Below are 57671 nucleotides of genomic sequence, written 5' to 3'. Positions count from 1 at the left end.
TGAAGTTCTCCATCACCGTCGGAGTCGGCGAAACGTTCGGGGAGCTATCCCATATTCACAAATCCTATACTCAAGCGAGAAAAGCGGCTATGACACGAATGACTCGCGGCGGCAATCGGGCGTACTCCCATAAAATGCTTAAATCGGAGTTTAGCACGGCATCTTTAGTAATGAACTTCGAAACGGAACAACAGTTGCAACTCTGCATGGAAAAATGCGAAAAAGAAGCCGCAAAGGTTATCATTCATCAGTTCTATCAGCAAGCGCAAGAACAATCGGCTAACCTATTGAAACTGAATTTCAATGTGGCGGTCACGCTCATAAAGCTGCTAACCCGGCTCGGATTAAATCCCGAAACGTTCCTCGGCAGCGAGCTGAAGCTTTACAGGCAACTTAACGTATGCACGAGTCTTGAGCAGTTGTTGCTTACCGTAGACGAAATTCTCGAAATCTGCTTCGAGCAAATCGGCAAGAACGATAAAATCTGGAACAATTCGGTCATGGCTAAAGCAATGGAATTCATTATCCGTCATTATAACGAAGATATCAGTTTGCAGTCCGTATCCGAGCATATCAGCTTGAGCCCGGCCTATTTAAGCAAACAATTCAAGAAAACCTATAACCAGAACTTTATCGAATTTCTGATCCAATACAGAATGGAAAAAGCCCGAGAATTGCTCAAATCAAGCACCTACACGGTAAACGAGGTTTCCGTTATCGTCGGATTCAAAGACGAGAAGCACTTTTTCAGGACATTCAAAAAAATAACGGGGGTTACTCCGGGGGCTTATAAGAGAGGGGAAATATAACGACAGGCGCTCAAGGCACCGCATTCTTTCCTAGATGCGGTGCCTTGAACGTGAATGGCTAGTTGGATCTGAAAGTCAGCGTATAGCGGAACCGCGCATCCTCTTCGTACCACATCCGGAAATTGGTTCCCCACGCGTTGTTGTGAAGATTGAAGTAATAGCCTCCGCTCAGGTCGGCGAACAAGTTGTCGAACTGCAGCAGCCGCGGCTTTCCGATGGAGACGACGGGCGCATCCCAAGTTCGGATCGTCGCTTCTCCGTCGGCGCCGGAATAAGTCAGTCGAGATTCGATCGCGTGCATGCCGCGGTTACCGTTCTTCACGACCTCAAGCGGCGACAGTAACGATCCAAGCTTATCCATCTTCCACAAGTTAGGGTTATTTACGATAGGATTAATGCCGATCCAGCTGCCCTCCGGTAGGCGGTGGGCATCCTTGCCGAACCAGTTAAGGGTCAAGTCAATGTCTTCCGCATCTTTAGCGAATCGGTACAACAGCTCTAATTCTCTTGGAGCCCCTTGAATTTCGGAAGCCTGCTCGGACATTCGAAGCTTGGCTTGGACATAGTCGCCATCATTCGCATGCCGCACCGACAGCGAGACCAAGCTTGGTTCAAACATTCGATTCGTCGGATAGGGCTTGGCGAATTCAAATGCCGGCTTGCCGAAGTCCGCGGAAATCCAATCCAAGTTTCTGTCCCAATACGTCGTATATTGCTCGTACCAACGCCGATAGTCCGGCAATCCGAACGTTTCATAGCTGTAACGTCCGATACGCGAGTTGTCATCGGCCCATACTTTACCGTTATTCCCGCGAAGAAGGCTAATAGAGCCGTCTTCCGCGAACTCCGCTTCGAATAGACCGAGACGGTAAGTCTGTCTAATCGATATCGGATTGTAACCCGTCGAGGCGGCACGTTCGGGACGTAATCCCTTTAAGGCTTCCTCGGCCTCCCGACGTTTGTCCGCGTCCAGCGTCATTAATGCCGTTTGAACATAATTCCGCTGCTCGTTCCATGAAGATTCTACTTCGCTATAGGAGTACGAAGTTTTCCCGGTGTTTTTCGTATGGCCGGCAGACCAGCCTCTCGTATATTCGTAGGTTAACGGAAATAAATCTTCTCCGACGATATCCCGCTTACGCGCTGCCGCGAAGTCTTTCTTCGCATAGTTAACGAAATCCGGAAGGTATTTCTTCATATCCAATCCCCATGTATGCTCGGGAACCATGATTAGGGAATGACAGAAGGCATCGTATTGTTCCGAGTTCAATACGAGCGTACCCTCCGCGATCCATTTGTCCCGCAGACGAAGTAATTCCCGATAAGCGGCGATTTTCCATGGATCGCTCGCCGCTCCGTATATCCAAGAGTCGCCGATCTCCTCCCGTACAACGGGCAAGGAAGCCTTGTAGCTCCACAGCTTGTCCGCAAAGGCGTCCATCGTCGACGCTTGAATGACGGCATTAGGGAACTGCTCGGCCAATTCAACGAACAATTTATGAATATCCTCTACCGACGGCGGTCCGATGTTGTCCAAAGTATGAGAGAAATACAATACCTCGTCGAAACCGGGAATGACCATCGCCTCTCCGTAGGAGTCATTATAATTCACGATGACTTCAGCACCGTCGGCTGCTTTCCATACGAAAGCCTGCGGTACATCCGGAGCTTTGGAGGCGGGGTTTGTCCCCAAATGCAGGTAGCGGATTCCGGCTGCGGAGAGCAGTGGGACAATCCCGATGGTATGTCCGGGAACGTCCGTCATTTTCGCAGTAATCGTTTGCTTACCGTAGGTACGGTCGAGTTGGCTGCTCATAGACAGCCCGAATTCGAACAACCGCTTATCCATCAGCTCGCTATGGGTCGTGAACGGAAGCCCATGCCACACGATATGACCCTTCTGTATAGCCTCCTCCATCTTCGCCCGATCTTCGGGTGCCGCGTGATCCAGATAATAACGGATCAGCCATGAGCCGGTCGTCCAGACGAACTTCTCCGGACCGGGCTTATCCGCTAAATGATCGGCCAGTTCAATGGCCTTCGGGATAAATGAATCGACGTACTGATCGAGAACGTTCCGGGCTGTATCCGTAAAACCGATATCTAAGTGGGTTTTAAATACGATGTGTACGGTTTTGATCGAAGTTTTGATCGAAGTTTTGATCGAAGTTTTGATCGAAGTGTTGATCACACTCACTCCATCCATCATGATATAAATTACTCCTAAATTATATAAACCCTATCCTCTGCCGAACAGTGGATAGGATTTATATAAGGTGATCTTTTTTGCTTACTTTTTTGTTCGCTTAAACAGTCCCCATGAAGCGATATATCCCGCGAAACGTACTCAACAATGTATTCTCGCTCAGCTTAATATTCGTAATTATGCCGTTATGCTGAAGTCCCCTAGACAAAGCAGGCACGAACAATTGTCCGCTTTTCGCGATTTGACCGCCGATAACGATAGTATCCGGTTGGAATCTCTCCATAGGCGCGGTCAGGATTTGCGCCATGCGATGTCCAAACCGTTCGAACAGTTCGACCGCGAGTTCATTCCCCGCTAGCGCTAATTGCGCAAGCTCCCGGACATCCTGACCGCCGGCGAGATCCAATCCGAGCTCGTCGGCTAAGCTGAGCACTCCTCGGCGAGAAACGAAATCATCCGCGATGCCTTCCCCGTAGGACAGATGATACAGCCAACCATTCTCGGGCACATCCCGTTGGTGCTTGATCAGACGTCTTTTCTCTACGAAACCTGAACCGAGGCCGGTTCCGATCGTCAAACATACGACGCGGTCGGAAGCGGAAGCCTGCCCATACACCGCCTCGCCAAGAGCAAACAAGGATGCGTCATTCTCGAATGCCAGCTTCCAATTCGGGGCAAGGGACGCCGCAATTACGGCATCCTTCCGGAACACGTCCCTCAGCTTATCTCCGAGAGAAATACCGTATATGGCCTCGAACTTATTCAATCCTTGAATATAGCTTATCCCTCTCTCATAATCGAAGGGACCCGGGAAAGCATAACCGATTCCGTATACGCCGGCTCCCGATTCCTCGCTAAGGCGACTAACCAGATCTCTCGTCATATCCCTGAAACGTTCTATGATTTCATCTTGCGTTCCATTCGAGTTTGCCTCGTACTGCGTCACGGTATGTTCTAATACCGCCCCGTCTCTATTGACGACTCCCGCTTTAATATAGGTTCCGCCTACGTCAAAAGCGAGCAGAAACTGACTTCCCATAGCGAATCCCCCTACATGTTTAAGCTCGCACAAACGCCTTAATGGTAGCGATTGTCTGTCCTGCGCTCGGTCCGCTTGGACGAACCGTATAACGTTGCACGGACGCCGGTACGATAAAGGTTTCCGCATACCGTACAACGAACGGATCGAATTGTCCGTCGGGACTTTCCACTACGGCTTCCTCGCCCTCCACTAGATTAAGCATATGAACGCTTCCGTTCGCTTCATGCGTGACCGGTTCCGAGAACCAATGGCGGCGCGTTTCGATAAATTGCAATTCATGCAACCCCGTCCGTTCCTCTCTCCAACCCGTTCCTTCCGTGACCGTCTCCGCACGGTTCATAAGCTCGTTCTCGACCCATTCCGTCCTACGATCCCACTGCATGACTTTGGATCCATGTTCAAGATGGACGGGACGCGGTTTGCCATCAAGCCCGACCTGATCCCAGTCCCACAATTTGAAGGTAAATATATAAGGCGTCGCGCTAATCTCCAAAACCATGCAATCCGTTGCCGAGCAATGGATTGTACCCGCCGGGATAAGGAAATGCTCGTGCTTCTTAGCTTCGTATGCGTTGATGTACCGCTCCGCAGGGAAAGATATTTCGCCTGCCTGAGCCCGTTCCAAATCTCCCCACATCCGCTCGGCATCCGTATCTTCCTTCACCCCGAGATAAACAAGAGCGCCCGGCTTGGAATCCAGAATATAATAGCTTTCATCCTGCGTATAGGTCATACCGAAAGTTTGCTTAATATAATCCGTCGTCGGATGAACCTGCAAGCTTAGGTTTCCTCCGCCGATCGTATCCAATAAGTCGAATCGTATCGGGAATTCAGCTCCGAAGCGAGCGAGAACCCGATCTCCGAGCAACTCCCGGGACTGGAAGAACACGAGATTAATAGAAGGCAGTTCAAGTCGGATGCTACCATATTGGAAATAAAGGCTGTTCTCTTCCGGTACCCCATCGAAACCCCACGCGTACGGCTTCTCTTGTCGCGGTAAATCGATATGCTCTTCCAGCCACGTACCGCCCCATACGCCCGGGTCGAAATAGGGGACTAAGCGGAAAGGCTGCGAAGCCGTCTGCCGCAAACCGCTCATCAGAGCTTCATAGGTGACCATCTTAGGGTCATCCTTCGCGTTCGTATCCAAATAGTAGTCTATTTTATCGAACAAACGACGTTTCAACCGGTCCGCCATTCTCCATTCGAAGAAAAAGCCGCCTTTATATTTTCGAAGAATTTCTTCCTCGTGATTGTCCAAGCGCCAGTTGCCGAATTCCTTGGAGCGATAGCGTTGTTGAATTTCCCAACGAGCCAGGTCCGCATAGACGAGCACGTCCCCCTCGGAGACCAAGGAAGCTCCAAAGCCGATAATAACGACGATCCCGTTGTCCACCGCGTTCGCTTGATCCTTCAATTGCCGCAAACGATCGATGTCATAGAACTCCTCGATCTTGGAGGGCGACATAAAGCCGAATACCCGGTCATCGGTCAAATATTTGCGGATCTCCTGCTTGATTTGCTCTCCAGGCAGCGCGGCTTCTTCCGCGCGGATGACCAATGCCGGTTCTAGCCGAGATTCAAGCGCTTGTATGATTTCATCCTGACGAACGGAAGGGTAACATTCGATGACAAGAACCGATTTAGATGCCGACAGGCTGCTTATCCGGGATTGGAGTGCCTGCGCGATCCGATCATAACCTTGCCAAGCTTGATCTTCGCATTCCTTTATTCGTACCGTCGGCGACTGATTATAGTTTTTTGTCGGTTTCGTAGTTGTCGTCATTGCGTAAATACCTCCATCAATTTGATTAATATTATCAATACATAACATATAGTAACATATATTATCTTAAATTAACACATTAAAGAACAAAATCACCCTGACGGGTGACCATTTTGCTAAACCTTTTTCTATTAACGCGATTTCTGACTGCCTGAGTAAACTGCACATACCTGCACAACCCAATATCGGATTGAATACAAGGCAATCGGATTGGAAATGCAGGACAATCGCTTACGAAACTGAAACTTGAGGGACAGATTAGCCCTTGTGCGTTATCGCATAACCTCGCGGGCAACGACTATCCATTTATTGCTTACCCTATTATGCATTGGCACATCCGGAGGAGGGGGGCTGGTCTCGCGTTTTTGGGCCGAAAAACGGTAACGGAACCCACAGCCCTTATTTTGCTAAATAAGGGGCACTTCAAAATGTAACGGAAATAAGCGCCCTTATTTGCCGATAATCCAACAAAAATGGACCATTTGGACACAAATAACGACGTGTAGCTCCGTTAGAAATTCAATATCTCTGTTTTCTTCAAAATAGCGGCGTACAGCTCCGTTAGAAGTCCAAATGCTCACGTTCGTTAGCTATACGGCACCCCGCTCCGCCAGAAAATATTTTCAATATTTGAGAATGGTGATTTGCATTCAAAGAACTGCAATCGGCCGTAGGATCATGGCTTTTGTGGGCGCTCTTATTTGTGTATTTTTCAATGAAATCATGCCCATGCCCATTGCGCGTAAATAAAGGCGTTCCGCTCCGTTAGAATCTATAAATACCTGTTTTCGACGAAATAGCGGCCGTGGCAGCCGCTAGAAAATGAACGCTCGATTTTCGTTTGCTGCAAAGCCCCAAAACGGTAATTCCTAAACAACAAAAGAAAACCTCTGAGCTCATCCGAGGCAGAGGTTGCAGAGGTTCTAATTTTCCTTATTATACGATATGCAAGGGTACGCCCAGCTTAATGAAATAGTCTTTTATTTCCTCTGGAACTCCGCTATCCGTAATCACTGCGGATACATCCGCGGCCATCGCCGTCGTCGTGAAGGACCTTGCGCCGAATTTGGACGAATCAAGCAGCATGACGGTGCGCCCGGCGGAACGAATCATTGCCTGCTTCACGCGCGTATCGAGTAAATTAGGATCCGTGAATCCCGTCTCCGGAGTAAATCCCAGACCCGACAGAAACACCGTATTCGCATGAAATTGTTCGAAGAACGATTCCGCTACGGGTCCGACGAAAGTACTGGACTGTTCCCTCAGCATGCCGCCGCAACAGAGCACGACATTGCGTCCGGCCCCCGTATTTAAAGCATTCAAAGTATTCAATCCATTCGACAATATCGTTAATTGCGAAAATGATTGCAGATAAGGGGGCATCCGGGCTACCGTAGTCCCGCCCTCCAGAATAAGCACATCGCCCTCGCTTACAAAGTGCTTAATCGCATAGGAAGCCAGCCGCTCCTTAACGTCTTGGTTCCGGGATTCCTTCTCGATCGTTGCCGGTTCGTGGACATAACTCTGGGCGAGTACAGCGCCGCCATGAGATAAGATCACTTGGCCTGATGATTCTAACTGTTTCAAATCCCGACGAACCGTCATTTCGGATACGTCCAGGGCTCGGCTAAGATGCTTGATCGTACATCCGCCTTCCTTTGACAGATATTCGATGATGGCGGACTTACGTTGAATAGGAAGCAATCTAAGCACCTCTCTGTTTCAATTACACACATAATATAACATATAGTATCAATGATAAAACAATATGTAAACCGCTTCCTTCAGACAGAAAGAGAGCCTCCCGCGAGAGACTCTCCTTCCGACACTTCATACCTTCGTCGATTTACTGGAACTTGATTTTGAAATCGAACAATCCGGCCTTCTTCATCGCCATGAACACGATCACGACGATCGGACCCAAGAACACTCCGATGACGCCGACGAGTTCGTAACCGACATATAAGCTTATCAATGCGGATAAAGCGCCTATGCCGACCGCATCTCCGAGAATCTTAGGCTCTACGATCCGTCGAACGACCGTAATGATCAAGAAGAGTAAGATTAAGCCGACACCCGTATAAACGTCTCCGGTCGCCAACTGGTATACGGCCCAAGGAACAAGAGCGGATCCGACTCCGAGCACGGGCAGAATATCGACGACAACGATCAACAACGCAATCGCAAGCGGATATCCCGTCCCGATAATAAGCAATCCGGCGAACGATAAGATGTATGTAATAATGCTAAGCAGCAATTGCGCACGGAGAAAACCGAACACCGACCTGCGCAAACTTTGAAGAACTTCTTCGACTTGCAACCTTGATTTGTCCTCGAATAGAGACAGGAACGAGCTCTTCATCACCGGCAAGCTGAACGTAAATAAATATACGGCAACCAGAAATACGATAAAGAAAATAAAGAAGTCCGGAATGCCCGAAGCAAATCCGAACAAAACGCCGGAAATTTTCGTTGATAATTGCGTTAAAGCCCCGGTCGCGTTCGATACCCATTGCTCCAATTGATCGGGTACCGGCGCTCCCCCTTTGTTCGATAATCTCTGAGCTTGCTCTATTAAATCGCGTATGTAATCATTCGCGCTCTCAAGCATCATGGGCAGCTTATCGAAGAAAGCCCTGAGCTCGCTGACTAGCTTCATCCCGATCAAGCCCAGCAATCCTAACAAAATGACCGTAAACAAAGTGCTGGATACCGTTGAAGCCGCCATTCGGTTCATTCGGGATTTGCTCATGAGCAACGAAGTTAACGGCTCCAGGAAGATGGCAGCGACGAGAGCTAACAGGAAAGGCGCACCTACCGTAAACAATAAATACAAAAAGGCTAGCGAAACGACCATCAAAAGCAGAGTGCGAATCGGCATGGCGTATCCCCTCTTGGCTCCAAACTCCCCCGTTATTTCAACCGATCAGTCGTTTGCGAATCGTTCGTTGCCGGATCAACGAGCGCGATTTTATTTTTATAGATATGCACCCGCTGGACTCGCAAGCGTTCGGTTTGCGCGATCTCGAACACGTAACTATCGTGGATCACTTTCTGGCCTTTGGAGATATTGCCTTCAAGATGGTTAAACAACCAGCCGCCGATCGAATCCACTTCTTCGTCTTCGATATCGAGACCGAACAGATGATTCACGTCTTCAATAAGAATACGCCCGTCAACGGACGTTAATTCCCCTTTCACGACGACCATCGGAAGTTCGTCGTCGAATTCGTCGTGCAGTTCGCCGACAAGCTCCTCCAGTATCGTTTCGGCAGTGAGCATGCCGGCCGTACCGCCGTATTCGTCGATGACGATCGCGACTTGGGACTTTTTGCGTTGCATGAGCTTCAAGATTTTGCTGACTTCCATCGACTCGGGCACGCTCAGAATCGGTCTGAGGAAGTCCTTCAGATCGTGTTCCTCGTCCGGGTCCGCGGTCAACAAATCCGTAATATGTACGAAACCGAGAATTTGATCCTTATCTTCGAGTCCGACCGGATAGCGCGTATGCTTCGTCAGGTAAACTTGTTTTAAGTTGTCCGCATACGATATGTTCGTGAATAAGCAATCCATGTCCGTTCTCGGCAACATAATCTCGCGGGCGACGCGATCCGCGAATTCGAAGACGTTATCGAATAACGTCATTTCGTCCTTATCGATGATGCCGCTCTTCGCGCTTTGATCCATTAGAATACGGATTTCTTCTTCCGTATGCGCCGCTTCGTGCTCGCTCGCGGGTTCCACGCCGACCAGCTTAAGCAAGCGATTGGCCGTCCCGTTCAGAAACCAGATGACGGGGAGGAACAGCCGGTAGAACATAAGAAGCGGGAAAGAGAGCCATAGCGATACGCCAACTGAACGCTGAATGGCGAGCGATTTCGGTGCCAATTCCCCGAGCACGATATGCAAGAAGGTGATAACGCAGAAGGCGACCGTGAACGCGACGGTATGAATAATCGTTTCGTCGGTCACTCCGAACTCGTGCAGAAGGGGAGCGATGATCAAATCGGCGATCGCAGGCTCTCCCACCCAGCCGAGACCTAGCGAAGCCAACGTAATGCCGAGTTGGGTCGCCGACAAATAGGCGTCAAGCCTCTTATTGACCTTAAGCGCGTATTTGGCGCGCACGTTCCCTTCGTTGCTTAACTGGGTAAGCCGCGTCTGACGTACTTTAACCAATGCGAATTCGGAAGCTACGAAAAATCCGTTAAGAAACACTAAGAACAATACCAGAACAACGTTCCAGAATATTAAACCCCATTGTAGTTCCAAGTAAATCGTGCTCCTCCTCGTCTGCCCCGATTATGACATTCTGACTTTACGTCGATGTCTTAGGGGATTGCTTGCCTCTTAGTAAAATCGGCATCGCGATAGTACATATCCGATACAAGTAGATTAGGACCACAGCAATTCGCGACCGGACAATGACAATTTACCGCTTGCTGCATCGGATGCTCGCGCCAGTTGGCGAACACCTCGTCAAGCTTCTCGTTACGGATGTTGCCGAAAGCCGGTACCGCCGCGAAATCCGTTACGTAGACGTCGCCGCTGAACAGATTTACGTTTACTCGATTCCGTCCGTCCGGATCGTTCCGGACCGTAACGTTCGATTCCTCCCGTAATCTTCCGACCAATCGCCGTTCCTCGTCGTTCTCGCTGCAAGCGAAGAAAGGCAACGTTCCGAACAGCATCCACACGTCCGGATTCCGGTTATCGAGCAGCGTCTCCACGGCTTCGAACATTTGCTCCCGGGTGATGGCGGGAAGACCGGAAGCGAAGGAGCTCGGATACATCGGATGGACTTCATGGCGCTGACATCCCATCTCGACGATCATCCGATGAATATCCGTTATTTTGTTATAAGTGCGGTAATTGATCATAGATTCCGCGGATACGAGCAATCCGCCCTGCGAGAGCTTCCGCGCGTTATCGATCATGCGATCGTACATCTTGGAAGTCGTTTCAAGCCGGACGTTCCGTCCCGTTCGGGCAAAGCCGACCTGATGGAAATCTTCCGCTTCGGTATAGTTAAAAGATATGTGCATGACATCCAAAAAAGGAGCGATAAGCTCATATCTTTCGTAATCCATCGTTACGTTCGAGTTCAATTGCGTCCTTATTCCGCGCGCTCTCGCATACTTGAGCAAAGGAATCAACACGTTCCGTACCGTATCCATGCTGAAAGTCGGCTCTCCCCCGGTCATGCTGATCGTCTCGAGGCGCTCCACTTCATCTAATCTTCTGAATACGAGATCCATTGGCACTCGCGGCGCTTCCGTCATCGTGAGGCTGTCTCCGACGGCGCAATGCTCGCATCTCATGTTGCACAGATGGGTTACGGTAAATTCCACGCTCGTTAACTCGTGACGCCCGAACCGCTGCAACGAACGAATCGGATCCCACGGATCATAAGCGGGGGTTAATGCTCTCCAGCCCGCTGGCGGCGCGAACGGAGCCGCTGCTGCCGGTTGGGAAATTGCTTGCATATTTCATGCTCCTGTCGTTTGTTTCATACCTTTTATTGTACTGTTCGGAGGCGATAAAAACAAACTTTTTACCGTTCGTGAACAAAACAAGCTGCTCCCGCTGCAGTTTTCCTTCTGCTAGCGGGGCAGCCTATATCGCGATTATGCAGGTAACGAATCGGATTCACCCATGCCCAACTCGATCTTCGATATGAGTACGTTTAGATTTTTCGACAAATCCATATCGAAAGGCGCGTTCAACTCCACGCCGTCTTCGTCGGTAATTATTCGAATAACGGGGCGATGGGCGCACGTCGAGTTGATATCGCTGACGATCGCGATTTGTCCCGTGTTCAGTTTGACCGTCAGACCGATCGGATAGATGGCGACTTTATCCCGGAACAGTTGCAGCATTGACGTATCGTAGAGAATATCGCTGCCCGAATATAAAGCTTCTACCGCTTGATGCGGAAGCATGGCATCCCTGTACAGTCTATGGCTCGTCATAGCGTCGTAGGAGTCCACGATGCCGATCCATTTGGCATATTCGTGGATTTCATCCCCCTTAATTCCTCTCGGGTATCCGGAACCGTTTAACCTCTCATGATGCTGATAGGCGCAATGCGCTGCCAGCAAAGGGATGTTCGGCTCGTCTTTAAGCAAGTAGAAGCCGCGCTCCGTATGCCTCTTCATTTCGGTGAACTCGTCCGCGGATAACGCCCCCGGCTTCAATAACACTTTCATGGAAATTTGGGTTTTTCCGATGTCGTGCAGCATAGCTCCGAGGCCGAGAGTGAGCAGCTGATCTTGATCGTACCCCTTGGCGATGCCAAGCAAAGTCGAATATACGCACACGTTCAAAGAATGCATATAGAGATAATGATCCACGGTGTGCAAGTTCATCAACATGATCATAGCGTCCTTGCTGCCGCTTAACTCGTCCATAATCTGTTGCATCACTTGCCTTATTTTCCGGCCGACATAAGGATACGTGCCCGATCTATTGCGTTGGGGATAGTTAATGAAATCACGGAATGCTTGACGAATGGTTTGAATCCCGTTGCGCTGCGTTTCTTCGCTTAATAGCTCCGGAACGACCAAATCGTCGAATCTCGCGTCTTGAACGTAGAGAAAACTAATGCCGCATTCTCCCAACCGGCGGATGAGCGAAGAGGTCAGCTCGACTCCTTCAGCCAATAGCACGATGCCATCGTCGGAGTATATTTTTTTGGCCAGTTTCATGCCCGGCCGACTTAAGGAAATCGGCATCATGCGCATTTCGTCATTATTCCTCCTTTTCCCCTAACAAAATTATCCACAAGGAAAAAATAACCATAGGTATAACATCGGAATTTATAACGGTTTATTTAAGAGTTGTTCCGATACAAAGTTACTATTCTCCGCATTAATCGACAAATTTCATCAAAAATCATCCTATTTACATAATGAAGATGTAGAATAAGGCCGCGATGAGAAAACGGTACCATGCGAAATACTTAAGCTTAAACTTCTGCAGAGCCTTCAAGAACGCTACGACGACAATCCATGCGACAAGGAAGGAAACGATAAAGCCGGTAAATAAAAAGCCGAGATCGATTTCGCCCGAACGGAAGTTCTCCCAATTGCTTAACACTTCATAACCCGTAGCTACCGTCATGATCGGAATCGCGATGAAGAAAGAGAAGTCCGCCGAAGCCCGATAGCTGACCCCGCCCAGCATCCCCGCGGCGATCGTGGAGCCCGATCTCGAGAACCCCGGCCAAACGGCCGAAACGCATTGTAATACTCCAATCAATAATGCTTGCTTATACGAGATATCATCCATCGTTTCCGCGGTCCGTTTGATTTTCCCGGAATCGTACAACGCTTCCGTCACCCACATGTATATCCCGCCCACGACGAGCGCCCATAACACCGGTGCGGCATGAAACCCGATTTCCTTAATGAAATCGCGAAAAATGAACGCGATGCCGAGCGGAGGAACGATCCCTAACGCGACATGGAGGAGATTCAGACGACGTTTCGGGAAGGAATCGACGGAAAGTCCGCGAACCGCTTCCTTCTTGCCAAGACCGAACACTTGTAAAATTTTGCGACGATAGACGAGCGCGATGGCGAGAATCGCGGCGAATTGGATAACGACTTCGAAAGTTTTGAGTTGTTCCGGCGTTTCCTCGTATCCTAGCAATTTATTCGTCAGTATCATATGTCCCGTCGAGGAGACGGGAAGAAACTCCGTCAATCCCTCGACGATTCCAAGAATGACGGAATCAAACCAATGCAACATATTCCCACTTCACTCCCAATCTTCTAATCTAATCTTGATCGTTTTCTCACCTAAACCGCCAGCGCGGAGTCTCGCAATCTTTAAGTAACCGTTGATCGTGAAGCGCCTGGGCGACAATATCCCTGATGAACTCGGGGAGGAAGTAACGTACGTCGTACCCTTCCTTCAATCCAAGATAACCGACTCCGAAAGTAAACATATCCAAAGTCCCTACCGTATAAATTCGATCCTCGTCGAGAGAAACCCCATTGACTTTGATTTCCTTAACCCGATGATAAGGCGCCTCAGCAAGATCGGCGGTAACGTCCAGACCGTCCAAGCATAACGTCCCTAACACCTTGCCCCGGAAACCGAAACCACGAAACTCCAGATCCTGAAATTCCGGCAGTAAGCTCTCCTCTAGAGACCGAACGATCCAGCTGCCTTTCAGTTTCACGACGCACGGGTTAATCGGGGACGGACAGATCGCATGAATCGTCTCTTCCGTTACCGGCCCGGCAGGAAGTCCCCGAAGGAATTGTCCCGCATTGACGAGCCCCATGTCCGCGTCGGCCAATTGACGTATTGCGCTTGCCAACAACGTCGGCAAAGCGGATTCGCGATCATGGCGACATTCCAATGGCTTAGCCAACTTCGCGATTTCGCGGTTCATGCTCCGGCCGGCTTGTTCGCGATATTCGCCAACCAGATTGTCCAGTCCGAAGTCCCTTGGAAAATCGACGGTAGAATAACTGCCTCCGGTAATCTTAATCAGCTTGTTGTCGGACCCAAGTTCCAATTCCAGGTGTCCGACATGGCCGCCGAATTTTCCGGCCGCGCAGATCGCGGTTTGGCCGACGAAGAGAGGGACTTCGAGCAGATGATGGGTATGCCCGCCCAGAATGAGATCGATTCCGTCGACCGATGAAGCAATACGCTCATCGGAGCGCAGCCCAAGATGCGAAATCAGGATCAATACGTCCACTTCGCGACGCAGGCGAACGATTTCCGCTTGCAGCGTCTCAAGAGGATCCGCCGATTTCCAACCGAGCAGCTCGTAATAATCGTTATACGGAGCCGTCAGGCCGATCATCCCGATGCGTACCCCCGACTTCGTCAGCTTGATCTCGGGAACCATCCAGGAAGGGCATCTCGCGGTTTCTTGATAGACCATGTTCGCGCACACGACCGGAACGGACATCCCTTGGAATAAAACGTCCAATTCCATCGGGGTGTAGCTTAATCCTTCGTTATTTCCGAGCATAACCGCATCGTAACCTATGTACTCGACAACCGCTCTGTTTACGAATCCTTTCGTCCCTTCGGTTTCCATTCGCGCGCGATCCAGAAAATCTCCGCTGTCGACCGCGATAAGTTTGTCGGGGTCAACTTCCTGTCTCACTCTCGAGAAATAACCGGCGATTCGGGAAGCTTCTTCGAAGTGGCTGTGGAGATCGTTGGTGTGCAGCAGCGTGAGAGTTACCGTCGCCTCGTTCATCGGGTTTTCAACCCTTTACTTAATCGATCCCGCGAAACCTCGCCGACGGGAAAGCTTAAACCCGCCAGCACCGCCTTCGCTTCGGGCGTCGTCGTGGACTTCTCTTCGTTAGGCAATATTACGGTCACGGACAAATGTCTTCTCTCCTAACCGCCGATTTGCGACATACGCCGCTCCGTCGGCACGTGGCTTTGTTTTTCTCCCGCAAGCAATGCCGCCATTTCGTGATTTTCCGGCTTAATGTCCATCGACTTGAGGAACAACCGCTCCATCGCTTCAGGCGACCCAAGCGCGGGCTTGACGTTTAATTCGTCTACCCAATACAAGCAAGGTTTGAGATGTCCGTCGGCCGTTAGCCTCAGCCGATTGCAGCTTTTGCAGAAATGCTCGCTGATCGGATGAATCAGCCCGAACGTGCCTACGCCTCCGGCGATCCGCCAATTGTCGGAGGGACCGCTTCCTTTCGGGCCTTCCACCTGCTCTAGGGAATAACCGAGCTTCCCGGCCTCTTCGATGACTCTGGTTAATGGCAAATAGTGTTCTCTCCACCCCGCATCGTCATGACCGATCGGCATGTACTCGATAAACCGGACGTGCATCGGATGCTCCAGGGATAACTTCAGAAACCGTCCGATTTCATCCTCGTTAACTCCTTTAAGCAGCACGCAATTCAGCTTGATCGGGGTTAACCCCGCCTGGACCGCGGCCTCGATTCCTTCCCATACTTTATTCAGATCGCCGCGGCGGGCGATAAATTTAAATCGGGTCGCATCCATCGTATCCAGACTGATATTCACGCGTTTCAACCCTGCCTGCTTTAACTTGGCGGCTTGCGGCGCCAACAATAATCCGTTCGTCGTCAGCGAAATATCATCTACGCCGGGCAGCGCGGACAGTCCCGCGATCAATTGTTCCAGGCCGGGTCTTACGAGCGGTTCCCCTCCGGTAATCCTGAACTTCCTTATGCCCAGCTTCGTAGCCGCCGATGCGACTTCAATGATCTGCGGGTAGGATAATAGTTTGTCTTGCTCCATGAAAACCATGCCTTCTTCCGGCATGCAGTAAAGGCATCTCAAGTTGCAACGGTCGGTCACGGAAATACGCAGGTATGTATGGTGCCTCCCGAACCGATCCATTAAATCCGGCATCTCCACCCACTCCTTCGTTACTTGAATAGCGTCCTTCTAGCATAACATTTTCACGGTCGATATGGTATGCTTGACGTACTAAGGTTTCAGGTTTAACGGAAGGAAGTTGTACATAAGAGATGACGAACACGTGGACGATTTCATTATTCGCGGGACTCGCGGAGCGCATCGAAACGCGCTCCGTTCAGCTGGAATGGGAAGAATCCCGATTGAAGGCGGGACAGATCAAACAGCGGTTGGCCGACAAGTTTCCGCAGCACGCCGATATTCTATCCGTCAGCTTCTTGGCGTGCAATCATAGCTATGCCAACGATGAAACCCTCGTAAGCTGCTCGGACGAGCTTGCTTTGTTGCCTCCGGTTTCCGGAGGAACGGATAAAGCTTCGCAATCCGAAGACCAGTCGTCGGAACATTCAAGATACGCCATCATCGATAGCCTGATAGACGTGAACGGCGTATTGAACAAAGTATACCACCCGGATCACGGCGCAGCGATCGCGTTCATCGGGACGACAAGGGAGTGGACCGCCGGCCAGAGAACCGTAACCTTGGAATACGAGGCTTACGTCCCTATGGCCGTGTCCGCCCTCGCTCAGATCGGGGAAGAAATTTCAGCCCGTTGGCCCGGTACTTTATGCGCGATTACCCATCGGACAGGTACGGTCGGAATCGGAGAAATCAGCGTCGTTATCGCCGTTTCCTCCTCTCATCGCGCCGCCTCCTATGAAGCAAGCCGTTATGCCATCGAAAGATTGAAACAGAAAGTTCCGATTTGGAAAAAAGAAGTTTACGAGGACGGTACGGAATGGAAGGGGCATCAGCTAGGGCCATGGGATCCGACCGCTACGTTGGACACCCCGGAGGAGAAATAACATGACTTCTATTCAAGGGGATTCGCGGTATGCCCGGCAAGTAAGATATGCCGCGATCGGTCAATCCGGGCAAGCCCGCTTACTGGAAGCCCATGCGGTTATCGTGGGCGTCGGAGCGCTCGGCTGCGTCATCGCCAACCATATGGCCCGCGCAGGCGTAGGCAAGCTAACCTTAATAGATCGGGACATCGTGGATCGAAGCAATCTGCAGCGTCAACTGCTCTACGACGAGAACGATGCCCTGAACGGCACCCCGAAAGCCATCGCGGCGGCCTCTCGGCTATCGGCGATCAACAGCGGCATTCGCGTGATTTCCCGGGTAGCGGACCTGTCCTCTTATAATGCGGAATCGCTTCTATCCGAAGCCGATATCGTAATGGACGGAACCGATAACTTCGGCGTTCGGTATTTGATCAACGAATTCAGCGTTAAACATCGGATTCCGTGGATTTACGGAGGCGCGGTAGGGGCATCCGGAATGACTCTGACCATCCAGCCGGATTCAACGCCCTGCTTAAGCTGCTTGTTTCCCGTGCCTCCGCCCGGAGGTGCGTTGGATACCTGCGAGACGGCGGGCGTTCTCTCCCCGATCATCGACACGATCGCGTCCGTTCAGGTGATGGAAGCGATCAAGCTATTAACGGGCCAGCCCGAGGCGTTGCACGGTTCCCTGCTTCAGATCGATCTCTGGCAACACCAATGGCACTCTTTATCGGTCAAAGACGCCCGAAGAGCCTCCTGCCCCGTATGCGGCGAACGTCGGTTCGAGCTTTTGGACGGAGACGAGACGCAAGAGACGATAACCGCTGCTCTTTGCGGCAGGAACACGGTTCAAGTTTCCCCGGCAAGACCCTTATCGATCGGCCTTGGAACGATAGAAAGCCGCCTAAGCAAAGCAGGCCGTACCGAGTTGAACCCCTACTCGTTACGTCTGCATTTACCTGGCGGCATTACGTTCTTGCTGTTCGCGGACGGCCGCGCTCTGGTCATGGGGACCGATGAACCTTTACTGGCCCGCCGAACTTACGCGGAACTTATGGGAGAGTAACCTTAGATGGAGCGGTTAACTCTTCCACGGTTCCACGGTTATTTGACGGAGCAACCGACGATGGTCGTCGGGATCGACGTCGCCCGTCGTAGGCGATAACGCATTCGCGCTTCCCGCAGCGGCAGCGTACCTCAGACATTCCTCTGCCGGCCAATTTCGGACGAACCCGTAAGCAAAGCCGGCAACGAAAGAATCCCCGCTCCCGACCGTATTTACCGGAGCGATGCCCGGAATCGTTATGCGATATCGTTGGCCCGAGACCGCGGCCACGGCTCCGTCCGCTCCCAACGTAACCGCGACGTTAGCGATCCCTTGCGCTTGCAATGAAAGAACGCCTTCATAGAGATCTCCTCCTTCATTGCCCAGCAAAGCAACGATCTCGTCTTCGTTCGGTTTAATGAACGAGGGCTTCGCCTTCGTCCCCTGAATCAATGCTTCGCCGCTCGTATCGAGGAACACTTCGGCTCCCTCCGCACGGGATATGCCGATCAATTCGGCATATAAGCCAACCGGCAATCCCGACGGAATACTTCCGGAGAAGATGACGAGCGCGGATTCCGCGCTTAACCGCTTAAGCTTCCGTCTGAACGTCTCCAAGTGCTCCGCGCCAACTTCCGGCCCGGGTTCCAATAGCTCCGTCGACGAACCGTCGCCCCGATCGATAACGTTAAGACATATTCTCGACTCGCCCGATGCTTCGACGAACTCCTCCCGAATGCCGGCGGCTTTCACCCGATCCTGAATGTATTGTCCGTTATATCCGCTGGCGAATCCGGTTGCCGTAACGTCCGCATGCCCCAATTGCTTTAACACCCTGGCTACGTTAATCCCTTTGCCTCCCGCGGTAGCTACGACTTCGGCTACTCGGGTCACCTTCCCTTTTGCAAGCGCGGGCACGTAATAGGTTTTGTCTATCGCCGCGTTCAGCGTGACGGTCGTAATGATTGGATTCATAGTTTCGCGCCACCTTGTGCCTATTCTACTATGCTTTGCCGATCGAGCCGCACAAACGCATTTTCTCGATCGCCGCCGCTTTTAATGCTTGCTTCGCCGGTACCATATATTTACGTGGATCGTTCTCGTCCGGATTGTTCGCGAACACTTGCTTGATCGCGTCCGAGAACACGATACGCAGCTCCGTCGCCACGTTCATCTTCGACATCCCTAGCGATACGGCCCTTCTTACTTGATCTTCGGGAATACCGGAACCTCCGTGAAGAACGAGCGGAACCGAAACTCTCGAAGCGATCCGGCCGATCCGATCGAAATCGATATTCGGATCTCCTTTATAAATGCCGTGAGCCGTTCCGATTGCCGGGGCCAGCGTATGAACGCCGGTTAATTCCACGAATCTCGCGCATTCCTCCGGATCCGCGAGCAGGGCGTCCCGCTCGTCGACAACGATATCGTCTTCCACGCCGCCTACTCTTCCTAACTCCGCTTCCACGTTTACGCCGACCGCCGACGCGGCTTCCACAACTTTGCGGGTTTCGGCCACGTTCTTATCGAACGGATCGTGCGAAGCGTCGATCATGACGGAAGTATAGCCCGCGCGAATGCATTGCATGATGATATTGAAATCAGAGCAATGGTCCAGATGCAGCGCGATCGGAACGGAGCTGCGGTTCGCCGCAACCGTCGCCGCGGCGGCGATATAATCGGCGCCCAAATGCTTAACGGTGCCGACTGTGGATTGAATGATCAGCGGGGAACGCGTTTCTTCCGCGGCTTCGACTACCGCTTGCAGCATTTCAAGCGTATGAACGTTAAACGCGCCGATGCAATAGCCTTCGGCACGCGCCGTGCTAAGAAGCGGAGTTGATGAGACCAATGCCATATTCGATTCCTCCAAATGAAAGTCTTTAGGATGATAGATGATATACCGATTTATAGCCTTCCCGACTATGAATGGGCTTCGATTATTGCTTATGCCTTGCATATAACGCGCTTCCGATAATGCCCGCATCGTCGTTATGTTCCGCGGTGACGACCTTTAGCCCTTCGCGGAAGTCGGGCAAAATCAGACGGAACAATTCCTCGCGCAATGGCTTCAGCAATCTCTCGCCGGCTAACGCGCCTCCGCCGCCGATGACGATCGCTTCGGGACTTAACACCATAACCGCGGCCGCAAGCGCTTGTCCGGTCAATGCTCCGGCCCTCGCGATGATTTCCGTCGCCAATGCATCGCCTTGGTCCATCGCCTGCGACAGATGAGCGGCCGTCAGACGGTCGATCTCCTGTCCGGGAAACCAAGTTCCGAGCACGCTTTCCCGGCCTTCGATTAATGCCTTCTTCGCCTGCCTCACCATTCCGGATGCGGATGCAACCGTTTCTAGGCAGCCGTTTAGCCCGCACGAACAAGCATCTTCCACGCCGTCCATCCGCACGTGCCCGATTTCTCCGGCCATCGACTTATACCCGTAATACGGCTGTCCTCCATGAACCATGGCGGCTGCGATCCCGGTTCCGATCGTAATCCCGAGCACATGCTCGATCCCTCGTCCCGCTCCCGCTACCGCCTCTCCGTACACGTACATCCTTACGTCGTTATCGATATGAACCGGAATGCCGAGCTCGCTTTCCAATAGAGAGACGACCGGTATATCGCGCCAATTCAAATTGCCCGCGAATCTGGAAATTCCGGAAATCGGATCGACTAAACCCGGAATTCCGACGCCTACCGCCGTTACTGCCTTCGCGTCATGCTCCGCGCCCAACTCGGCGCGAATATGCCGTACCATCCCCGCTATACGGCTTAACACCTCGGCATGGCCTTTGCCGGCTTCGGTCGGTTGCTTCAACTTCAGCAACACCCCGCCGGTTTCATCCACTGCCCCGCATACGATATTCGTACCGCCTACGTCTACTCCGATCGTAATGGCCATCGAATTCTGCGACCTACCCTTCCAATGGAGAATGGTTTGAGCTCCAATTCGCGGTATATACTTCCACATTAGCTTGCTTCAACGCTTGCAGCGTAGACTCCGCCGGTAATTCGTCGGTAATGCAAGCATGTAGCTCATTTAATGAAGCGACATGAAAGAGAGAGGACTTGCCGACCTTAGACCGGTCGAAAACGGCGATCGTTCGGCCGGATCTTCTCATCAATTGACTCGCGATGTTCGCTTCAAGCTCCGAGTAAGTGCTTACCCCTTGCCCCGTCACGCCGTCTACGCCCATGAACATCAAATGAATGTTGAGCGCCTTGACCGACTGTTCGGCCAATGGCCCGCACAGCTCATAGCTTCGGTTCCGCAACACTCCGCCCGTCAACACGACTTGCAGCTCCTCGCTGTCCGCCAGCTCCATCGCGATGTTGACCGCATTGGTGACGACCGTAATATTGCTTCTCTTCTTCAAGGCTTTGGCAATGAGAAAGGTCGTCGTTCCACCCGTCAATCCGATGACGTCGCCCTCTTCCACGAGAGATGCCGCCTTGTCCGCGATCGCTTCCTTCTCCCGGAACAGCGCGCTCTGCTTCTCATGGAAGGGAACCTCGCGAGACATGCCGTTGCTTCCGTACTTCGCTCCGCCGCCCATCGTTCGAATAATTCGACCGGTTTTCTCCAGTTCTTCGAGATCCCGTCTGGCCGTCGCTTCAGAGCAGTCGAATTTCTCGGTCATTTCCAGCAACGAGATGCTGCCGTACCTTTCCAGATAAGCTAGCTCTTGCTCCTGCCGCTCTGATTTATTACGCGCCATTTACGTAGACTCCCTCGGTCAGATTGTAACGACTTGAGTCAAATTTCTTGGATGGTCGGGATCCACTCCCCGTTTCATCGCGGTGTAGAACCCCAAATACTGAAGCAACGGAAGGTAAAGCACCGCGCGCGCTTCATCGGACAAGAAACCTCCTCCAAGCTCGAATACCGCGTCGGCGAATTCCGTATCCGCTCCTCCCGCGGTCGTTACGAGCAACACGAAAGCGCCGTAGGCTTTCATTTCTTCCGCGACCTTCAATTCGTAAGAACGAGCATTTTCGGAAACTAGCAGACAGACGAGCGTGCCCGGTTCAACGACCGATTTCGGCCCGTGCCTGAACTCGAGCGTGCCGTAGCTTTCCGTCCATACGTACGACATTTCCTTCAGCTTCAGACAAACTTCTTGCGACAAGCCGTAATAGGCTCCCATGCCTAAATAAATATACTTATTGAAATCATTCGCTTCGGCTAAGCTTTCGGCAAAGCTATTCGCGCGCTTCACGACGTCGCCGTGAAGGTCGAGAACCTGTTCCATTTCTTCCAAAATAGATCCTCCGGCTGCCTGCGCGATCGCCGCTTGCATCATGAAGGTCATGCTGCTGAACGATTTCGTCATTACCGTGCTTTGCTCTTTGCCGAGTGGCGAAACCAAGCAAGGGGTCATGACGCCTAATCGGCTCGACTCGTAGCAAGTAATTCCGCAAGTCGTCCAATTCGCCAAATCCTTCACCGAGTCGAGCGCAAGAATGACTTCGGAAGATTCTCCCGAACGGGACACGCCGACGAGCAGTATTTTACGGTCTCGAGCGACCGATTGATCGCGGAACAGGAAAATATCCGACGACGGCAGTGCGCTCGCGCTACGTCCAAGCCATAACCGGAAAGTCGTAGCCATCACTTGCGATTGGTAATAGGACGAGCCAGATCCGATAAACACAACCTCATCGTATTCGTTATTCGCCAAATAATCCTGCACCCAGCTTGACTGTTGCTTCAATTGTTCCCATGCTCCTGCCAGAGCTTCAGCTTGATCTCCGATTTCCGGAAGCGTCAAAATTCCTCTTGTCAAAATAATCCACTCCTATCGGATGTATTGATGAATAATGAAATTATACTTCATTTTAAATGAAAATTACAATCATTAAATGATTGTAATTTTCAAAAGCAGTCATCATTCAGTTTTATAATCCAATATATGGATGTAAAATATTAACTATCGTCTTGCAAGTAAACGCTTAACTTGGTAGCATAGAACTAAATGAGAGATTTAATCGAAATTAGTCGTTAAATCGAATATCCTGTCGAGGTGCCTAATGAGAGTACATATTACGGATGTGCGAGCAGGAGACCGTTTGGCGGAGGATCTATACAACTCCTTCGGATTGCACGTTTTATCCAAAGGGACTACTCTGAACGAAAAAGAACTCTCTAGGATGTACCAGCATCAGATCGACTTTCTGGAAATCGAAAGGCGAGCCGGCAATTCCCCGGTTCAAGTCGAGGAAGAGCAACCGAGTTCGACCTATAATCCATTGCTTCGTCCGCTGTACCACGACGCGGTAGCCGGAGCGGAGCAGCTGTTTGAACGAGCTTTGGTCGAAGGCCGTATTTACGAAGAAGACGTCAAGGAAAGCTTCCAACCTCTCGTCGAGAATTTCCGCGCCGAACGGGACGTCGTTTCCCTGCTGCTTCTGCTTAACAGTCAAGACGACTATACCTACCAGCACTCCGTTCAAGTCGGGATGCTCAGCTATTACATCGCGCGGTGGCTCGGTTGGAACGAGGAAGAGACGGTTCGGGCAGGCAAGGCGGGTTTCTTGCATGACATCGGCAAATGCAAAATCGCCGAAGCCATTCTGAACAAGCCGTCCAAGTTATCCGACGAAGAATACGAAGAGATCAAAAATCACCCAGCTTACGGATTTGAAATCTTGAAAAAATCCTTCAATGATTCGGTCATCGCTCTGGCTGCCCTGCAGCATCACGAAAGGATGGACGGCAAAGGTTATCCGAACGGATTAACGCGCGATGAAATTCATCCGATGGCACGAATCGTTGCCGTGGCCGACGTTTATAGCGCAATGATATCGTCCAGGGTCTACCGCGAGAAAAGGGATTTACTTCAAGTCCTAAGGGAAATGTTTCAATTAAGCTTCGAGGAATTGGATCCGGAGGTAACCCACACGTTCATTCGGCATATGATTCCGAATTTCATCGGCAAAAGGGTCGAGCTGTCGACCGGCGAATCGGGCACGATCGTGATGACTCATCCGACGGACTATTTCCGCCCGCTCGTTCAAGTCGGAGAACAATTTATCGATCTCTCCGTCCAACGCAACCAAGAAATCAAGCAAGTATTTATGTAAAACAAGGGCAGCCCGTTCAAGCGGGACTGCCCTTGTTTTTATTCATAACTTGAATCTTTTGGCGTACAGGAACGTTTCCTTCCAATACGGTTTGTTGATCGGAGTAATCTGGACGCCATCCTTAGGCTTAGGACTGGCATGAATCATGTTGCCGTCCCCCATATATATGCCCACGTGGCCGACGGTTTCGTTGCTCTTGAAGCGGCCCGGTACGTAGAAGAACAATAAATCGCCGATTTTCAGATTGTCCCTGGCTACGTAGGAGCCCATCTCCGCTTGCGATCTCGCTACCCGAGGCAAGTCGACATGAAATTGATTAAATACGTAACTCGTAAACGATGAGCAGTCGAAAGTTCCCGTTTCTTTGTACGGCCCCGTGCCGAACTCGTATTTAATGCCCATAAACTTCTTGGCTAACGCGATAACCGGCGATTCGTTTCCCGCATTCTCGTCGGCGGTCGTATTCGCGGCAGGTTTGACGGATCCCGCATCGGAGAAATCTAAATTTTTGCCCGAGGCTCCCGTCTCGTTCGGGGTCGGTTTAGGAAAGAACGCGACATCGTCCGCTTCTACGGCGAATACGGTAACGTCCCCGAATAATTTCTGCAGACCCGTTACGGGAATATACATTTGATTGTTTTCTTTAATCGCCGCGCCGGGCATTTTCAACAGTTTACCCGCGAAGGATACCTTGCTTTCGCCCGTGCCGAAGATCCACACGGCATCGTAATCGCCTACGCCGTAAGTACCGTCCTTTAACCAAGCTCCATGATATCCCGTCGCTTGCGTCACGTCTTGCAAGCTGACGTACCCCGTATTCTGGAGTTGCCGGATCGTAACGATATGTCTTCCTTCCGTTAAATCGGCAGCCGATTCCCCGTAGGATCGAACTTTAACCGGTCCGGAGTGCTGCTTAAGGTTCATCGTGTCTCCCGGATTGCGGACGCAACCGGACAGCACGCTTAAAGCGATCGCGCCAGCGAACAATCTGATAAGCTTCATGGGAACAAGCCGCCTTCCGAGAAGATAGTCATTCTTCCCTAGGATGGCGCTATCATTCCCCGTTTATGCTCGCTCGGCATTCTGGCCATGAAAAACCCGCCGGCTGAAGCCGGCGGGTTTATGCGGAGAACGGTTTAGAAACGAGCGGACTGGCCTGCCAACTGTTGCTCGGCGATTTGTACCAATCGACGGGTAATGTTGCCCCCAATGCGCCCGGTATCTTTCGTAAGCATATCTCCATGGTAGCCGTCTTTGGAAAATTGAATTCCGAGTTCCTGAGCGACTTCGTATTTCAGTTGATCCAGAGCGTTGCGCGCCTGCGGAGTTGCAAGCTGATTGCTGCTGCGATTGTTTGCCATATGTATCACCTCCACGATTTACCACGTATTATGCTTCTTGGGTTTTTCTTCTATGCATGCCATCGAAAATTTAATTAACCATTAATCCCCTAATGAAAATCTACACGATTCATATATCATTGGTTATAGACTTTTTATAAGGGGGCTGCGTCTTGTTTGTGTCTCCAATGCCGTTGGTCGAACGGGATACGCCTTTTGATGACGAAAGGTACATATTCGAACCTAAAATCGACGGTCACCGGCTCATTCTCTCGATGGAGAACGGAATCGCCCGTCTGTACACTCGCCATAACCACGAAGTGACATCCCGGTATCCCGAATTGCTTCGCGTACCGATCCTAGACAACACCGACGTCGTCCTTGACGGCGAGGTGGCTTGTTTGAACCCGGCTACCGGAACGATCGACTACGAATCGATGATCGAACGATACAAGCTTAGGAAACCGATGAGCATTAGGGAAGCCGCTATCCGGCAGCCGGTTCATTACTTCGTATTCGATATTCTGCGATATGAAGGTCAAGATTTACGGTCTACCCCGCTCGTTGAGCGCAAAAAAATTCTCGAGCGCGCGCTATCGTCTAATCGGTATATGAGTCCGCTGCTTTATGTAGAAGGAACGGGAATCGACTTATTCGAAACCATTAGGCGCAGCAGGCTTGAAGGCATCGTAGCCAAAGCGAAAAGCAGATCTTACGTCGACGGCGAAGACGTTAGTTGGATGAAGATCATGAACTACGAACGAGCGGTATTTCAGATTGCCGGATATCGTAAAAATCAGTTCGGCTGGCTGCTTCGGTATCAAGATAGAAACGTCGGAATATTGGAGCAAGGCGTACCTTCCGCCCATAAGAACGCTTTCTACGGCGTATCGAAAAGCTTGAAAAAGGACGAGGATCGGGATTTCGTATACGTCGAGCCGTCCATACAGGCTCGCGTGCGTTTCCGCCATTGGACGAGAGAGGGAACGCTGCGGTCTCCCGAATTCGTAGACTTCGTCGTTTCCTGACGATTAATCCCTCAGCATGACCAGCACCGGATTTTCGCCGACATCCAGCGATACGCGTCCGTCCGCTCCCATCGCCAGCGGCTCGCTCTCTCCGTCCATGCGTTCGTGCTTCAGCCGCACGAGTGTCGCATGGCTTGCCGATTCGGGTAATCGCAGCGAATAATCCTTTACGATCGTGCCGTTGTCCGTCGGCGACCATACGGCGTAAGCTCTCGTCTCGCCGGCGGCATCTACGAAGCTGACGGCGCGGACGGGCGCTTCGTCGGCTTCGAGCGACCTTCCGAATGCAAGCTCGCCGAGCAGCCGTTTGATCGTGATCAAATAAAACCACGCAGGCCGCTTGTCTTCGCCCTTCCTGACCAGCCCCGAGCTCGAGAACTGCATGGCGTCTTCTTCGTTGACGTCCCGGCTCATGAACATTTGCGCCCGATCGATACCGGCGGCGGCCAACTCCAGGAACGTGCGTACGAGCCACTGCGCCTGCACTTCCTCGGGCGAATAATCGATACCGTTCGCTTCGTTCACGATACGTGGCGCGCTAATCGGCGACAATTGGTTCACGTCGTAGCCGAATTCGCTCACCCACAGTTCCTTGTCCGGCAAGTAGCGGTCGCGGAAATCGACGACCGGAGCGATACGCTCCTTCAAGCCGAATCGCTCCGGGCTGACTCCCTGCTTGAATTCGGGTCCCACCGTACGTCCGAACGCGTAGAAGTGCAAGTTGATCACGTCTCCGGGAAAACTGCCGTTCGGACCGTCCGCGGCGCGATGCGCGTCCGCCCATAGCTTAACGCTCTTGATGTAATCCAGCGTATAGCGGAACTTGTCGTCCGCCAGACCGGGCAATACGAACTTCGCCCTCGGATCAGCCGACTTTACGCCAAACGTTGCCGCGCCTTCGGCGTTCTTCATCCGGCCTTGATCCCCGTCGTACGAAGCGCTCATTCTGGCCGCGTATTCGAACGGCGTATACAGCTCGTCGCGCTCCACCCATGTGGCGTCGATTTCATTGCCGCCCTCGTAATATTCGATCAGATCGAGCCCGCTTAGCGGTTCATTGTTGTCCGCTACCTTCAGCAACGACGGATCGACCTTCGTCTTGCCGTACCTGGCCGCATATTGGAACAAATGATCGGAGATCGGTGCGTACGAACCCGGTTCAAGCGGATCGGAGTCCGCCGTCGTCATGTTTTTCGTGTTCGTATTCCAGACGACCTTGCCTTGAATCGCCGGGAATACCGTTATGTCCAATTCCTTCAGCTTACGGTAGTAGGCATCGAAATCCCAGCCAGGATAACTCGGATTCCAAGCGTTCTTGTTGTTCGGGTAAGGAAACGGATAGTCCGGGTTCGTATCCCCTTCGCCCCACAACCAGTTATGGTATTCGCGCACCGTGCCGCCCGCCATCAGAACGTGCGCCGAATCGTCGATGAATCCGTTCATCCCGATGAACTTCGCCATTTTCGTTCGAGCCGGCGGCTTCGGTTCAGGTATCGCCTCCGGCTTCTCGAGGGCACGGCCGTAAAGCGCCATTTCGTTAAACGTCTTCGCGGGAGGTTCACCGTCGTCCGGTTCCGCGCCGTCCGCTCCGTTATGGATCGTAATGCGCAGGTAACGCGTCCTTACGCCTTCGTCTCCTTCACCAAGCGTATAACGGGACCAGTGCGGGCTTGCGTCGGGATCGTCGTACGAAAGAAGCGGTTGCCAGTCGAACGGTTTGCCGTATTCAAACCGCACTTTGCCGTTGCCGCCCTCGCCGTATAAATACAACTCGGTAAGCAGATGCTCCGCCCGCAAATCCACGATCGCTTCGTTCTCATGACGGTAGTAGGTGCCATAGTCGGTTTGCCAAGCCGTCTCCGGTATGCCTCCCGTCCCGGATTGCGGATCGCCCGCCAGCTCCTGCTCGTCGGCGATCGCCCGAGCGTCCCCGCCGGTCCATACGGCGGTTACCATATCCGGAGTTAGTTCGATTTTCGCGATATTGTTCATTTGACCTCCCGCAGAGACTGCATAATAAATTCCCGCCGCGCTGACAACCGCAAGCGCAAACGCGCTTCCGAAGATCTTCGATCGCTTGCGGTTAAGCCACGTCATACGACTCCCCCTCGATCCATCCGCGGACTATGACATCGTGATCTTCTATAGGTTTGCTCAACCTTCGCCTCCGTCGCCCGACGCGCGGTTCATCTGTTTCCAATGATCGAAGTCGTAGACGGAAGCGCAATATTCCGACAAGCTCATGCTCGTTTTTTTGCGAAAGATTTTGCCGAACGAATGCACGCTATTGTAGCCGACGCGGCTGGCGATCTCCCCGTAGGACAAAGAGCTTTCGAGCGCCATTTTTTTCGCGGCTTCGATGCGCGAGTAGATGAGGAATTGCACGACGGTGTAGCCGAACGTTTTCGTGAACTGGCTCGTCAAATAATTCCAACTGAGACCGGACAGCCGCTCCAGCTCTTCCGGGACGATGTTTTTGTCTAGATTTTTCAGAATATGATTTTTGACGTGCACGAGTCGGGCCAAGTTGTTCCGTTTCGAGGCGCCGGGCAGTTGGCGTTCCCTGCGAGATTTGGAGCACGCGGACAGAATAAGATGCAGCAAGCCTTGGCATTGCATCTGGTTATGAACGCCGGGCTGATGATACTTGGCTACCAACTCGGCAATGTAATGGTTGACTTCATGGTTAGCGTAATTCCCCAAGTAATTTTCCCACGCGAACATTTCCTCGTTCGGAAAGGTAGAGTTGCCATAGTGGAACACGATTGTAATCGAGATATAGTCCTGGTCCGGATACATCCGCACGGAATGCATCTCGTACGGCCGATATAGGATAAGATCGCCCTTATGCGTAGCGAACTTACGGCTTTCGACCCGGAATTCGGCGCTGCCGTCGATTACGTACTGCAACGCGTATTGCTTGAGAACGCGATTGGCGAACCCCCAGCCGCGCGGAGCGTTGAAGATATGGGCTTGCGTAATATATGGAGGGTAATAGTAATCATTCAATTTGCCCATCGACTCGTCGGGACTGAGCGCAGCCAAATCTTGATCACTCATGACGGCCGCCTCCTTCCGTTCCGGTCGCCGCGCCGGTTCGCCATGTCCGGAATGCCGTTTCCCCCGTTTTGCCGAGCAATGCGCCGCGATGGGTTATGCGCACCGCTTCGGCAAACTCCTCCCACAACCGATCCTGTCCGTCGTATAAGCCATAGTTCCCCGTCAACCCGTTAGAATCATAGAAATCGTACATGGCGAACCAATGCATGCCGACGATATACGGCTTGGCGGTCGCTTCGGTTACGAAATCCCGATAACATTCGCCGCGTCGGCGTTGATTCGGAACCTCCGCTCGCTGCGCGCCGTTCGTTACCGTGCGGAAACCCGCTTCCCCCGCGACGCCGAAGCAGAACTCCGTAACCATGATCGGCTTACCGGTCGTTTCGTGCACCCTCTCCAACCATGAGTAAGGGAGAGTCATGCTGTAAAAGTTGACGGAAATGACGTCGACGTAGTCCTTCATCGCTTCGAGGACGAAATCCGGCACGCTGGAGCCGAGCTCGCGGCAGCCGAGAATGAGATGATTGCGGTCGTACATTCGTAAGATCGAGGTTGTCGTGCGGAAATAAGTTTCGGCGATGAGCCGAACGAACCCCAGCTTATCCTGCTCGTAGACATCCTCCGCCGTCCGATATTCGGTGCGATACGCCAACTCGTCGAAGCCGCCGTATTCCGCTTGCCATGTTTCGTTCAGCTTCTCTATCGTCGAGTAACGTTCTCTTAAATAATCGACCCATGCCCGCTTGCCCGCGGCGTCCCCGGGCAGAAGAATATAATCCTCCGCCAAGTTCGTATCGTTCTTCCCCGGTCCCGGATCGGTAAACCCCCATTGTCCTCCCGTTCCGAACCAACGAAGCTCGTTGTCTAGGAACACGCCGACGAGCGACCGGTCTTCCGCCACGTTCATCCCTTTCTGGTAGTAGACGTCGACCATTTCGGCGTGGATCGAAGCGGCGAAGCTCGGATCGAATACGTCCGGGAAGCCGCCCCATCCTTTGTTTACCTTCTTCGCCTGCCTCGAGCAGCGAATTTCGATCGTCTTCGGAATCGATTTGTTCATGAAATAGGGACTATGCCACGCTCCCAGCGTATTGAACCCGATCGACCACACTTCGTCCAGTTTCCGTTCGGCCCAATTCCCGTACCAATTTCCGTCGCCTCCGTATTGGCGTTCGGGATTCGCTTGCAACGGAACGTCGGGACCGTACGAAAAACAATTCACTCCGAGAGAATAAAAAGGCTTGCCCGTATCGTCCGAAAAATTCCAATGTCCGTCTTGTTTACGCACCGTATAGAAGCGACCCATGTCCATTCTCCTTTGCGAGATTGATGTAAGGAACGATCGATCCAACCTCTCTAACGCCGTCTCCATTCGCCCCCTGGCAACTTAACGCCAGGAGCGAAATTCCTTTTCCCCCGTCAAAGGGGGCAACAAATCGATATGCGTCGAACGAATCGCGCTAGCGAACTCCGTCCACAAGTCGTCGTTTTTATCGTAAAGACCGTAATTTCCGATCAGCCCTTTGCGATCCCAGAAATCGTACAAGGAAAACCAGTGCGTTCCCACCATATAGGGAAGCGAGGCGGCCTGCTCCACGAACGCCCGATAACATTCGCCCCGGCGCCGTTGATCGCGCACGTGCGCGAGCTGCAAGCCGTTGGTGACGAGATCGAAACCCGCGCTCCGGCTCGCTCCGAAGCTGAATTCGGTGATCATCATCGGTTTGCCCGTCAACCGATGGACGCGATCCAAATATTCGACGGGCAGGTCAAAGCAGTAAAAATTGATAGAGATGACGTCCACGTACTTGGCCATTGCCTCCAGCACGACGTCCGGCGTACTCGTGCCGACGACGCGACAACCTAGATTCAAATGGTTAGCGTCGTATGTGCGCAAGATTTCCGACGTCGTCCGGAAGTACGTTTCGGCGATGAGCTTCAAAAACTCCAGCTTATCCTCGACATATACGGATTCGACCTTCCGATATTCCTTCAGCCACAGCAGATCGTCGAACGACTCGTACTCGGACGCCCAACTTGCGTTCAGTCTCTCTATCGTCCCGTATCGGCCGCGCAAATGATCGACCCATGCCTTTTTACCGTAAGCGTCGGGAGGCAGCTTGATATAGTCCTCGACGAGATTCGTTCCGTTCGTTCCTTCGCCCGGATTATCCATCCCCCATTGACCGCCGGAGCCCCACCAATGCAATTCGTTATCGGTATAGACGCCGATCAGGTTCGATTCGTCGGCGACGCCCTCCGCCCGATTGCAATACGTCTCTACCATCGCGTCGTGCGTCGATGCGGCGAAGCTAGGATCGAACACGTCGGGAAAGCCGTAGCCGCCCCAACCGTTATTCGCCGTTCTTGCCCGGCGGGAGCAACGAATCTCGTGCGTGCGCGGAATTCGCTTGTTCATGAAATAGCCGGCATGCCATGCCGCAAGCGTGTTAAAGCCGAGCGACCACGCTCCGTCCAGCTTCGCGTCGGCCCAGCGGCCGTACCACCCCGCTCCCCCGTATTTGGCGATCAGCTTCTCTTCCATCGGTTCCCCGAGCCCGTAATTAAAGCAATTGACGCCCAAGGAGTAGAACTTGCTGCCTTTATCGTCCAGCAGCGTCCAACGTTCGCCTTGCCGCTCCGTCGTATAAAAACCCGTCATTTGTCAAACCTCCGATTCATTGTGCGCGCGAGACGACCGGTGGGCATCAGCCGGTTAGCCCGGTTCGTTCTACGCTTTCTACGAAATATTTTTGCACGAATAAATACATGATGATCAGCGGCGACATCATGAGCAGCACGGCTACGTCTTTAAGCAAGGAAACCTGAAAGGGATCCGCCAATATAACGTTCGTCGAGCCGGTCAACATATGATTGATCCAAGGACCCATGACGCTTAGCTTGTTCGCCAGTAACATTCCGGTGTTGCCCATATACATGTTCGTGAAGAACGTATCGTTCCATTGCCATACGAACGTGAACAGCATGACCGTGACGATCGCGGGCACGGCATTAGGCAACGCCAGTTGCACGAACGTCCGGCCGATGCCCGCTCCGTCCACGAAGCCGGCTTCCTCCAATTCCTTCGGCAAACCGCGGAACACTTGCCGGAAAATATAGATGAACAATCCGGATTTGATTCCCATGCCGGTTAACGAAGTAACGAGCAGCGGCCAGAACGAATCTAGCAAGTAAAAGCCGTCTTTTCCGGTCAGCAGATGCACGATGCCGAATACGTCGAAGCTCTTGAATTGCATATACAGCGGCACCATGATCGTTTGCGGCGGAACGAGAATCGTAAATATCGCGCAACCGAACAAGATCGAACTTCCCCGGAAACGCAGCTTCGCGAACGCGTATCCGGCCAAAGCGCATATCATCGTCTGCACGATCATGACGCCCGCCGAGATCGAGAACGTATTGACGACCGCCCATTCGTAATCGAGCAGCTTGATCATGCTCGTCACGTTACGCAGCGTAAAATGCTCGGGAATCCATACGACGTTGCGGTTGTACAGGTCGACGGGGTCCTTGAACGCCACGGCGAGCTTCTGCAGGATCGGGTACAAAATAACGAACGACAACCCGAATATCAGCACGATGCGGACGACGGCCCACCCCCAGCGCTTGACCTTTTCCGTTATCGCATTCAGCCTGAGTGCATTCATGCCGTTTCTCGCCCCTTCCTAATCGGAATAATAGACGCGCTTGGATACGATGTACGCGACGATCGCCAGCAGCAAGGCGACGATGATGAAGTACATCCACGACATCGCCGCGCTAAGACCGAAGTCAAGCGTCGAGAAAGCGGTCGTATACGCGAGCTGCGTCAGTTCGTTATCCGCGAAGCTATCTATTATCGTATAGATGACATTCGTTAGGATAAGCGGACTGACCATCGGGAACGTAATCTTCCAAAATATTTCGTAACCGGTCGCGCCTTCGATTTTCGATGCTTCGTACAAGGACGGCGAGATCGATTGAAGCCCTGCCAGGAAAATCAGGATTTGTACGCCGGACGAGCTGATGATGTCGTAAATCCGATCGACCGCGCCGGACAAGTAATTGATCATCGTCTCGTTTAACCCGGCATCGTGCAGGAGAAAGACAAGCTCGAAGCTTTGCAGCCCGCTGGTGCTAAGCCCGGTAATGTCCGAACTCAGATCCGAGCTGTAAGTCATCCCTTGCATAACCGAGGCGATGATACTCTCGTTCGATATCGCGTCGATGATGCCCGAAGCGAGTATAACCGGCAGGAAAAAAATCGCCCGGGCCAGCGAACGCCCGAAAAACTTCTGGTTGAGCAAGCTGGCTGCGAACAAACTGAAAAACAGAATGAGGGGGACGTTGACGGCCATGTCGACGACCGATTCGGTCAACACCCGGTTGTACTCGGCATGTTCCGTTAACGCGTACGCGAAATTGCGGAAACCGGTGAAATCGATCACGTAGCCGCCTTCCGGCAGCATGACCAGCTTGCCGAGACTGAACTGCAGCGAACGGAACAGCGGCACAAGGAACAGTAACGTAAAGCCGAACAACCAAGGGATGAGAAACAGCACTCCGGACCATTGCTTGCGCCGCTCGAACGAAAGGGGCTTCCATTTCATCGCGCTATCCCCCCTATCCGGTAACCTTTGGGTTCGATCGCCGCTCCGTCGGCCGTAAAGGTTGCGTCGTTATAATTGACGGTCACCGATCGGCTGTCGCCGTACGTCGTGCGATATACCCCGTCCGCAAGTTTCTCGTGACGCGTCATCGGCAAGCTCCTCACTTCTCCGAGGAACCCGGACACTTCCTTGTACAAACCGGCCGCTTCTTGCAGCCAATCGGAGTACAGGCTTGCATAGTACCCGTTGTATTCCGTATTCTTCAACCCGGACGGCGATTCGTACGACCATTGGAAGCTTGGATTTGCCCCCGTCTCCAGCAGCTTCAGCTTGTAATCGGACCAGTCGCCCTCCATCGATACGTTGCCGGGAGTACCGGCATAATCGGCGTACCCGTGCGCGATCATGGAATAGAAAGGCACGCTTTCGTCCGTCAATTGGAAACGGCTGCTCGTCAGCGGCACATTCACGGCGTTGCGAATATACGGCAGCGCATTGGCGTTGCCGCCCGACGCGAGCAAATCCGGGAATCGGCCGGCTAACTTCTCGACTTCGCCCGCTATCATATCGCCCGCCTCCTGCCGATCGACCATGTTCCTTTTGTTGTAATCGGCGTGCACTTGATTACCCAGGTCGGCCACCGACAATCCTTTTAATCCGTATTCGCCGTAATCGTCGGCGAAATTCGTTACGATGCTTGCCAAGCGGGTCGGCGTCGTGATGTAATAAGCCGTCTGATTAGCGCTGCTTCGCCACCCTATCGGCAAGTTGAACGGATATTTCTCGGCCGTCTGCTGCGTAATGAATTGAGACGCGTTCGGCATTTTCCCTAACCGGATGCCGCCGTCGTAGAAGCTCAGAAACGAGACGTCCGGATAGAAATCCACGTTCTCTTCCTTCAGGAAAGCGATCAACTTATTCAGTCCGCGTTTCCCGCCTAGCGCCTTGACCGGCTCGACCGACGATGGCAACTTCTGGTGCACGCCCCCGTTCATCCATCCGACGTAACGAAGTTTAATCGATTCTACACCGGCCTCCTTAAGCTCCCTGACGATCGTCTCCGCTTCGCCGAACGAAGTCATCGCGATCGTCTTGCGATACGGAATGCCGAGAAACGACGTTCGTTTCTTCACCGCGCCGATCAGTTCCACGAACATTGGAGCCTCTCGCGAAGGATCGGACGACAACGGTTCGCGCGATCCGTTCAGGTACCGACGATAAGCTTCCGCCATGCCCGAATAATTCGCCGCTTCGCCGCTAAGAAACAGGTAGCGGATTTCGACGTCCCCTTCGTGCATCCGCTTCGGGAAGACGGACATTAGGCTTTCGATGCCGTTGCCTTCGAGGCGGACGATATCCCTCGACAGCGTCGTAAAGCTGGCGCCGATATGATTGTAGGAGTGCGTCTTGCCGCTGATGTCGGCGACGACGCTTGCTATCGCATCGCCCTTCGAGATAATGCCAAGCATCGCCGCATGGCCTTGCGCCAAGCCGAACACCGGCAGTTGAGCGTTCTCTCCGATGACCCCGCGATTTTTCTCGTCGAGCGCCTCGTCCAGACCGTAGAGCGGCAATTCAAGCGCTTGCGTCGTCGTTTTCCCGTTATTTAGCCTGATCAGAGCGCCGGAACCGTCCGGTACGAACATGTACCCTTCCGCCTTCGTCCCGGCTGCCCCGAAGTAAGGCAATACGGCCAACTTGTTAAGCGGAAAATCATCGGAGTATTTCACGGATTGGAGAGGCACGGTCGCGACCAGAGCATCGCCGTCGAGCGAATAACGAATCGAAGCCTCGAAGCTCGCTTTCGGAGCAATGAGAATGCCGTTGTCCGCGTTGTCGCGATTGTAATCGTCCTCGGTGTAACCCGATGCGGTCAGCCAATCGAACATGTCGTTCCGCAAATCCCGCGTCAAGTTGCCCCACATCTCGTAATACCCCGCGTCTTTCACGAACCGATAGCTTTGCTTCACCGTAGCGCGTTGCTTCTCGTCCGCGATGGCCTGCAATATCTCTTCCTCGAACCGTTGCTTGCCGAATCGCTTCGGCGCGGCGAACGCCGCGGACAAATCCCCGACCTTGTAGCGGACCGTTACGGCGCCGTCCGCGACTTCGTACTCGAACTGGCTCTTGGCGATGCTGTCGGTGAAGTTGTCCATCGTACCGTCGCTGCCCGTCCGCGAGTAATACGAGAACAGCAGTTGAGCTCCGAGTCGCGCCTTATTAAGCGCTTCGGCCAACGGATCTTCGGCGCGATCGGACGGATTGGAGTACCACGTCTCGTCTGCCGCCAAATCCTGAACGGCGATTTCCGTCGTCGCCTTGTTGAAATACAACGCCAACCGTTCGGTTTGCGCTACGAGCTCCATCCCTTTGATCGGCGTCGGCTTAGCCAGCGCGCGGACTTCGCCCGCTTCCGCCCTAGCTTCCTCGCCTGTTCCAGCTTTCGGCTTAGCCGTGCTGCCATCCGATGCGCCCGTGGCAACCGCCGCGTCTGCCCGCAGCTCCGTCTTTGAGCCGTTCGCTTGCAAGGCGACGGGCACGGCGGCGATCGCAAGCGCCAGCGCGGCCGCAAGCGCAATCCATATCCCTTTTCTCATGCGCGCCCTCCCCCCTACGTGCGGAACACGAGTTCCTTGTATATCGTTTGCGCGAACCCGACGATCTGCTGGATCAGGCTGAAGAATAACAGGCCGATGAACAAAATGATTCCGCAAACGACGAGCGTCAACGCCATCGTGACGGCCGTTTTGCCCGGACTGTATTGATGCACGGTCATCATTCCGACATACATGAGCCAGACGAGCCATAGGATGGCGAGCGTATCCAGAAAGTAATAGAACGCTGCTTCCTGTTGCGTAATGATATTGCTCAGCAGCGTCTGCGCCAAATACAGCACGGCTACCGGGAACATCGCGTAACCGGTCGCCATCACGATTTCTCCGAACTTCCCTTCGCCGTCCATCAGCGTCGTCGTCGACCAATTGGCAATGCACCATAGGAAAAAGGGGACGATCACGTAGATCAACTGATTGATCGTATTGAGTTCGTCCACGACGTTGAAATTCACGATGTAACCGCTGAATTGCTGTTTGCACACCGTAACTAGCGCTAGTAAGAGCATTATGGACAGCGCCGTCCTCAGACTGCCGTAACTTTCGTATTTCATGTCCCAGAACCCTTTGAACGGACGAAAGACGAGGAACATCGTGAATTTGAATTGCTTACGAACGGTCGACATGGAATGCCTCCTTCCGAAGACGCGGCTTCAGCCATCTTCTCCACGCTTTCGGCCCTAGCCACAACAGCAGGAGCAGCGGAACGGCAACGGACATGACTGGGGCGAAATAGAGCCTTGCCAGCCGTTTGCGTTCCATCTGGAAAGCCTTGGAGTAATAATCCCTGTCGCTTCCGAGCTTAAAGTTACGCATCGCCGCCGAGTAATCTCCGTTGCGAAGCTGCGATTTGCCGATGCCAACGTAAGCAAGCTCATAGTTGGCGTTCAGCTTGAGCGTTTTCTCCCATTCGGCCTTCGCCTCGTCCATTCTGCCTTTGTACTGATAATCTACGGCCCGGTTAACGGCTGCGCCGAATAGCGTCGGCTTAAACACGGTAATATTGGCCCGCTCCCGATCAAGCACCAGTACCTTGTCTCCCATGTAATCGATCGCGACCGGGGTGCCAAAGTTGCCGACCTGCTGACCGCTCATCCCGAAAATATATAGCAGACGTCCGTCCTCGTCGTAAGTGAAGATCCGCCCCTTCGTCATATCGAGCGCGCTATACGAGCCGTTCAATCCGGAAGCGATATCGGCGAACATCGACTCGTCCCCGAAGAGATGGTTAAGGTCGCCGATCGGCGCTGAATCCACCGCTCTCAGTACGTTTAATCCGGTCGGGTTCAATCTTTGGATCGGAGCGGACGACTTCGTCTGCGTCGTCACGAATAGGAAACCGCTGTCGTCCATGTCGACGTTATTGAATTCCGTAGGCACGAATTGCACCATTTTATCCCGCTGCGCCTTTGTCGACAGCCGTTTCCAGACGAGGTCGATCGGATCGAACCTCACCTTGGGTGCACCCATGAACGTGGAAAATTGCCCGTCGGAATCGAATTCGATCAGCCCCTCGACAACGCCGCGGCCGACCGTGTACACGCGCTGCGCGCGATCGACGCCGACTTTGGCCGGAGCGAACTGGAAGTTGGCCGGCAAGATTTCCGACTTCGGCGAGTGAATCTCCTGCAGGAACCGACCCGCGCCGTCCAAATGCACGACCCGCTTGTTGTCCGTATCCGCGACGTAAATATGATTGTCCTCCGTAACGAACAGCCCTTGCGGATTGTTGAACCCGTCGTCCTTGTCCCCGTTGCGAAACGTCTTGATTTCCGTAAGCAATCGATACTGCTCGCTGAGCATCAGAATCCGGTTGTTGCCGGAATCCAGAAGGTAAATCCGATTATCCCTAACGAATAGATCGTTCGGATTGCGCAACGAACCCGTACCGAGCGCCGCGCCGTCGAGCATCCTCTCCGGCGTATAAGCATTCGGCGCCGCAAGCGGACGGTCGAGCGAAGAATAAGTGTATCCCGGATACGGATCCTTGGCCGTAGCCATGCCCGGCATAAAGAGCGCGCTCGCTAACAGGGAGGCGGTCGCTATCCGCGCCGCTTTGTTTCGTCGTAACGTCGTCACAGCCGCCCCTCCTATTCTTTCATTCCGGATGACGCCATCGTCTGAATGATTTTGTTCTGGGAGAAGATGAAGAACACGATCGGAACGCTCATCATGAGCAGCGATACGGCCGCCGCGGGACCGAGCCGGGCGATTCCCCCGAGCGCGATCTGGTGCGTGGCGTAGCTGAGCGTCTTCAGTTGCTCGCTATAGATGAAGTTGCCGCCTTCCGTCCCCCATAACGCCTGAAACTGCAAGATCGTCAGCGTGAGCCACGCCGGTTTGACGAGCGGCATAATGACTTGCCAGAATATCCGGTATTCGCTGGCTCCGTCGATTTTGGCCGCTTCCAGTAACGCGTCCGGAATCATCTCCATGAATTGCTTCATCAAGTAGAGACCGAGCGAAGCCGCGAACGACGGAACGATAATGGCCGCGTAATTGTCGATCCATCCGAGCCACGACATCGTGATGTAGTTCGGAATATCCCGTACTTGCGGCGCGAACATCAGCGATAGCACGATCATCGTGAAGATCGCGTTCCGTCCTCTGAATTGATGCTTGGCGAGCACGAACGCAGCCGCGGATGCGAAGATGACGTGTCCGATCGTGCCGGTCGCGGTAATGAACAACGTGTTGAACACGTAACGGGAGAACGGAACCCAGGAATTCGCCAGCAAAGTGAACAAATCGATGAAGTTCTCGATCGTCGGATTACGGACGAAAAACCGGGGCGGGAAAATAAAGATTTCGTCCAGCGGCTTGAACGCCTGATTGATCGCGAACACGAGCGGCATCGCCATGAACGCGGCAACGAGACCAAGCATCGCGAAGATCATGAGATCGCCCCATATGGAACGGCTCACTTTGCGCCGCCGCAACCGAAGAAATGACTTCCAGTTCGTTCTCGGAGCGCGAGGAAGCGGCACGGTGACGACGGTACGGTTACGTTCGATATCGCTCATCGGTCAATCCCCTATATTCCGCAGCAGTTTCTGAACCGCCAGGTTAATGGTTAACATGAGCACGAACAGCACGGTCGCGATGCTGGACGCGTATCCCATCTCGAAGCGGATGCTGCCGTAGTCCATCAAGTGCGTGACGATCGTATGCGCCGCGTAGTTGACGCTAGGGAACCCGGCCATCTGGGTAGCCACGTCGGCCATCGCGAACGAGCTCGTGATTTGCATGACGGCCCCGAACATCAGCATCGGACGCATCGCGGGCAGCGTAATGAACCACATTTCCTGCCAACGGTTGCGCACGCCATCGATCGCCCCTGCTTCGTATAGCGTTTTGTCGATATTTTGCAACCCGGCGATGAACGCAAGGAAGCTGACGCCGAGACTTAGCCATAGTTGTACGAGTATGATGACCGGCATGATGTACTTCTCGGTCGTCAGCCAGAGGATCGGTTCGTAGATGAAGCCGTTCTTCATCAGGAAGCCGTTGATGTAGCCGTAGGCATCGCCGCTGAACATCAGCTGCCACATGAAATAGATGTTGCCCGAGATCGAAGGCGCGTAGAAAAGGAGCGTCATCACCGAGCGCACCTTCGGCGACATCTCGTTGATCATCCAGGCGAACACGAAACAGGCAACGTAGCTGATCGGTCCGGTGATGACCGCGAAGATGAACGTGTTCTTGAGCGCGATGATGAATACTTCGTCTTCAAGGAACAATCTTTCGTAGTTATGCCATCCGACCCAGCGCGGGAACTCCAACAAATTGAAGTACGTGAAGCTGAGCGACATCGACATGAGAACCGGCACGACCGTGAACAGAACGAACATCAACAAATAAGGGGCGAGCAGCAAGTACGAGTGTTTGTTGCGTTTAAGGCTCGTGGACAGTCGCTCGATCATCTTTCGCCCCCCTATTCCGGCAATTTGAATTCCCGACGTTTGGTCGCGATTTCATCGTTAATGAATTGAATATAGTCGTACAGCGTCTCCCGAGCGTTCGTGTTCTCGGCTACCGATTTGCGGAAAGCGTTGTCGAGATGACGTCCGGTGAAGTAGCTGCCCGGCACTTCCGGCACGCCTTGCACCCATTTCCATTGCTCTTGCAAATTACGCAAATCTTTGACCGGCCAAGGCAATTCGGCGAGCGCCTCGACGTTGGCCGTCGGATACCTCGCGGCCGCTCCCATCAGCCCTTCCATTTCCCTGCCGAAACGGACTTGCGTCTCCGTGTCCGTCCACCATTTCATGAAGGCCCAACCGTTATCTTTATTTTTCGCCGTCTGCAGCATAAGCACCGCGGAGCCGCCGCCGGGTTCGTCGCGGCGAATGACGCCGCCTTCCGTCGGAGTGCCGGGTATCGGAGCGAAGCCCCATAACCCGCGCAGTTCGGGCGCGGACACCGACAGATGATTGTACAAGGAATAGTCGGCGATTCCGATCGGCATTTCCCCTGTCCGGAATCGGTTCGGGAAATCGAAGATGAGCGGCAGCTTGTAACTCGTATAAAATTCCACCCATCGCTTAAACGACTGCATCGACGCTTCCGAATCGAGCTCTACGCCTTTGCCGTCATCCGCGTACAACCGTCCTCCCGCTTGCAACAGCATGGACATGAAAGTCGTATTGGGGGGCATCGACGGCATCCTGGCGAAGTCTTGCTCCAGCGGGAACGCGAATTGCATATTGTGCTTTTGCAGCTCGGGAATAAGCGAGAACAGGTCGTTCCAGCTCTGCGGCACTTCCAGCCCCATCTCGGCCAGCACGTCCTTGCGGTAGAACAGCATCGCGAAAGTTTGCGTCTCCGGCAACGCGTATAGCTTGTTCCGATAGCGGAACGGTACAAGCGCGCTGTCGTAAAATCGTTTGGTCGTTTCCTCGTAATCGGGGAATACGGTAAGATCCTGAGCCGCTCCGCGCATCGCGAAGTTGACCGGCGTCTCCGCTCCGACGTTCATCGCCACGTCCGGGCCTTGACCCGCCAACGTCGCCGGCAATAGCACGCCCATGTTGACGAGCTTCAAATCGATCTCGATTCCGGTTTGCGGCGTGAACGAATCGTCGATCATTTGCTTGATGACCTGCGCTTGGTCGCGCCCGCTGCCGATCCACACCGTTGCCCGCTTCCCGCTATCCGTCGTGCTGCCGATAGAGTTGTAATCTTCGAAGAACGAATAGAAGAACGCTCCGATCTCATGGCCCATTTTTTTGAGCCCGGACGCTTCCGCTTTCGGCAATTTCGCATCCGCGCCGGCCAGCAACAAGTAGTCGATGTCGAGCGGTTGCTCGCGTACCGTCAAGATCCAAGTACCGAGAGCGCCCATATTGTCGCGGAACGCCACCAGTCGTTTCTGGATCGTTTCCGGCCGCTTCGCCAAATCTTCCAATTGATACATCGACTTATAGAGCGGCGCTACCCGATCGCTTCGCTCGCCCGTAAGCCGCTCTAACGTACGACCGACGTATTCGAGCACTTCGCTCTGCTCCCGCAACCGTTCTTGCAGCCGAGGAATTTGCCGATCCAAGTGATAGTCCCGGTTAACGTCCGGCGCCGTCCCCGTAATTTTCACGATTTGCCTGTATACGTTGTTCAGCTCGAGCACCGAATTCTCCACTTGTCGGATAAGCGGCGCGATGTCGCCTAGCGATACTTGGAGCCTAATCGTATGTGTTCCTTTGCTCAACCGAAATAGATAGGGCTCCTTCTCTTCGCCGGCCTCGAACATTCGCCAACTGCGCTTGAACATAAATTGCAATTGTTCCGCTTCCTTGAACGGCACTGCGCCGTCGATCGTCAGCTTTCTCGTGGCATACATCCCGCGCAGCGCGTTCTGCCTGCTCTTGAACGCAATCCGGTACAGCCCGTCTTCCGGCGCTTCGACTTCCCATTCGATCCATTGGCCGGGCAAGCGCCAATTGTTGCCGCCGATCATGTTCATGCGGATTTTCGATACGTCGTACGGCTCGGATGCCGGACTCGTCCGGTCGTTGAGCGGATAGAGCGTCGGATCGGACTTGGCGGATGCCGCTTCGCCTTGCGTCTTAAAGACGATGCCGCCTTGCGCGGGTTTCCACCCCTCCGCCTCGTTCGTTTGCGCGACTTCATCGTAAGTGCGAGGCTGTTCATATCGAAAGAGCTTTAATTGACGAATCAACATCGGTTCGCGCAGCGATTCGAACGTGAGCGAGTGACTTCCCGCCGTCAAATAAAAGGAGAGCGGTTCGGGATAGTAACCCTGCGAATCCAGCGCGTCGGCCGTTAACCAGCGAGGTTTCTCCACTTGCCGGGCGCGAATATCGTTGCCGCGCGGATCGCGTTTCGTTCCCTCCGATTCGTTGCCCCATATCCGCGAGAAAATAATGCTGTCGGCTTCCAAGTACGGCAGTTTCCCGTCAATCAGCACCCGACGTTCTATCCCCGCGCTCTTGCCTTCGATCGGATAATAGAGCAATTGCAGATTGTAGAGACCGGTAGACGATACGTCGACGTTCCACGTCACGGAGCCTTCTTCGTCCGTCCATAACGATGCTCCGGGCTGCCCTTCGTAGTCGTTCAGGATTCGAGTCTGCATTCCCTTCGCCTCGGCGTACTTATCCGCTTGCAAGACAATTTCCGCATTCGGACGCGAAACATCGGAATGCTGCGCCATGAACGCTCCGTAGCTGCCCTCGCGAATGCTAGCCGGAGGCGGCTCCGCGATCTCGGATGCGGCCAACGCTCTGTTGCCGTACCCGTCCGAGGCAGCTCCCGGAAGCGCGACCGCCAGCGCCGTTAACGCGAGCAATGCCCGCGCATAGGTTGTTCTTTCCCGGATCCAGCCTATTCCTCGCATTTCCCGACACCCCGCTTCCCATGCCTTCCTTCCATTCTCGACCGGAATGGACGCTAAGGGGCAGTGCCGCATGCGGGTAGATTAACCCGCCCGCGATACGGCCCCTTATTCGTATTGCGTTTACTTCCCGTCGAATTTAGCTTGCAATTGAGGTCCGTAGGTTTGCGCGGCTTGCGCCGCGGTCATTTCGCCGCTTGCCAGCTTGTTGCCGATCTCATCGATTAGGCCGCCGTGCAGGCCGGCGAAGAAGTCGAAGTTCGTCGGTCCGTTAGCCAGTTTCTCCGCGACCGCGATATCGTCTTCGTGCGCGTATTGCGCTTTATCGTATTCGCTATGTCCTTCCGGGACTTCCCAGATTTGAAGCTCTTTCCAAATCTTCAAGACGATTTCCGGATCTTTGACGCCCTTCGCCATGAAGAACGCGTTCACTTGCCTTGCCGGGTTAACGTACTCCGTTTGGCCTGGACCGAGCGGCATCGGTAGGAAGCCGTATCCGTCGCCCATCTCCGATGCTTTAATCGTGCCGCCGTACCAGGAGAAGCTCGGAAGCAACGCGATTTTGCCTTTCGGGAATTCGCCCATGAACTCCCAACCGCCGGGACGAACGACTTTATCCTCGTTGAACAGTCGGTAAATATAATCCATCGCTTCGATCGACTTCGGATCGTCAAGCATCTGCTTGCCCGTGGTCTTATCCATGATTTGACCGCCGTTCGCGAGAATCATGAACCATAGCCAGTCGCCCGCATACGTCATGGAACCCCATTGGTCGGGAGTGCCGTCGCCGTCCTCGTCCTTCGTCAGTTGGACCGCCAGCTCGCGGAATTTGTCCCAAGTCCATTCTTTCGTATCGATCCATGTATGAGGATCCGGTAAGCCGTTATCGGCGAACAACTTCCGATTGTAGTAAACTCCGATTTTGTCCACGGCGGCGTTCGTGCCGAACGCGTACGTTTTGTCGTCGTGGCCGGCGACGTTGTAGAACGCGTCGCGCGGGATGACTTGATTTTCTTCCGCCGGCGGCAGCACGTCGATATCTTCCAGCGCAAGGAACATCCCTTGCTTCGTCAGACTCGGCACCGCGCCAGGGCTGCCCATGTAGAACATATCCGCCACGGGATTGCCGTTCGTGATCGAAGTGATCATCTTGTCTTTGTACTCTTCGTTGGATAACGTGACGTACTCGATCTTGACGTTGTACTTCTCTTCGACCGCTTTCTGCTTTTCGACTTTGATGACGCCTTCCGGCGTTTCTTCGTTAGGCGTCATATCCCAGTTCGCGGCCATCTTGATGACCCGGCCGCCCAAGTCCGCTTTGTCTTCGGTAGGCTGCGCGCTTTCGCTTGGAGACGAAGCCGGCGACGGAGAAGGATCCGCTGGTTGAGACGATGCCGGCGGACTGCTGGCATTGCCGTTCTTATTGCCGCCGCTGCAGGCGGATACCAACATCATCACGAGAATGAAACTGAACAGCAACGCGGAGCTTTTCTTGATCTTTGCCGATCGAATCACATACATTCCCCCAAATCCATGATAGGTAATCGCTGCCTCTCGTCGCTGCAACACCTGGTTTAGGAAGCGCTTACTTATAAAATTATCATGGAAAAACGGCCTTGTATTTAGACGAAATCAATACTTTGGTTTCCAAATTAAGCATTTTCAAGTTTGTTTGAGTCTAATCTCCCTATTCGCTCACGCACGAGACTCATGGCTTGTACAGACCATTCCGCGAAAAGAAACAATCCCTATCGGTGTTGCTATTCATGTGCCGAGATCGGTTCACGGTTCGAATTAATTGAAAAACGATCTGCCGGTAAATGGAATGAAATTTCTTGTATGTACAAGTTCCTTTCCTATTCTCGACATAAATTACCCTCCGATTGGACACCTCGACTGATCCGAATAACGAATTAGCGCTCCGCACCGCATCCCGCGCGTTCCGGTTATCCGGCGTCGGGTTGCGGCGCAGAGCGCGCGTCTTATTGCTATTCCTCGTCGCCCAGCAGCAATGGAATCGCTTTAGCGATCATTCGGTCCCAATACGCCCAGTTGTGCGAATTCTTTTCCTCCTCATACTGCACATGCAGATTCAGATCGCGCGCATAGTCGAGAAACCTCAGATTATGTTCGTACAGAAAGTCCTCCGTTCCGCAATATTGGAACAAGCGCGGCACGGGCGACTCGGACTCGATCAACCGGTCCGCGAGATGGAACAAATCGTTCGGACTGCCCTTCAATTTGTCGAGATCGCCGAAAATATGGACGAATTCCTTCCAATTCGGATCGGCCCGGAACACGATGTCCAACACGCCGGACAGACTAACCGCGGCCGCGAACCGATCCGGGTGCGTTAGCGCCAGCTTAAACGCTCCGTATCCGCCCATCGAATTGCCCGCGACGAAATTGTGTTCGCGTCGCGGCGACAACGGGAACAGAGAACGCGCGGCCAATGGCAGCTCCTCCGAGATGAATGTCCAATAACTCCCCCCGCGATCCATATCCGCGTAGAAGCTGCGCCCGGCCGCGGGCATAACGACCGCAATCCCGGCTTCCTGGGCGTACTCTTCGATCCGCGTACGGCGAATCCATCCGCTATGGTCGTCGCCCAAGCCGTGAAGCAGCCACAGCGTCGGCCACTTATGATCGACACCCTTCGGATCCTTGCGCGCAAGGGGCATCCCCTCCGCCTTGCCCGTCGTATGCTGAAGGTAGCTGATTTGCGGTACGATAACGTTCATGGTGCACCACGTTCCGAGCACCTCGGAATAGTAACGGCACTCGTTAAGCGCCATCGTCTTTCCCCCTTCCGCCTTCCAGTCGTTTGACCTTCACGATATAGGTTCCTTCGTTGACGTTGGCGGATGCTTTTAGCACGAGGCGGTACATGGCGTCTCCCCAGTTGCGTCTTATCCGATTGCCCATCATAGTCATCGGCTCAACCGTTAGCGTTAGAATTTCCGCGTCATACACGATCTCCACCCGGCGGTTAGGAGCGTATTCCAGCTCGAATACGCCAGCCCGAACGTTGACGGGAGCTAGCGGCGTCATCAAGTTCAACGCGATCTCGTCGGTCGCTTCGTTCAGCGCGAAGCTGTCCGATATTTCGACGGCCGCTTTCGTTCCCCGACTAAGCCGCACGATTCGCTTCCAGCTTGCGATACCGGCTTCGGAAGGATAAGCCGCCTCAAGATCCATCGAGAGTTCCGCGACGTCATCCGACAAAAAGCACTCCGCGTCCCGCGACCGATATTGTTGTCCGTTTTGTTGGAGCACGCCCCGTACCGTCGGACAGTTATGATATTGCGATTGCGTATACCATAGCGTATAGCGATCCGGTCCGAACGTTGCGGCCGTGTAATCCTCCGTGCCCAGATCGATGAACACGGGGCATCCGTCCGCGTATACGATAAAGTTGCCGACATCGTTATGGTTATGGGGTTCATGGTTGTGGCCGCCCTTGGCGGCTAAGAACAGGCCGATTTCGCTGCCCTCCGTCTCCCTCGCCGTTAGCACTTGCGCTGCGTCCATCCAAGCTTCGCGCACGTATGGCGCCGTTACGTCGCCTTGCCCTAGCTTCCGCTCGAGGAAAATATCCTGCAAATAATCGTGCATGTTGAACCAACTAAACACGACGGGACGACGTCTTTCAGCGCTAGCTCCTAACTGAATCATTCGATCGTCTCCGATGCTCGTGCCGAATGCGAATACGTTGCTCGATATCGGAAAACGCGCATCGCCGTCAGCGAAATTCACGAAATAATCGCCATGGATATGCGCCCGGTAAATATACCTGCCTATGTCCCCGACGATTTCCTCCTTGAACAGTCCGATATCATCCCCGCCGGAGCATTCCGAGAGCAGCTTTAGGCACGTGTGCAGTCCGCCGCCCGAAGCTCCCCAATACATCGGCCCTTCCTCGCAACAACCGTCCGGAGAATATTTGCGGATGAACGCTTCCAGGCTGCGTGCGGCTTTACCGACGACCGCAGCCCGGTCGGCTTGATCGCGCTCGAGCAGCAAAACGCTGATCAATACGTTCTGGTTGCACCAAGGATTCCAATTATTGACGTACGTCGAAGGCACGAATCCCATCCACCAGAAGTCGTCCCGGCGCAAATAAGGCTCGATCAGCCGCCGTCTCACCTCCGTTTCGATTCGTTCCCGAATACGCGGGTGAATAACGTCAAGCCGAGATCCCATCAAATAATGCACCCAAGCAAGCACAGCTCCCGTCTCGCCGGAGCTAAGGTCGACGTCTACGTCTTCCGGGGACGGAATGAACAATTTTCGATGCATCAGGTCATGCGGCGTAATCCACGTCGTCTCTTCGCAGATCGCGATGACGCCGCTTACGATCGGATCGATGAATCGCCCCTTCCACTCGAGGCACTCCGCCACGGTCAGAATGCCGAGCGCGCTGCGCCGTTCGTAAAACCGATTCAAATATTTCAGATTGTCTCCTTCCCGCTTGTAACGCAAATATAAATCCGCCGACATCGTCGGCCATTCGTAATCGACGAAACGTTCGGCCAGCGTCACCCAAGTTTGCTTCGTCTCGTCAGACACCGCCAACCAGCCGTCTCGCTGATCGCCGCTCGGAAATAACCGAAAGTTTCCCCAAGGTTCGACAAGCCGTCCCCAATCCTTCCGACTCCATCGTTCCGCTATCGTCACTCCATGCTCCCCCTCGCAACTTATTTAGCTCCATTATAGTGGACTGAGGTTCGGATGGATTCGGATCATATCATGAAAAAAGTGTCCGATCTAACGATTGTTCGCAACAAAAAGCACCCTCCGGAGGCTGAGTGTTATCAGCCTCGTATGAGGGTGCTTCGTATATCCATCGGATATGGATCAAACGATCCTATTCACCTTAACCGATAGAACCTTCCATCTCGAACTTGATGAGACGGTTCATCTCGACCGCGTACTCCATCGGCAGTTCTTTGGTGAACGGCTCGATGAAGCCCATGACGATCATTTGCGTCGCTTCGGCATCCGTTAATCCGCGGCTCATCAGATAGAACAATTGGTCTTCCGATACTTTGGATACGGTCGCTTCGTGCTCGAGCGTAATGTTGTCGTTCATGATCTCATTGTATGGAATCGTATCGCTCGTCGATTGGTCGTCGAGGATAAGCGTATCGCACTTGATGTTCGATTTCGCGCCTTCCGCGTTGCGTCCGAAGGAAGCAAGTCCGCGATAAGTCACTTTACCGCCGTGTTTCGAGATCGACTTGGACACGATCGTCGAGCTGGTGTCCGGAGCCAAATGGATCATTTTCGCGCCCGCATCTTGGTGCTGGCCTTTGCCGGCGACCGCGATCGAGAGAACCATGCCTTTCGCTCCGCGCCCTTTCAGGATAACCGCCGGATATTTCATCGTCAGCTTGGAGCCGATGTTTCCGTCGACCCACTCCATCGTCGCGTTCTCTTCCGCAACCGCGCGTTTCGTTACGAGGTTGTAGATGTTCGGAGCCCAGTTCTGAATCGTCGTGTAACGGACGCGTGCATCCTTCTTAACGATGATTTCCACGACCGCGCTATGAAGCGAGTTCGTGCTGTATACGGGAGCCGTACAGCCCTCTACGTAGTGAACGGAGCTGCCTTCGTCGGCAATGATCAGCGTGCGTTCGAATTGGCCCATGTTCTCCGAGTTGATCCGGAAATAAGCTTGAAGCGGAACGGTACATTGCACGCCCTTAGGCACGTAGATAAAGCTGCCTCCGGACCATACCGCGCTGTTAAGAGCCGCGAATTTGTTATCGGCCGGCGGAATGACCGTACCGAAATATTCTTTGAAGATTTCCGGATGCTCGCGAATGGCGGAATCGGTATCCATGAAGATAACGCCTTGCTTCTCCAGATCTTCCTGCATGCTGTGGTATACGACTTCGGATTCGTACTGAGCCGATACGCCGGCAAGGAACTTCTGTTCCGCTTCCGGGATGCCCAGTTTGTCGAACGTCGCTTTGATTTCTTCCGGCACTTCTTCCCACGTTTTCCCTTGTTTCTCGGAAGGTTTTACGTAGTACTGGATGTCTTCGAAATCAAGATCGTCCATATTGCCGCCCCACTTCGGCATCTCCATCTTGCGGAATTGCTCCAGCGACTTCAGGCGGAATTTAAGCATCCATTCCGGTTCGCCCTTCATTTCCGAGATCGTGCGGACGATCTCTTCGGTCAGGCCTTTACCGGATTGGAAAATGGCCTTATGCTCGTCGCGAAACCCGTATTTGTACTCTTCTATCTCGGGCATTTGCTTTGCCATAATCATCAACCTCCTTGTTTATTCTTCAATGCCTTCATGCTTGCCTTTGCCATGCTCTACACCTTTGCGAAGCGCATTCCAAGCCAATGTCGCGCATTTGATTCTTGCGGGAAACTTATTGACGCCCGACAAAGCTTCCACGTCTTCGTAATCGTCGAATTGAACGTCCTCGCCCTTCATCAAAGCGGAAAACTTATCCGCGAGTTGCAGCGCTTCTTCGCCTGTCTTGCCCATGACGGCTTCCGTCATCATCGAAGCCGACGACATGCTGATCGAGCAGCCTTCCCCCGTAAACTTCACGTTGCGGACGATACCGTCTTCCAACTGAAGCTGCAAGGAAATCCGATCTCCGCACGTCGGGTTGTTCAGGTTTACCGTGACGGAACCTTCTTCGAGCTCGCCGCGATTCCTCGGCGTTTTATAGTGATCCATTATGACTCGGCGGTACAAATCATCTAATTGACTCATAACCGAAAAACTCCTTTGTCTTAACGAGAGACTCGGCCAGCCGGTCGATATCTTGTTCTGTATTGTATAAATAAAAGCTAGCTCTTGCCGACGCGCTGACGTTCAGCCATCTCATAAGCGGCTGAGCGCAGTGATGTCCCGCCCGAACGGCAATGCCTTCCGTGTCTAGCACGGTAGCGACGTCATGCGGATGAACGTCGCCTAGATTGAAGGTGACGAGTCCGACGCGCTCGTCGCGCGGTCCGTAAATCGTCAAGCCTTCGATTTCGGATAGCTTCTCCATAGCATACCGGCTTAGCTTCTTCTCATGCTGTTCGATATTGTGAAGTCCGACTTGCTCCAGAAAATCGATCGCCGCGCCAAGTCCAACCGCTCCTGCGATGATCGGCGTGCCGCCTTCGAATTTCCAAGGCAGCTCCTTCCAAGTCGAATCGTAAAGCTCGACGAAATCGATCATCTCGCCGCCGAACTCGACGGGCTCCATACTTTCAAGCAATTGCGCCTTACCGTATAATGCCCCGATTCCGGTCGGACCGCACATCTTGTGACCGGAGAAAGCGTAGAAATCGACATTAAGCGCTTGAACGTCTACTTTCATGTGCGGCGTGCTTTGCGCTCCGTCGACGACGATTACGGCGCCTTTACGGTGAGCGATCTCGGTTATTTTCGCGATCGGATTCACGGTGCCGAGAACGTTGGAAGCGTAAGCGATGGCGACGATTTTCGTTCGCTCCGTCACCGTAGCCTCAACGTCGTCCAAAGTAATCGTCCCGTCCGGTTGCAACGGAATGTATTTTAACGTAGCTCCCGTAACTTTAGCCGCTTGTTGCCATGGGATAAGATTACTATGGTGCTCCATCTGCGTTAAGACGATTTCATCGCCTTCGCGAAGCGTCTGACGAGCGTATCCCGACGCTACGATATTCAATGCGGTCGTCGTACCGCGAGTGAATATAATTTCGCGCGTGGACGCCGCGTTCAGGAACCGGGCAACCTTCTCCCGCGCGCCTTCATAAGCATCCGTCGCCCGCGAACCTAGCGTATGAACCCCGCGATGAACGTTGGCGTTATCCCGCTCGTAATATGTTTTGACGGCTTCGATGACCGAACGCGGCTTTTGAGTCGTTGCCGCGTTATCAAGGTATACAAGCGGATGTCCGTTTATATCCTGTTGAAGAATCGGAAATTCCGCTTTTAACGCTTTGGGATCCATAGCCATTTGTTAGCCCAGCTTTCTTTCGAGGATGCGGTGCAGTTGCTCTCGCAGCCCTTTCAGCGGAATCTCCGATACGACCGGATCAAGGAATCCGTGAATGATAAGGCGTTCCGCTTCGGTACGAGCAATGCCCCGTGACATCAAATAATAGATTTGATCGGCGTTAACTTGACCAACGCTAGCGGCGTGTCCTGCTTTAACATCGTCTTCGTCGATGAGAAGAATCGGGTTGGCGTCTCCGCGCGCTTTCGGGCTCAACATCAGAACTTTCTCCGTTTGTTGGCCGTTCGCTTTCGTCGCGCCTTTCTCGATCTTCGTAATCCCGTTAATAATCGCGGTCGCTTCTTCTTTCATGACCGCGCGCGTAATCATATCGCTCTCGGTTGAACGACCGAAGTGAACGGCTTGCGTCGTCAGGCTCATGCGCTGATTTCCCGTGCCGATGGAAATAATTTTGGAATCGGACGTCGATCCGTTGCCTTTAAGCACGGATTTCGTATCCGTAATGGAATTCCCGTTATGCAAATCCCCGACGATCCACTCGATCCGGGCATCGCTGTCCAGAATCGCGCGACGGTAAGCGATGTCGATCGCGCTGATGTCCATCTCGTGAACGGCGGCGTATTGAACGACCGCGCCAGCTTTAGCGAACACTTCAACCGCGCTGTTATGAAGCAGCGTAGATGACGTTTCTCCCAAGGAGGATGCAACCTGCTCGACGAAGGAGAAACGGCTGTTGTTATCCGCGATGACGAGAACGTGAGGCATGAACGTCGCTTCGGCATCGTCCGCGAACAATAGCGCTTGAATCGGCGCTTCGATGCTCACGTTGCGAGGCACGTACAAGAACACTCCGCCGTTCCACAATGCGGCATGCACGGCAGCCAATTTATGTTCATCTTTCGTATATTGCGTCATGAAATGCTTGCGAAACAGTTCTTCGTGGTTACGGGCAGCGTCTTCCAAGCTGGACAGAATAACGCCTTGCGCCTTAAGTTCTTCGGACAGGTGCGTGTAGACGACGGAAGAATTATGTTGAACGATTAACGCGCCGCTGTTTTCTTCAGGCAACAATGCCACGATCGCGGCAGGCAAGTCGGAAACGGAACCCGCGTTCTGTCCCGCACGGTTCACGCCGTATTGATCCAACGTCCAACGCGTTAACGGAAGCTTCTCCGGCTTCGGAAGATTTAATTCCGTTGCCAATTGTCCGGCTTCTTCGCGCAAGGCGACGAGCCAAGCCGGCTCGTTCTTGCTGCGCGCGATACTGGCAGCCGCCTCGCGGCCGAAAGAGGTGGTTGGTGTACTCATGATTGCTTTGCCCCCCTCTATTAAGCTTGGCCGACGGTCTCGTCGACGATGCCCAGTTCTTCTTTAACCCAATCGTAACCTTCAGCTTCGAGACGTTGCGCTAGCTCCGGTCCGCCGGATTTCACGATGCGGCCCTGCATCATAACGTGTACGTAATCAGGCGTAATATAGTTCAGCAACCGCTGATAGTGAGTGATGATCAAGAAACCGCGATCTTCGGAACGCATCGCGTTCACGCCTTCGGCTACGATGCGAAGGGCATCGATGTCGAGACCGGAGTCGATTTCGTCCAAAATAACGAGTTTAGGCTCTAGCAGCATCATTTGCAAAATTTCGTTCCGTTTTTTCTCTCCGCCGGAGAAGCCTTCGTTCAAGTAGCGATGCATGAACTCTGGGTTCATTTCAAGCTCTTTCATTTTGCCTTCCATTTGGCGAACGAATTTAATGAGGGAAATCTCGTTGCCTTCCTCGCGACGGGCGTTGATGGCGCTGCGCAAGAAGTCGGCGTTCGTCACTCCGGTAATTTCGCTAGGATACTGCATGGCTAGGAATAGACCTGCGCGAGCACGCTCGTCCACTCCCATATCCAATACGTCTTCCCCGTTCAGCGTTACGGAACCGTCGGTTACCTCATATTTAGGATGTCCCATGAGCGCGGATGCCAACGTGCTTTTACCGGTACCGTTGGGGCCCATGATCGCATGAACTTCGCCGCCTTTTATTTTAAGGTCGATTCCTTTCAAAATCTCTTTGCCCTCTATGGACGATTTAAGCCCTTGAATTTCGAATTGAGTAGACATACGTTACCTCCAGGTTTCTACAGGATCTACGGAAGCGGTTCGACAAGTCGTATTTCCGACTTATTGAGCCCCGCTTATCTAATCCTTATTTATAATCATTCTAAACTGATTCTCAATGATTCTCAATAACAATTTTATGAAAGAAACGCCAAAAAAGCAAACCGGGCCTCTTCCCGCTAGGAAAAGAAGGTCCGGAATGGTCATTTTGACTTATTCAAGGATTTGTTTTCTTACCGCTTCGACTTGCCGTTCGAATTCGCTATCGCTCAAAACGGGTTTCATCGGCACCGTTAAGATGTCCTCGAGACGATGCCATGATTTACAACCGCCGTAGCTTTCCCGCATCGGAATAACCTGCGGTGCGTCCAACTTATACACCCTAAGGATCAAGACGTGCAGAGGTTTCGTTTTTTTCCACTTTAACCGTTCCTCCGCGTAATCCTCCGTCCATACATGCAGGTCGTCTAATCTTTGCAACGTCTCCGTATCCGTGATTTCGATATCTTCGACGACTTCCGCGAAGGAAGAGATGCGAACCTGGCCAGTGAATTGCTCCGCCTCGGCTTGCGTTAAAGCGACCATATCGCTCGCTTCCAATTTGACCAGGTGAGGTCTTTGATGCTCGAAGGAAGGAAATAAATAAAACCGCGGGCTCTCCAACCTGAATTCCTTAGTCTCCTCGGAAATTCCGCCTTTGCGCAATACGATGACTTGCCTGCCTGCCTCGAGCGCCTTGACGGCTACCGCCCATTCTCTTAACGCGATCGGATTATCCACTTTCATCTTTCCCCCATTACCCAACATTGTTCCTGCATTATATCACAATTACCGTTGGGGCAAGTCTACGCGCACCTCGAGCTCGGGGATATAGATCCGAGGGAAAGTCGGCCGGGTAAGGAACGTCAACCGGGCATCCTTGGGGATCGGTTTAAACTCGGTCTCCCCGTCTATTGCCAACGTGATAATAGGAACCAGATTGCCGTTCTCGTCTTGGATGGCAAACCCTGAACCGCTTGGAATAGGATCCTTCGTATAAACGACCGTTTTGTCCGCCAAGTACTCGATTTTCGTAATTTTCAGATCTCCCGCTTCTCCCATAGGAAGAATCAGAGGTTCGTCTTCCGTTGGCTGCCTTAGCATCGAAGTATGATAGAGGTCCGCTAACTCTATGTTAATATTGTTTCGGTCGTCGTCATAGAATGGACGAACAATCAAGGTTTTTGCTCCGTTCGTCACGGGTATCAGATCCATATATCCTAAGTCGTGATCGCTTCTCGATACGTGACTTCCGTAATGATAGCCTTGCTCGTCGGTCACCTCTACCCCTAACCAAGATTCGTCGTCCGGCCCATTATGCTCGAATCGATAATGCAATTGCATGGACAGTTTCGAGAGGACGATTCTATCGATTGCAAGGGTGCCTACATCATCCTTCTTGGTTAGATCGGGATTGATTTCGATAATGTCCGGGGTTCGGGATACGGGAATATCCAACGACCACTGTCCGGCTTGGCCGCCAATATTCGTGGCGTTCACTTTTAAGCGAAAGGACTTCGGACGATAATCCGAGTAACCCAGCTTCCAAGTATTTATGGCGCCTTCGTATCGGTCGGAATCGAACTTCTCGTAACGGTGATTCAATTGATTTTGTTCCTTCGAATTTACGTAACCTACTTTTCCAATCTCGCGATTATCCATGGCCAAGACTGCATCCATATAGTAACCGTCTATTTCCTTATCCGCTTTAACGGAATACCGTATCGCCATCTCATAGCCATCATAAGTAACGTCTCGAATCATTAGCGTAATTCCTTGATCCGTTACGCTCGGCCCGTTCTTCTCCATATCCGAATCATCCAGCAAGGAGCCGATCACGGGGGTCCGAACGGTTTCCGATTGGTGCTCTGTTGCGCTGCGTTGCGGCAATATCGCCATATCCGTGGGCTGATCCCTTGAAAATACGACGTAACTCGCGAACGCCCCTCCGACAACCGCTATGGACGCGGCCGTTATCGCATAAGCGCGTAACCGTTTCGTCCTGCGTTCTAACGTGCTTCTTGCAGGCAAACTATGTAACGTCTCCTCGATTCGCTTAGTCACGATCGAAGGCAAGAGCGACGACTTAGCCAGCCCTCCGTCCCTAAGAAGCAAGTCCAATTCATTGGAACTCATATCCGACTTCCCCTCTCTCCGGCAGATTCAACCATTTTGCCAAATAACGCCTTGCCCGATGCAGTCTCGATTTCAACGTCCCTTCGGACACGTCCATCATCTCCGCGATCTGCGATAACGGCAAATCCGCGAAATAATGGAGCTTAACTAACAATCTCAGCGGCTCTTCCAACCTTTCGACGGCTTGTCTTAGGTCCAGATCGCTCTCCGTCGCCTTCGCCGCTCTTTCCGGCAAGTTATCCGAGGGGGACGTTCGCTTCTGCTTGCGATAGATTTGCCGGCATTCGTGAATCAGAATCCGCAGCATCCAAGTCCGAAAATACCCCGGTTCCCTAAGCTTCGGTATGCCCTTGTAAGCTTTCAGAATCGCCTCTTGGATCGCGTCGGCGCAATCTTCATCCTTGTTCAGCAACGTTCTGGCCATTCCGTACAGTTCGTTTTGCATCTCGCGTATGAGCCTGGCAAAGGCATCCCGGTCGCCGGAACACGCCAATTGCACATCCGTCTTCCACGCCAGTTCCGACAATGGAGCTCCTCCCCTCTTTTACTTCCCTTCGTGATCAAAAGTCGACTTTATGAACGACCTCTTTAAGTTAGATGTCGGTTGGGTCGGTTCGGTTCATTTTTTTTAGTGATTCCAATTGGGTACATTATATCGTATAATACAGAAATCAAAGTTAAAGGCACTGTTGCCCAGTCTAACGACCAAAGGCACAACCTCGGAGCGAACGTTCCCGGGTTGCGCCTTTTTTTGTTTTTCTGGAAAGACTAGCCTTATTTCTCAGACAAAAGGAGCTCCTACCATGCTTAGAGAAGCCATTTACCACCGTCCGAAAAATAACTGGTCCTATGCTTACGACCGCGAAACGATCCATATACGCGTCCGCACCAAAAGGGATGATGTCGTCAAAGTTACCTTAATCCATGGCGATAAATACAGTTGGTCCGTCATAGGCTCGCAAAAGATCGACATGAACGTCATTTCTCGGGATCACTTATTCGACTACTGGCATGCGGAAGTCAAACCGACTTTTCGCAGGCTGAAATACGGTTTTAAGTTTCAATCCGCTAACGATACGATATGGCTAAACGAACAAGGGTTCCACGAGAGCGAACCTGAAAACCAAAACCTTTATTTCGATTTCCCTTTTCTCAATCCCGCGGACGTGTTTACCCCGCCATCGTGGGTCAAAGATGCCATTTTCTATCAAATTTTCCCCGAGCGCTTCGCCAACGGAGATCCATCGATCGATCCCGAAGATGCGGAACCTTGGGGAGGCGAACCGAAACCGCACAATTTCTTCGGCGGGGATTTGCAAGGAATCATCGACCATCTTGACTATCTTACCGAGCTTGGCGTTAACGCGATTTATTTTAATCCGCTATTCGAAGCCCCGACCAACCACAAATACGATACGATCGACTATCTCAAGATCGATCCGCATTTCGGCACGAACGAGAAAATGAAGGAATTGGTGGAAGCCTGTCACTCGCGCGGGATCAAGGTTCTGCTGGATGCCGTCTTCAACCATAGCGGCGGTCGGTTCCCTCCGTTCCTCGACGTGAAGGAGAACGGCGCGGAGTCCCGCTACGCGGATTGGTTCCACGTACGCGAATTCCCCCTCGAAGTCCGGGATCGCGTACCGACTTACGATACGTTCGCCTTCGAGGCGCATATGCCCAAGCTGAACACGGAAAATGCCGAGGTGCAGCAATATTTGCT

The 57671-nt window shown here is 52.9% G+C and carries 48 protein-coding genes (2 of these 48 only partly in view); 6 read left to right on the top strand and 42 right to left on the bottom strand.

Translation table 11 applies throughout. The annotated features are described in order from the left end of the window. Positions 1-809, top strand: partial view of a response regulator gene (locus tag HH215_RS34865; RefSeq protein WP_169284109.1) — the 3' portion only. Its footprint begins 787 nt before the window's first position; only the last 809 of its 1596 coding nucleotides appear in the window; the start codon falls outside the window, past its left edge; it ends in the stop codon at positions 807-809. 58 nt (positions 810-867) lie between these two features. On the opposite strand, the gene HH215_RS34860 is transcribed toward HH215_RS34865, so the two are convergent. From HH215_RS34860 to moaA, 12 genes are all read right to left on the bottom strand, one after another. Further along, positions 868-3018 carry a DUF5054 domain-containing protein gene (locus HH215_RS34860; RefSeq protein ID WP_254450312.1) on the bottom strand — a complete coding sequence of 717 codons (2151 nt, stop codon included), beginning with the start codon at positions 3016-3018 and terminating at the stop codon, positions 868-870. 97 nt (positions 3019-3115) lie between these two features. Further along, complete coding sequence (locus HH215_RS34855) at positions 3116-4054, bottom strand: ROK family protein (RefSeq protein WP_169284108.1); 939 nt, start codon at positions 4052-4054, stop codon at positions 3116-3118. Between the two features lie 19 nt (positions 4055-4073). Continuing rightward, complete coding sequence (locus HH215_RS34850; protein WP_169284107.1) at positions 4074-5843, bottom strand: class I mannose-6-phosphate isomerase; 1770 nt, start codon at positions 5841-5843, stop codon at positions 4074-4076. A 936-nt stretch (positions 5844-6779) separates the two neighbouring features. Then, positions 6780-7547 (bottom strand): DeoR/GlpR family DNA-binding transcription regulator, encoded by a 768-nt coding sequence (locus HH215_RS34845; RefSeq protein ID WP_169284106.1) that lies wholly within the window; start codon positions 7545-7547, stop codon positions 6780-6782. A 142-nt stretch (positions 7548-7689) separates the two neighbouring features. Then, complete coding sequence (gene ytvI / locus HH215_RS34840; RefSeq protein ID WP_169284105.1) at positions 7690-8724, bottom strand: sporulation integral membrane protein YtvI; 1035 nt, start codon at positions 8722-8724, stop codon at positions 7690-7692. A 32-nt stretch (positions 8725-8756) separates the two neighbouring features. Next, on the bottom strand, positions 8757-10121 hold the full coding sequence (locus HH215_RS34835) for a hemolysin family protein (protein ID WP_169284716.1): 1365 nt from the start codon (positions 10119-10121) through the stop codon (positions 8757-8759). Between the two features lie 53 nt (positions 10122-10174). Beyond that, the gene (gene yfkAB, locus HH215_RS34830; protein WP_169284104.1) at positions 10175-11329 is read right to left on the bottom strand and encodes a radical SAM/CxCxxxxC motif protein YfkAB; all 1155 of its coding nucleotides are present in this window, start codon (positions 11327-11329) and stop codon (positions 10175-10177) included. Between the two features lie 141 nt (positions 11330-11470). Beyond that, positions 11471-12586 carry an HD-GYP domain-containing protein gene (locus HH215_RS34825; RefSeq protein WP_169284103.1) on the bottom strand — a complete coding sequence of 372 codons (1116 nt, stop codon included), beginning with the start codon at positions 12584-12586 and terminating at the stop codon, positions 11471-11473. A gap of 160 nt (positions 12587-12746) precedes the next feature. Beyond that, a complete protein-coding gene (locus tag HH215_RS34820) occupies positions 12747-13595 on the bottom strand; it encodes an undecaprenyl-diphosphate phosphatase (RefSeq protein WP_174887656.1) in 849 nt (282 codons plus the stop codon). Between the two features lie 46 nt (positions 13596-13641). Beyond that, on the bottom strand, positions 13642-15072 hold the full coding sequence (locus HH215_RS34815) for a bifunctional metallophosphatase/5'-nucleotidase (protein WP_254450310.1): 1431 nt from the start codon (positions 15070-15072) through the stop codon (positions 13642-13644). Continuing rightward, positions 15069-15206, bottom strand: coding sequence for a hypothetical protein (locus tag HH215_RS34810; protein WP_169284102.1), 138 nt, complete (start codon positions 15204-15206; stop codon positions 15069-15071). The genes HH215_RS34815 and HH215_RS34810 overlap by 4 nt, the downstream gene beginning before the upstream one ends. 12 nt (positions 15207-15218) lie before the next feature. After that, positions 15219-16220, bottom strand: coding sequence for a GTP 3',8-cyclase MoaA (gene moaA / locus HH215_RS34805; protein WP_169284101.1), 1002 nt, complete (start codon positions 16218-16220; stop codon positions 15219-15221). A 119-nt stretch (positions 16221-16339) separates the two neighbouring features. On the opposite strand from moaA, the gene HH215_RS36915 reads away from it, so the two are divergent. Both HH215_RS36915 and HH215_RS34795 read left to right on the top strand, forming a co-directional pair. After that, entirely contained in the window at positions 16340-17092 is a 753-nt protein-coding gene (locus tag HH215_RS36915) for a molybdenum cofactor biosynthesis protein (RefSeq protein ID WP_169284100.1), read from the top strand. Between the two features lies 1 nt (position 17093). Then, a complete protein-coding gene (locus HH215_RS34795) occupies positions 17094-18140 on the top strand; it encodes a ThiF family adenylyltransferase (RefSeq protein ID WP_169284099.1) in 1047 nt (348 codons plus the stop codon). Positions 18141-18155: 15 nt separating this feature from the next. On the opposite strand, the gene HH215_RS34790 is transcribed toward HH215_RS34795, so the two are convergent. The 5 genes from HH215_RS34790 to HH215_RS34770 form a co-directional block, all read right to left on the bottom strand. Further along, a complete protein-coding gene (locus tag HH215_RS34790; RefSeq protein WP_254450309.1) occupies positions 18156-19094 on the bottom strand; it encodes a 1-phosphofructokinase family hexose kinase in 939 nt (312 codons plus the stop codon). A gap of 28 nt (positions 19095-19122) precedes the next feature. Beyond that, positions 19123-19977, bottom strand: coding sequence for a class II fructose-1,6-bisphosphate aldolase (fba, locus tag HH215_RS34785; protein WP_169284098.1), 855 nt, complete (start codon positions 19975-19977; stop codon positions 19123-19125). Positions 19978-20059: 82 nt separating this feature from the next. Beyond that, positions 20060-21025, bottom strand: coding sequence for an ROK family protein (locus HH215_RS34780; protein WP_169284097.1), 966 nt, complete (start codon positions 21023-21025; stop codon positions 20060-20062). A 13-nt stretch (positions 21026-21038) separates the two neighbouring features. Beyond that, complete coding sequence (locus tag HH215_RS34775) at positions 21039-21842, bottom strand: DeoR/GlpR family DNA-binding transcription regulator (protein WP_169284096.1); 804 nt, start codon at positions 21840-21842, stop codon at positions 21039-21041. A gap of 18 nt (positions 21843-21860) precedes the next feature. Next, positions 21861-22913, bottom strand: coding sequence for an SIS domain-containing protein (locus HH215_RS34770; RefSeq protein WP_375140539.1), 1053 nt, complete (start codon positions 22911-22913; stop codon positions 21861-21863). Between the two features lie 241 nt (positions 22914-23154). On the opposite strand from HH215_RS34770, the gene HH215_RS34765 reads away from it, so the two are divergent. Next, on the top strand, positions 23155-24207 hold the full coding sequence (locus tag HH215_RS34765) for an HD-GYP domain-containing protein (protein WP_169284095.1): 1053 nt from the start codon (positions 23155-23157) through the stop codon (positions 24205-24207). Positions 24208-24249: 42 nt separating this feature from the next. On the opposite strand, the gene HH215_RS34760 is transcribed toward HH215_RS34765, so the two are convergent. Continuing rightward, positions 24250-25209 (bottom strand): C40 family peptidase, encoded by a 960-nt coding sequence (locus HH215_RS34760; protein ID WP_169284094.1) that lies wholly within the window; start codon positions 25207-25209, stop codon positions 24250-24252. A gap of 134 nt (positions 25210-25343) precedes the next feature. After that, positions 25344-25568 carry an alpha/beta-type small acid-soluble spore protein gene (locus HH215_RS34755; protein WP_169284093.1) on the bottom strand — a complete coding sequence of 75 codons (225 nt, stop codon included), beginning with the start codon at positions 25566-25568 and terminating at the stop codon, positions 25344-25346. A 158-nt stretch (positions 25569-25726) separates the two neighbouring features. Between HH215_RS34755 and HH215_RS34750 the strand changes: the two genes are divergently transcribed. Beyond that, a complete protein-coding gene (locus HH215_RS34750) occupies positions 25727-26575 on the top strand; it encodes an ATP-dependent DNA ligase (protein ID WP_254450642.1) in 849 nt (282 codons plus the stop codon). A 3-nt stretch (positions 26576-26578) separates the two neighbouring features. Here HH215_RS34750 and HH215_RS34745 read toward each other — a convergent pair whose 3' ends face one another. The 23 genes from HH215_RS34745 to HH215_RS34635 all read right to left on the bottom strand — a co-directional run bounded on the left by HH215_RS34745 (position 26579) and on the right by HH215_RS34635 (position 56474). Further along, the gene (locus HH215_RS34745; protein ID WP_169284091.1) at positions 26579-28672 is read right to left on the bottom strand and encodes a hypothetical protein; all 2094 of its coding nucleotides are present in this window, start codon (positions 28670-28672) and stop codon (positions 26579-26581) included. Positions 28673-28729: 57 nt separating this feature from the next. Continuing rightward, a complete protein-coding gene (locus HH215_RS34740) occupies positions 28730-29635 on the bottom strand; it encodes an AraC family transcriptional regulator (protein WP_169284090.1) in 906 nt (301 codons plus the stop codon). Next, entirely contained in the window at positions 29628-30941 is a 1314-nt protein-coding gene (locus tag HH215_RS34735) for a hypothetical protein (RefSeq protein WP_169284089.1), read from the bottom strand. Before HH215_RS34735 ends, HH215_RS34740 begins: the two co-directional genes overlap by 8 nt. An 81-nt stretch (positions 30942-31022) precedes the next feature. Beyond that, positions 31023-32297, bottom strand: coding sequence for a hypothetical protein (locus HH215_RS34730; protein WP_169284088.1), 1275 nt, complete (start codon positions 32295-32297; stop codon positions 31023-31025). A 46-nt stretch (positions 32298-32343) separates the two neighbouring features. Beyond that, complete coding sequence (locus HH215_RS34725) at positions 32344-33303, bottom strand: carbohydrate ABC transporter permease (RefSeq protein ID WP_169284087.1); 960 nt, start codon at positions 33301-33303, stop codon at positions 32344-32346. An 18-nt stretch (positions 33304-33321) separates the two neighbouring features. Beyond that, positions 33322-34245 carry a carbohydrate ABC transporter permease gene (locus HH215_RS34720; protein WP_169284086.1) on the bottom strand — a complete coding sequence of 308 codons (924 nt, stop codon included), beginning with the start codon at positions 34243-34245 and terminating at the stop codon, positions 33322-33324. Then, positions 34242-36842, bottom strand: a complete 2601-nt coding sequence (locus HH215_RS34715; protein WP_169284085.1) for a DUF5696 domain-containing protein — start codon at positions 36840-36842, stop codon at positions 34242-34244. The genes HH215_RS34720 and HH215_RS34715 overlap by 4 nt, the downstream gene beginning before the upstream one ends. Positions 36843-36856: 14 nt before the next feature. After that, positions 36857-37483, bottom strand: coding sequence for a Yip1 family protein (locus HH215_RS34710; RefSeq protein ID WP_169284084.1), 627 nt, complete (start codon positions 37481-37483; stop codon positions 36857-36859). After that, the gene (locus HH215_RS34705) at positions 37467-38936 is read right to left on the bottom strand and encodes an SMP-30/gluconolactonase/LRE family protein (RefSeq protein WP_169284083.1); all 1470 of its coding nucleotides are present in this window, start codon (positions 38934-38936) and stop codon (positions 37467-37469) included. Before HH215_RS34705 ends, HH215_RS34710 begins: the two co-directional genes overlap by 17 nt. A gap of 11 nt (positions 38937-38947) precedes the next feature. Then, entirely contained in the window at positions 38948-39754 is an 807-nt protein-coding gene (locus tag HH215_RS34700; protein WP_254450641.1) for a carbohydrate ABC transporter permease, read from the bottom strand. 129 nt (positions 39755-39883) lie between these two features. Beyond that, complete coding sequence (locus HH215_RS34695; RefSeq protein ID WP_169284081.1) at positions 39884-40780, bottom strand: carbohydrate ABC transporter permease; 897 nt, start codon at positions 40778-40780, stop codon at positions 39884-39886. Between the two features lie 11 nt (positions 40781-40791). Next, positions 40792-43710, bottom strand: a complete 2919-nt coding sequence (locus HH215_RS34690; RefSeq protein WP_169284080.1) for an extracellular solute-binding protein — start codon at positions 43708-43710, stop codon at positions 40792-40794. A 120-nt stretch (positions 43711-43830) separates the two neighbouring features. Next, positions 43831-45222, bottom strand: a complete 1392-nt coding sequence (locus tag HH215_RS34685; protein ID WP_169284079.1) for an extracellular solute-binding protein — start codon at positions 45220-45222, stop codon at positions 43831-43833. A 473-nt stretch (positions 45223-45695) separates the two neighbouring features. After that, entirely contained in the window at positions 45696-46502 is an 807-nt protein-coding gene (locus HH215_RS34680) for an alpha/beta hydrolase (protein WP_169284078.1), read from the bottom strand. Next, entirely contained in the window at positions 46492-48384 is a 1893-nt protein-coding gene (locus HH215_RS34675) for a heparinase II/III domain-containing protein (protein ID WP_169284077.1), read from the bottom strand. Before HH215_RS34675 ends, HH215_RS34680 begins: the two co-directional genes overlap by 11 nt. A 199-nt stretch (positions 48385-48583) precedes the next feature. Continuing rightward, on the bottom strand, positions 48584-49981 hold the full coding sequence (gene sufB, locus HH215_RS34670) for a Fe-S cluster assembly protein SufB (RefSeq protein ID WP_169284076.1): 1398 nt from the start codon (positions 49979-49981) through the stop codon (positions 48584-48586). Between the two features lie 18 nt (positions 49982-49999). Then, a complete protein-coding gene (gene sufU / locus HH215_RS34665) occupies positions 50000-50449 on the bottom strand; it encodes a Fe-S cluster assembly sulfur transfer protein SufU (protein ID WP_169284075.1) in 450 nt (149 codons plus the stop codon). Next, a complete protein-coding gene (locus HH215_RS34660; RefSeq protein ID WP_169284711.1) occupies positions 50433-51662 on the bottom strand; it encodes a cysteine desulfurase in 1230 nt (409 codons plus the stop codon). Before HH215_RS34660 ends, sufU begins: the two co-directional genes overlap by 17 nt. Before the next feature lie 9 nt (positions 51663-51671). After that, entirely contained in the window at positions 51672-52976 is a 1305-nt protein-coding gene (sufD, locus tag HH215_RS34655) for a Fe-S cluster assembly protein SufD (protein WP_169284074.1), read from the bottom strand. A 20-nt stretch (positions 52977-52996) separates the two neighbouring features. After that, entirely contained in the window at positions 52997-53776 is a 780-nt protein-coding gene (gene sufC, locus HH215_RS34650) for a Fe-S cluster assembly ATPase SufC (protein ID WP_169284073.1), read from the bottom strand. Between the two features lie 210 nt (positions 53777-53986). After that, positions 53987-54559: a DUF1802 family protein gene (locus HH215_RS34645; RefSeq protein WP_169284072.1), complete on the bottom strand. Its 573-nt coding sequence runs from the start codon at positions 54557-54559 to the stop codon at positions 53987-53989. A gap of 42 nt (positions 54560-54601) precedes the next feature. Then, a complete protein-coding gene (locus tag HH215_RS34640) occupies positions 54602-55948 on the bottom strand; it encodes a DUF4179 domain-containing protein (protein ID WP_169284071.1) in 1347 nt (448 codons plus the stop codon). Further along, positions 55935-56474 (bottom strand): sigma-70 family RNA polymerase sigma factor, encoded by a 540-nt coding sequence (locus tag HH215_RS34635; RefSeq protein WP_254450308.1) that lies wholly within the window; start codon positions 56472-56474, stop codon positions 55935-55937. The genes HH215_RS34640 and HH215_RS34635 overlap by 14 nt, the downstream gene beginning before the upstream one ends. A 277-nt stretch (positions 56475-56751) precedes the next feature. Between HH215_RS34635 and HH215_RS34630 the strand changes: the two genes are divergently transcribed. Next, positions 56752-57671, top strand: the 5' portion of a protein-coding gene (locus HH215_RS34630; protein WP_169284070.1) for a glycoside hydrolase family 13 protein. It continues 829 nt past the right edge of the window; only the first 920 of its 1749 coding nucleotides appear in the window; it begins with the start codon at positions 56752-56754; its stop codon lies off the right edge, out of view.

This window comes from Cohnella herbarum, assembly GCF_012849095.1.
GTDB classification, from domain to species: domain Bacteria; phylum Bacillota; class Bacilli; order Paenibacillales; family Paenibacillaceae; genus Cohnella; species Cohnella herbarum.
The sequence above is the reverse complement of the archived record's forward strand: the minus strand, read 5'-3'. Positions and strand labels throughout refer to the sequence as shown.

Bases quoted from the DNA above. Each gene is read 5' to 3' on its own strand.
- HH215_RS34640 (WP_169284071.1), bottom strand. From the start codon at position 55,948: ATGAGTTCCAATGAATTGGACTTGCTTCTTAGGGACGGAGGGCTGGCT.
- HH215_RS34715 (WP_169284085.1), bottom strand. From the start codon at position 36,842: ATGAGAAAAGGGATATGGATTGCGCTTGCGGCCGCGCTGGCGCTTGCG.
- yfkAB (WP_169284104.1), bottom strand. From the start codon at position 11,329: ATGCAAGCAATTTCCCAACCGGCAGCAGCGGCTCCGTTCGCGCCGCCA.
- HH215_RS34825 (WP_169284103.1), bottom strand. From the start codon at position 12,586: ATGCGCATGATGCCGATTTCCTTAAGTCGGCCGGGCATGAAACTGGCC.
- HH215_RS34660 (WP_169284711.1), bottom strand. From the start codon at position 51,662: ATGGATCCCAAAGCGTTAAAAGCGGAATTTCCGATTCTTCAACAGGAT.
- HH215_RS34695 (WP_169284081.1), bottom strand. From the start codon at position 40,780: ATGATCGAGCGACTGTCCACGAGCCTTAAACGCAACAAACACTCGTAC.
- HH215_RS34745 (WP_169284091.1), bottom strand. From the start codon at position 28,672: ATGACGTGGCTTAACCGCAAGCGATCGAAGATCTTCGGAAGCGCGTTT.
- HH215_RS34710 (WP_169284084.1), bottom strand. From the start codon at position 37,483: ATGTCGACCGTTCGTAAGCAATTCAAATTCACGATGTTCCTCGTCTTT.
- HH215_RS34775 (WP_169284096.1), bottom strand. From the start codon at position 21,842: ATGGCGCGTAATAAATCAGAGCGGCAGGAGCAAGAGCTAGCTTATCTG.
- HH215_RS34760 (WP_169284094.1), bottom strand. From the start codon at position 25,209: ATGAAGCTTATCAGATTGTTCGCTGGCGCGATCGCTTTAAGCGTGCTG.
- HH215_RS34795 (WP_169284099.1), top strand. From the start codon at position 17,094: ATGACTTCTATTCAAGGGGATTCGCGGTATGCCCGGCAAGTAAGATAT.
- HH215_RS34790 (WP_254450309.1), bottom strand. From the start codon at position 19,094: ATGAATCCAATCATTACGACCGTCACGCTGAACGCGGCGATAGACAAA.
- sufU (WP_169284075.1), bottom strand. From the start codon at position 50,449: ATGAGTCAATTAGATGATTTGTACCGCCGAGTCATAATGGATCACTAT.
- moaA (WP_169284101.1), bottom strand. From the start codon at position 16,220: ATGCCGGATTTAATGGATCGGTTCGGGAGGCACCATACATACCTGCGT.
- HH215_RS34645 (WP_169284072.1), bottom strand. From the start codon at position 54,559: ATGAAAGTGGATAATCCGATCGCGTTAAGAGAATGGGCGGTAGCCGTC.
- HH215_RS34690 (WP_169284080.1), bottom strand. From the start codon at position 43,710: ATGCGAGGAATAGGCTGGATCCGGGAAAGAACAACCTATGCGCGGGCA.
- HH215_RS34700 (WP_254450641.1), bottom strand. From the start codon at position 39,754: ATGATCTTCGCGATGCTTGGTCTCGTTGCCGCGTTCATGGCGATGCCG.
- HH215_RS34720 (WP_169284086.1), bottom strand. From the start codon at position 34,245: ATGAAATGGAAGCCCCTTTCGTTCGAGCGGCGCAAGCAATGGTCCGGA.
- HH215_RS34725 (WP_169284087.1), bottom strand. From the start codon at position 33,303: ATGAATGCACTCAGGCTGAATGCGATAACGGAAAAGGTCAAGCGCTGG.
- sufC (WP_169284073.1), bottom strand. From the start codon at position 53,776: ATGTCTACTCAATTCGAAATTCAAGGGCTTAAATCGTCCATAGAGGGC.
- ytvI (WP_169284105.1), bottom strand. From the start codon at position 8,724: ATGCCGATTCGCACTCTGCTTTTGATGGTCGTTTCGCTAGCCTTTTTG.
- HH215_RS34860 (WP_254450312.1), bottom strand. From the start codon at position 3,018: ATGATGGATGGAGTGAGTGTGATCAACACTTCGATCAAAACTTCGATC.
- HH215_RS36915 (WP_169284100.1), top strand. From the start codon at position 16,340: ATGACGAACACGTGGACGATTTCATTATTCGCGGGACTCGCGGAGCGC.
- fba (WP_169284098.1), bottom strand. From the start codon at position 19,977: ATGGCATTGGTCTCATCAACTCCGCTTCTTAGCACGGCGCGTGCCGAA.
- HH215_RS34730 (WP_169284088.1), bottom strand. From the start codon at position 32,297: ATGACGGGTTTTTATACGACGGAGCGGCAAGGCGAACGTTGGACGCTG.
- sufD (WP_169284074.1), bottom strand. From the start codon at position 52,976: ATGAGTACACCAACCACCTCTTTCGGCCGCGAGGCGGCTGCCAGTATC.
- HH215_RS34850 (WP_169284107.1), bottom strand. From the start codon at position 5,843: ATGACGACAACTACGAAACCGACAAAAAACTATAATCAGTCGCCGACG.
- HH215_RS34740 (WP_169284090.1), bottom strand. From the start codon at position 29,635: ATGAGTGATCAAGATTTGGCTGCGCTCAGTCCCGACGAGTCGATGGGC.
- HH215_RS34820 (WP_174887656.1), bottom strand. From the start codon at position 13,595: ATGTTGCATTGGTTTGATTCCGTCATTCTTGGAATCGTCGAGGGATTG.
- HH215_RS34735 (WP_169284089.1), bottom strand. From the start codon at position 30,941: ATGGGTCGCTTCTATACGGTGCGTAAACAAGACGGACATTGGAATTTT.
- HH215_RS34855 (WP_169284108.1), bottom strand. From the start codon at position 4,054: ATGGGAAGTCAGTTTCTGCTCGCTTTTGACGTAGGCGGAACCTATATT.
- HH215_RS34680 (WP_169284078.1), bottom strand. From the start codon at position 46,502: ATGGCGCTTAACGAGTGCCGTTACTATTCCGAGGTGCTCGGAACGTGG.
- HH215_RS34765 (WP_169284095.1), top strand. From the start codon at position 23,155: ATGAGAGTACATATTACGGATGTGCGAGCAGGAGACCGTTTGGCGGAG.
- sufB (WP_169284076.1), bottom strand. From the start codon at position 49,981: ATGGCAAAGCAAATGCCCGAGATAGAAGAGTACAAATACGGGTTTCGC.
- HH215_RS34755 (WP_169284093.1), bottom strand. From the start codon at position 25,568: ATGGCAAACAATCGCAGCAGCAATCAGCTTGCAACTCCGCAGGCGCGC.
- HH215_RS34780 (WP_169284097.1), bottom strand. From the start codon at position 21,025: ATGGCCATTACGATCGGAGTAGACGTAGGCGGTACGAATATCGTATGC.
- HH215_RS34815 (WP_254450310.1), bottom strand. From the start codon at position 15,072: ATGAACGAGGCGACGGTAACTCTCACGCTGCTGCACACCAACGATCTC.